This window comes from Kangiella marina (assembly GCF_039541235.1).
Taxonomy (GTDB): domain Bacteria; phylum Pseudomonadota; class Gammaproteobacteria; order Enterobacterales; family Kangiellaceae; genus Kangiella; species Kangiella marina.
The window spans coordinates 690,892-748,562 of sequence record NZ_BAABFV010000002.1 but is presented as its reverse complement, the minus strand read 5'-3'; the positions used below and the strand labels follow the sequence as shown (position 1 = coordinate 748,562).

At 44.4% G+C, this 57,671-nt stretch carries 48 protein-coding genes (1 of these 48 running past the window's edge); 23 read left to right on the top strand and 25 right to left on the bottom strand.

All coding sequences use genetic code 11. The features are described from left to right. The 4 genes from clpB to rluD form a co-directional block, all read right to left on the bottom strand. Positions 1-2,085 carry the 5' portion of an ATP-dependent chaperone ClpB gene (gene clpB / locus ABD943_RS11650; RefSeq protein WP_345293387.1) on the bottom strand. 495 nt of this gene lie to the left of the window's left edge, so only the first 2,085 of its 2,580 coding nucleotides appear in the window; it begins with the start codon at positions 2,083-2,085; its stop codon lies beyond the left edge, outside the window. A 116-nt stretch (positions 2,086-2,201) separates the two neighbouring features. After that, positions 2,202-2,936 carry a lysophospholipid acyltransferase family protein gene (locus tag ABD943_RS11645; RefSeq protein ID WP_345293355.1) on the bottom strand — a complete coding sequence of 245 codons (735 nt, stop codon included), beginning with the start codon at positions 2,934-2,936 and terminating at the stop codon, positions 2,202-2,204. Positions 2,937-2,979: 43 nt separating this feature from the next. Next, the gene (gene pgeF / locus ABD943_RS11640) at positions 2,980-3,720 is read right to left on the bottom strand and encodes a peptidoglycan editing factor PgeF (protein WP_345293354.1); all 741 of its coding nucleotides are present in this window, start codon (positions 3,718-3,720) and stop codon (positions 2,980-2,982) included. Between the two features lie 2 nt (positions 3,721-3,722). After that, complete coding sequence (gene rluD, locus ABD943_RS11635; RefSeq protein ID WP_345293353.1) at positions 3,723-4,700, bottom strand: 23S rRNA pseudouridine(1911/1915/1917) synthase RluD; 978 nt, start codon at positions 4,698-4,700, stop codon at positions 3,723-3,725. Between the two features lie 92 nt (positions 4,701-4,792). On the opposite strand from rluD, the gene ABD943_RS11630 reads away from it, so the two are divergent. Beyond that, positions 4,793-5,560 carry an outer membrane protein assembly factor BamD gene (locus ABD943_RS11630; RefSeq protein ID WP_345293352.1) on the top strand — a complete coding sequence of 256 codons (768 nt, stop codon included), beginning with the start codon at positions 4,793-4,795 and terminating at the stop codon, positions 5,558-5,560. Between the two features lie 87 nt (positions 5,561-5,647). On the opposite strand, the gene ABD943_RS11625 is transcribed toward ABD943_RS11630, so the two are convergent. Together ABD943_RS11625 and ABD943_RS11620 are read right to left on the bottom strand one after the other, a co-directional pair. After that, the gene (locus ABD943_RS11625) at positions 5,648-5,986 is read right to left on the bottom strand and encodes a P-II family nitrogen regulator (protein ID WP_345293351.1); all 339 of its coding nucleotides are present in this window, start codon (positions 5,984-5,986) and stop codon (positions 5,648-5,650) included. Positions 5,987-6,006: 20 nt separating this feature from the next. Next, the gene (locus ABD943_RS11620; protein ID WP_345293350.1) at positions 6,007-7,623 is read right to left on the bottom strand and encodes an NAD+ synthase; all 1,617 of its coding nucleotides are present in this window, start codon (positions 7,621-7,623) and stop codon (positions 6,007-6,009) included. Positions 7,624-7,759: 136 nt separating this feature from the next. Here ABD943_RS11620 and ABD943_RS11615 point away from each other — a divergent pair, with 136 nt between their 5' ends. From ABD943_RS11615 to ppnN, 4 genes are all read left to right on the top strand, one after another. Then, positions 7,760-9,349, top strand: coding sequence for a sensor histidine kinase (locus tag ABD943_RS11615; protein ID WP_345293349.1), 1,590 nt, complete (start codon positions 7,760-7,762; stop codon positions 9,347-9,349). Between the two features lie 12 nt (positions 9,350-9,361). Continuing rightward, positions 9,362-10,678 (top strand): sigma-54-dependent transcriptional regulator, encoded by a 1,317-nt coding sequence (locus ABD943_RS11610; RefSeq protein ID WP_345293348.1) that lies wholly within the window; start codon positions 9,362-9,364, stop codon positions 10,676-10,678. A 108-nt stretch (positions 10,679-10,786) separates the two neighbouring features. After that, positions 10,787-11,293 carry a GspH/FimT family pseudopilin gene (locus tag ABD943_RS11605; RefSeq protein ID WP_345293347.1) on the top strand — a complete coding sequence of 169 codons (507 nt, stop codon included), beginning with the start codon at positions 10,787-10,789 and terminating at the stop codon, positions 11,291-11,293. A gap of 117 nt (positions 11,294-11,410) precedes the next feature. Then, on the top strand, positions 11,411-12,808 hold the full coding sequence (ppnN, locus tag ABD943_RS11600; protein ID WP_345293346.1) for a nucleotide 5'-monophosphate nucleosidase PpnN: 1,398 nt from the start codon (positions 11,411-11,413) through the stop codon (positions 12,806-12,808). A gap of 30 nt (positions 12,809-12,838) precedes the next feature. On the opposite strand, the gene ABD943_RS11595 is transcribed toward ppnN, so the two are convergent. From ABD943_RS11595 to rmf, 8 genes are all read right to left on the bottom strand, one after another. After that, on the bottom strand, positions 12,839-13,462 hold the full coding sequence (locus ABD943_RS11595; protein WP_345293345.1) for a CAP domain-containing protein: 624 nt from the start codon (positions 13,460-13,462) through the stop codon (positions 12,839-12,841). After that, positions 13,431-14,585: a mechanosensitive ion channel family protein gene (locus tag ABD943_RS11590; protein ID WP_345293344.1), complete on the bottom strand. Its 1,155-nt coding sequence runs from the start codon at positions 14,583-14,585 to the stop codon at positions 13,431-13,433. The genes ABD943_RS11595 and ABD943_RS11590 overlap by 32 nt, the downstream gene beginning before the upstream one ends. Positions 14,586-14,679: 94 nt before the next feature. Further along, positions 14,680-15,618, bottom strand: coding sequence for a protein translocase subunit SecF (secF, locus tag ABD943_RS11585; RefSeq protein WP_345293343.1), 939 nt, complete (start codon positions 15,616-15,618; stop codon positions 14,680-14,682). Between the two features lie 13 nt (positions 15,619-15,631). Continuing rightward, on the bottom strand, positions 15,632-17,560 hold the full coding sequence (gene secD, locus ABD943_RS11580) for a protein translocase subunit SecD (protein ID WP_345293342.1): 1,929 nt from the start codon (positions 17,558-17,560) through the stop codon (positions 15,632-15,634). 65 nt (positions 17,561-17,625) lie between these two features. Continuing rightward, positions 17,626-17,946, bottom strand: a complete 321-nt coding sequence (yajC, locus tag ABD943_RS11575; protein ID WP_345293341.1) for a preprotein translocase subunit YajC — start codon at positions 17,944-17,946, stop codon at positions 17,626-17,628. Positions 17,947-17,990: 44 nt separating this feature from the next. Further along, on the bottom strand, positions 17,991-19,118 hold the full coding sequence (gene tgt, locus ABD943_RS11570) for a tRNA guanosine(34) transglycosylase Tgt (protein WP_345293340.1): 1,128 nt from the start codon (positions 19,116-19,118) through the stop codon (positions 17,991-17,993). Further along, on the bottom strand, positions 19,115-20,182 hold the full coding sequence (gene queA / locus ABD943_RS11565) for a tRNA preQ1(34) S-adenosylmethionine ribosyltransferase-isomerase QueA (RefSeq protein WP_345293339.1): 1,068 nt from the start codon (positions 20,180-20,182) through the stop codon (positions 19,115-19,117). The genes tgt and queA overlap by 4 nt, the downstream gene beginning before the upstream one ends. 234 nt (positions 20,183-20,416) lie before the next feature. Beyond that, positions 20,417-20,599 (bottom strand): ribosome modulation factor, encoded by a 183-nt coding sequence (gene rmf / locus ABD943_RS11560; protein WP_345293338.1) that lies wholly within the window; start codon positions 20,597-20,599, stop codon positions 20,417-20,419. A 459-nt stretch (positions 20,600-21,058) separates the two neighbouring features. Between rmf and ABD943_RS11555 the strand changes: the two genes are divergently transcribed. From ABD943_RS11555 to ABD943_RS11495, 13 genes are all read left to right on the top strand, one after another. Beyond that, the gene (locus ABD943_RS11555; protein ID WP_345293337.1) at positions 21,059-21,442 is read left to right on the top strand and encodes a MerR family transcriptional regulator; all 384 of its coding nucleotides are present in this window, start codon (positions 21,059-21,061) and stop codon (positions 21,440-21,442) included. A gap of 29 nt (positions 21,443-21,471) precedes the next feature. Further along, positions 21,472-22,632: an isovaleryl-CoA dehydrogenase gene (locus tag ABD943_RS11550; protein ID WP_345293336.1), complete on the top strand. Its 1,161-nt coding sequence runs from the start codon at positions 21,472-21,474 to the stop codon at positions 22,630-22,632. 333 nt (positions 22,633-22,965) lie between these two features. Then, the gene (locus ABD943_RS11545; protein WP_345293335.1) at positions 22,966-24,144 is read left to right on the top strand and encodes an acetyl-CoA C-acyltransferase; all 1,179 of its coding nucleotides are present in this window, start codon (positions 22,966-22,968) and stop codon (positions 24,142-24,144) included. Positions 24,145-24,302: 158 nt separating this feature from the next. Next, the gene (locus ABD943_RS11540; RefSeq protein ID WP_345293334.1) at positions 24,303-25,439 is read left to right on the top strand and encodes an acyl-CoA dehydrogenase family protein; all 1,137 of its coding nucleotides are present in this window, start codon (positions 24,303-24,305) and stop codon (positions 25,437-25,439) included. A 16-nt stretch (positions 25,440-25,455) separates the two neighbouring features. Then, positions 25,456-27,066: a carboxyl transferase domain-containing protein gene (locus tag ABD943_RS11535; protein WP_345293333.1), complete on the top strand. Its 1,611-nt coding sequence runs from the start codon at positions 25,456-25,458 to the stop codon at positions 27,064-27,066. A 14-nt stretch (positions 27,067-27,080) separates the two neighbouring features. Then, positions 27,081-27,923, top strand: coding sequence for an enoyl-CoA hydratase/isomerase family protein (locus tag ABD943_RS11530; protein ID WP_345293332.1), 843 nt, complete (start codon positions 27,081-27,083; stop codon positions 27,921-27,923). A 10-nt stretch (positions 27,924-27,933) separates the two neighbouring features. Continuing rightward, on the top strand, positions 27,934-29,958 hold the full coding sequence (locus tag ABD943_RS11525) for an acetyl-CoA carboxylase biotin carboxylase subunit (protein WP_345293331.1): 2,025 nt from the start codon (positions 27,934-27,936) through the stop codon (positions 29,956-29,958). A 27-nt stretch (positions 29,959-29,985) separates the two neighbouring features. Next, positions 29,986-30,927 (top strand): hydroxymethylglutaryl-CoA lyase, encoded by a 942-nt coding sequence (locus ABD943_RS11520; protein WP_345293330.1) that lies wholly within the window; start codon positions 29,986-29,988, stop codon positions 30,925-30,927. 58 nt (positions 30,928-30,985) lie between these two features. Continuing rightward, positions 30,986-31,687 carry a CoA transferase subunit A gene (locus ABD943_RS11515; RefSeq protein ID WP_345293329.1) on the top strand — a complete coding sequence of 234 codons (702 nt, stop codon included), beginning with the start codon at positions 30,986-30,988 and terminating at the stop codon, positions 31,685-31,687. An 11-nt stretch (positions 31,688-31,698) separates the two neighbouring features. Further along, on the top strand, positions 31,699-32,355 hold the full coding sequence (locus tag ABD943_RS11510) for a CoA transferase subunit B (RefSeq protein WP_345293328.1): 657 nt from the start codon (positions 31,699-31,701) through the stop codon (positions 32,353-32,355). Between the two features lie 794 nt (positions 32,356-33,149). Then, positions 33,150-35,318 (top strand): S46 family peptidase, encoded by a 2,169-nt coding sequence (locus ABD943_RS11505; RefSeq protein WP_345293327.1) that lies wholly within the window; start codon positions 33,150-33,152, stop codon positions 35,316-35,318. A 164-nt stretch (positions 35,319-35,482) separates the two neighbouring features. Beyond that, positions 35,483-35,950 carry a hypothetical protein gene (locus ABD943_RS11500; RefSeq protein WP_345293326.1) on the top strand — a complete coding sequence of 156 codons (468 nt, stop codon included), beginning with the start codon at positions 35,483-35,485 and terminating at the stop codon, positions 35,948-35,950. Between the two features lie 189 nt (positions 35,951-36,139). Then, positions 36,140-38,686 carry an EAL domain-containing protein gene (locus ABD943_RS11495; RefSeq protein ID WP_345293325.1) on the top strand — a complete coding sequence of 849 codons (2,547 nt, stop codon included), beginning with the start codon at positions 36,140-36,142 and terminating at the stop codon, positions 38,684-38,686. 47 nt (positions 38,687-38,733) lie between these two features. On the opposite strand, the gene acnB is transcribed toward ABD943_RS11495, so the two are convergent. Then, entirely contained in the window at positions 38,734-41,346 is a 2,613-nt protein-coding gene (gene acnB / locus ABD943_RS11490) for a bifunctional aconitate hydratase 2/2-methylisocitrate dehydratase (RefSeq protein WP_345293324.1), read from the bottom strand. A 248-nt stretch (positions 41,347-41,594) separates the two neighbouring features. Between acnB and ABD943_RS11485 the strand changes: the two genes are divergently transcribed. The 5 genes from ABD943_RS11485 (at position 41,595) to ABD943_RS11465 (ending at position 46,963) form a co-directional block, all read left to right on the top strand. Beyond that, positions 41,595-42,077, top strand: coding sequence for a hypothetical protein (locus tag ABD943_RS11485; RefSeq protein ID WP_345293323.1), 483 nt, complete (start codon positions 41,595-41,597; stop codon positions 42,075-42,077). A 171-nt stretch (positions 42,078-42,248) separates the two neighbouring features. Continuing rightward, on the top strand, positions 42,249-43,613 hold the full coding sequence (gene purB, locus ABD943_RS11480) for an adenylosuccinate lyase (RefSeq protein WP_345293386.1): 1,365 nt from the start codon (positions 42,249-42,251) through the stop codon (positions 43,611-43,613). 18 nt (positions 43,614-43,631) lie between these two features. Further along, positions 43,632-44,795, top strand: a complete 1,164-nt coding sequence (locus ABD943_RS11475) for a cupin domain-containing protein (RefSeq protein WP_345293322.1) — start codon at positions 43,632-43,634, stop codon at positions 44,793-44,795. A gap of 23 nt (positions 44,796-44,818) precedes the next feature. Then, complete coding sequence (locus ABD943_RS11470) at positions 44,819-46,183, top strand: MATE family efflux transporter (RefSeq protein ID WP_345293321.1); 1,365 nt, start codon at positions 44,819-44,821, stop codon at positions 46,181-46,183. 177 nt (positions 46,184-46,360) lie between these two features. Further along, a complete protein-coding gene (locus ABD943_RS11465; RefSeq protein WP_345293385.1) occupies positions 46,361-46,963 on the top strand; it encodes an epoxyqueuosine reductase QueH in 603 nt (200 codons plus the stop codon). Between the two features lie 41 nt (positions 46,964-47,004). Here the strand turns inward: ABD943_RS11465 and ABD943_RS11460 are convergent, their stop codons facing one another. From ABD943_RS11460 to recR, 10 genes are all read right to left on the bottom strand, one after another. Beyond that, on the bottom strand, positions 47,005-47,721 hold the full coding sequence (locus tag ABD943_RS11460; protein ID WP_345293320.1) for a Slp family lipoprotein: 717 nt from the start codon (positions 47,719-47,721) through the stop codon (positions 47,005-47,007). Between the two features lie 98 nt (positions 47,722-47,819). After that, complete coding sequence (tsaB, locus tag ABD943_RS11455; RefSeq protein ID WP_345293319.1) at positions 47,820-48,518, bottom strand: tRNA (adenosine(37)-N6)-threonylcarbamoyltransferase complex dimerization subunit type 1 TsaB; 699 nt, start codon at positions 48,516-48,518, stop codon at positions 47,820-47,822. Between the two features lie 7 nt (positions 48,519-48,525). Then, on the bottom strand, positions 48,526-50,514 hold the full coding sequence (gene yoaA / locus ABD943_RS11450; RefSeq protein ID WP_345293318.1) for a DNA repair helicase YoaA: 1,989 nt from the start codon (positions 50,512-50,514) through the stop codon (positions 48,526-48,528). A gap of 19 nt (positions 50,515-50,533) precedes the next feature. Further along, positions 50,534-51,526, bottom strand: a complete 993-nt coding sequence (gene hemH / locus ABD943_RS11445; protein WP_345293317.1) for a ferrochelatase — start codon at positions 51,524-51,526, stop codon at positions 50,534-50,536. A 46-nt stretch (positions 51,527-51,572) separates the two neighbouring features. Then, positions 51,573-52,229, bottom strand: a complete 657-nt coding sequence (gene adk / locus ABD943_RS11440; RefSeq protein ID WP_345293316.1) for an adenylate kinase — start codon at positions 52,227-52,229, stop codon at positions 51,573-51,575. 163 nt (positions 52,230-52,392) lie between these two features. Further along, a complete protein-coding gene (locus ABD943_RS11435) occupies positions 52,393-52,749 on the bottom strand; it encodes a VanZ family protein (protein WP_345293315.1) in 357 nt (118 codons plus the stop codon). Positions 52,750-52,783: 34 nt separating this feature from the next. After that, positions 52,784-54,685: a molecular chaperone HtpG gene (gene htpG, locus ABD943_RS11430; protein WP_345293314.1), complete on the bottom strand. Its 1,902-nt coding sequence runs from the start codon at positions 54,683-54,685 to the stop codon at positions 52,784-52,786. A 146-nt stretch (positions 54,686-54,831) separates the two neighbouring features. Further along, positions 54,832-55,209 (bottom strand): hypothetical protein, encoded by a 378-nt coding sequence (locus ABD943_RS11425; protein WP_345293313.1) that lies wholly within the window; start codon positions 55,207-55,209, stop codon positions 54,832-54,834. After that, positions 55,209-56,822 (bottom strand): S41 family peptidase, encoded by a 1,614-nt coding sequence (locus tag ABD943_RS11420; RefSeq protein ID WP_345293312.1) that lies wholly within the window; start codon positions 56,820-56,822, stop codon positions 55,209-55,211. Before ABD943_RS11420 ends, ABD943_RS11425 begins: the two co-directional genes overlap by 1 nt. A 98-nt stretch (positions 56,823-56,920) precedes the next feature. Then, entirely contained in the window at positions 56,921-57,520 is a 600-nt protein-coding gene (gene recR, locus ABD943_RS11415) for a recombination mediator RecR (RefSeq protein ID WP_345293311.1), read from the bottom strand. Between the last annotated feature and the right edge of the window lie 151 nt (positions 57,521-57,671).

Genomic DNA, 57,671 nt, shown 5'->3' with positions numbered 1-57,671 from the left:
TCCATCCTCAAGCACTTGAAGTAAGATGTTAAAAACATCAGGGTGAGCTTTTTCCACCTCATCGAACAAAATAACGGAATAAGGTTTGCGTCGAACGGCTTCCGTTAAATAGCCCCCTTGCTCGTATCCCACATATCCCGGAGGAGCGCCAATCAAACGCGCGACAGCATGCTTTTCCATAAACTCCGACATATCTATCCTGACCATCGCGTCCTCTGTATCAAATAAGAACTTCGCTAGGGTTTTACACAGTTCAGTCTTACCCACACCTGTCGGCCCAAGAAAAAGGAAAGAACCATTCGGACGATTCGGGTCTGATAAACCAGCACGCGAGCGACGAATAGCGTTCGATACCGCTGAAACGGCTTCATTTTGTCCAATGACCTGCTTGTGAAGCGCATCTTCCATCTTTAGGAGTTTCTCACGCTCCCCTTCTAGCATTTTAGCGACAGGAATTCCGGTCCATTTAGACACCACTTCTGCAATCTCTACGTCAGTCACTTTATTTCTCAAAAGCTGCATTTCTTCAGTATCTTGCTCAGAAACTTTCGCCAGTTTAGCTTCCAACTCAGGAATTTTGCCATACTGAAGCTCTGACATTTTTGTCAGGTCTCCGGCTCGTTGAGCGGCTTCAAGTTCAACTCGCGCCTTATCCAGCTCAGCTTTTATATTTTGAGCCCCATGAACAGATGCTTTTTCAGAACTCCAGATTTCATCCAGCTCAGCATACTCTTTTTCCAGAAGATCAATTTGTCCTTCCAGATCACTTAAGCGCTTCACAGAGCTATCATCGGTTTCTTTCTTCAAGGCTTCACGTTGAATTTTTAACTGAATCAAGCGTCGCTCTAAGCGATCCATAGCCTCAGGCTTAGAATCAATTTCCATACGAATACGACTCGCCGCTTCATCAATCAAATCAATCGCTTTATCAGGCAATTGTCGGTCAGTAATATATCGCTGCGACAAAGACGTTGCGGCCACAATCGCAGGGTCAGTAATTTCGACACCATGGTGGACTTCATAGCGCTCTTTTAAACCACGCAAAATGGCAATGGTGTCTTCTGTACTCGGTTCGTCCACCAAGACCTTTTGGAAGCGACGCTCTAAGGCTGCATCCTTTTCTATGTATTGACGATATTCATCAAGCGTTGTCGCACCAACACAATGCAGCTCTCCACGTGCCAGAGCAGGCTTAAGCATGTTACTGGCATCCATAGCACCGTCCGTTTTACCGGCGCCGACCATGGTGTGTAGCTCATCAATGAACAGAATAATTTTGCCTTCCTGTTTCGATAGGTCACTGAGAAGAGCTTTTAAGCGCTCTTCAAACTCCCCGCGAAACTTTGCACCAGCAACTAAAGATCCGAGGTCGAGCGATAACACTCGTTTATCCTTCAAGCCTTCAGGCACTTCACCATTAATAATACGCTGCGCCAAACCCTCAGCGATAGCGGTTTTGCCGACACCGGGGGCGCCTATTAACACAGGGTTATTCTTGCTACGGCGTTGTAATACTTGAATACAACGTCGGATTTCATCATCGCGACCTATCACCGGATCGAGCTTGCCGCTTTCTGCTTGAGCCGTTAAATCAATGGTGTACTTTTCTAACGCTTGTCGGTTTTCCTCAGCATTGGGATCATTCACGCCCTGTCCACCGCGAATCTTGGTAATCGCCTCCTCAACCAACTGCTTGGTAATACCTTGATGATTTAGTAGTTTGCTCAAACCTGACTTGGTTTCTAAGGCAGCCAGCAAGAAGAGCTCTGAGGCTATGTATTGATCTTGACGCTGCTGTGCAATCTTGTCACAAATGTTCAGCACCTTGCCTAAATCTGGTGATAGGTGGACCTCTCCCGCATTGCCAGAAACAGTAGGTAACTTGTCGATTTCAGCTTCGACAGCTTGTGCTAAGACAGAAGGGGCTGCACCGATTTGGCTTAAAATTGCCGAAACACTATTTCCCTGTTGTTGGAGCATTGCCAACATTAGGTGTAAGGGTTCAATGTATTGGTGATCGCGACCCACAGCCAATGACTGTGCATCAGCTAAGGCCGATTGAAATTTACTGGTAAATTTATCCATTCTCATTTGTAAGACCTCAATGGTTTATATCAATTAGAAACTGATATGCGCCATAAAAAAACATCAGTTGTTGTCTTACAAAATGTGGGTTTATTTTAGATTTTCAAGTGCAACAATTAATCAAGTTTAGGCAAAGCGGTCAATTTTTCTCGGTGTCCGAGTAAAAGCTCACCGAGTTCTTGCAGGGATTCAGCGGAGCTAAAAAATTGGTAGGGGATATTAGGAAAACGTATGACTTGCGTGTGAGATCTGAGAAACAAAGGCTTAAATACACTGCCTTGCCCACGAACGCCTGTAATGCGCGCTACAACAATCGTCTTTTTTGTCAGTTCAGCCAAGCGCTTAATCCCTGCTTTGACTTTATAAGGCTTCACCTCGTCAAGATGAATTTTTCCATGAGGGAATAACGCAACAGTATCCCCATTATCCAGCGCTCGTTTTGCCTGACGAAATGCGATATCAGCTCTACCCGTACGATCGACAGGAATGCAGCCAGCCCCTTTGAATAGCCAGTTGAGTCCAAAGCGTTCATACTCTTCTTTTGCAATCATAAAACGTATTGGGCGATCGCAGGCGGCTATCAACAATAAAGGATCGACACCGGAAACGTGATTTGAAATTAGAATGGCGCCATCAGACTTTGGCAGATCAAATTTTTCAAGTTTAAGTCGGTGAAACTTAACGCAGTATCCACGACATAAACCATCTATAAAATTGAGTGTTTTTGATCCCCAGTCGACATGATTGTATTTGTTGGATTTAACTTTTAGGTAATAAGCAGCCTTCACAACAAGCACAATAACTACAAGCCAAATTACAACGCTCAAATTGTCGAAAAACCAATCAGTCATGGGAATACTCTAAAGATGCTCTCGAATGTCCATTATTGTTAAACTATTGAATCCAAACCACTGTCGCCATCCTGCCAGTCGTAGCGCTTTTACCCTGCTCGTGGGTTGCTCGGCGGTGAGAATAAAAGTCATCGTTATGATGATAGGTACAGAGGTCGCTTTTAAACACATTAACACCCAACACCGACATTTCTCTGTCTGCGATTCCGGCTAAATCACACATCCATCGCTGATCGCTATTGGCCTCAAAGTAATCACTAAAGTCAACGCTTTTCTCAACAAATCGCTGACGTACCTCTTGCCCAACTTCAAAATAATTTTGGCTGATTGCCGGGCCAATCCATGCCATTAGTCGCGATGAACCTGTGTAGGTTTTCACAGCCTTTGACACGATACCATCTAACAAGCCCCTCCAACCAGCATGAACTGCTGAGACCCACCCACCGTCTTCTGCACACAATATAATGGGTAGGCAGTCTGCCGTCATTACAACGCAAGCTTGGTTGGGTGCGGAAGTAAAGCAAGCATCGCCATGCGTTTCATTCGAGCCGTGCTCTAACAAAATGGTACTGTGAGTCTGATTTAACCAATGAAGGTTATGGACTCCTGCCACGTCAGAGAATACCTTGCGATTGGCTTGCACATGCTTTAGCTCATCCCCGACATGAATAGCAAGATTTAGGCTATCCCATGGTGCTTGACTGGTGCCTCCATGACGCGTTGTGCAAAAAGCCTTTACGTTGCTTGGAGCTGACCAGTTAGGAGATACGAGCTTTAACGTCATGTCTAATCTTCTTGACTAGCAAAACGCTCACGGTTTTCTACCAAAGCTTCACGAAGTTCTTGCATATCCGATGGCATTGGAGCGCGCCACTCAATATATTCGCCAGTAGCCGGATGCTTGAGCCCTAGAAGACTCGCGTGGAGGGCTTGGCGCTTAAACTTAGATAACTTTTCCTTTAACTCAGGAGTAATTTTAGTGGGCACTCGGTAGCGACCACTGTACAAAGGATCACCAATGATCGGGAACTTTAAATAACTCATGTGAACACGAATTTGGTGAGTTCGACCTGTTTCAAGGCGTAGTTTTAGATGGGTATGGTCGAGAAACTTCTCAGCAACACGATAGTGCGTTATCGCTCTCCGTCCGTCAGGAATAACAGCCATAGCTGTACGCTTTGTTGGGTGGCGACCGATCGGCACATCAATAGAACTACCTGAAACCATGACTCGGTTAACCAACGCGTCGTATTCACGAGTAAAGGCGCGTTTTTGTAGCTGCTCGACCAAGCTGGTGTGCGCAGCAATGGTTTTGGCAACCACCAAAAGACCCGTTGTTTCTTTGTCTAAGCGGTGAATAATACCGGCTCTTGGTAAATTCTGGAGTTCAGGAACATGGTGTAACAAAGCATTCACCATCGTCCCCTCTTGATTACCAGCGCCAGGATGTACCACTAAGCCCGCAGGCTTGTTAACCACTAATAGGTCATCATCCTCATAAACGATATTAAGCGCGATAGCCTGAGCTTTCCACTCACCAGCCACTTCAATTTCCGCATTAACTTCGACTAATTCAAACCCCGCCATTTTGTGCTTGTTGGAAGTGATGACTTCATCATTCACTTTTACATAGCCCTGCTTTACCCAGTCCTGGATTCGGGAGCGCGAATAATCCTCAAAAGTTTCAGAAAGTGCTAAATCTAAGCGTTTTCCGTAAACTTTTTCGTCAAATGTATGTCTTAGTTCAATAGATTGGGTAGTCATTGTAAATTCGCGTAAAAAGATTGGCGTATGACATGCTGTCAGTTAGAATGACTCACATTGTATCAGGCTTACTATAAACAGAAAGAATTAATATGCAAAAAATCGTTTTAGCACTATTAGCCAGTATCGCTTTGTTGCTTGCTGGATGTTCCACGACCCCAGAAGTAGAAGAAGAGGAAACCAAGCTCGAAGTAATGACAGCTCAGCAGCTGTTTGACCGTGCCAAAAGTTCATTGAGTGCCGGAAATTACACGCGAGCAATCGAAATGCTTGAAGAGATTGATACGCGCTACCCTTTTGGCAGCATCTCTGAGCAGGCTAAGATGGACTTACTTTATGCTTATTTTAGAAAAGCAGATTATGAAGCGGGACAAGCGCTAGCGGATCGTTTTTTGCGCCAGCACCCACAACACGAAAATGCTGATTACGTCTATTACATGAAAGGTGTTATGCATTTTGAATCTGAAGTTGGTTTCTTTAAAGAAACGTTCCAAGCAGACATAGAAACGCGCGATACCACAAACCTCGAAGCCGCTTTTGATAACTTTAAAGCTTTAGTCGAAGTTTACCCGGAAAGTAAGTATGCCCCTGACGCACGCAAGCGAATGATTCAAATTCGCAACCTGCTTGCTGAAAACCAACTTCATATTGCTCAATACTACATGGAAAGGGATACTTACATTGCCGCTGCTAACAGAGCAAAGTACATCGTTGAAAACTTTCCACAAACTCCAGCTGTCCCCTATGCACTAGATATGCTGATTAAAGCTTATAACGTATTAGAGCTACCAGAATTGGCACAACAGTACCGCAAAATATTGCTGTTGAATTACCCTAATTACGATTTTGCGGATCTGTAACGCTCTTTAGTTGGACAAAAAAAAAGCGGTCAATTGACCGCTTTTTTAATGCTTACAGAACTGCTCTGAAGCTACCTGTGGTTAACTCTAAATAGCCTCGCTACTCTCTTCCCCCGTACGAATACGCACGGCTCGCTCAACATTTGTCACGAAAATCTTTCCGTCACCAATTTTGCCTGTCCGAGCGACCTCAATAATGGTTTCAACGCATTTGTCGACCAAGTCATCATCGACCACCACTTCAACTTTAGCTTTCGGCAGAAAGTCGACCATATACTCAGCACCACGATAAAGCTCAGTATGACCCTTTTGTCGACCAAAACCCTTGACCTCTGTAACCGTCATACCATTAATGCCTAAATCCGTTAACGACTCTCGAATATCATCCAACTTGAATGGCTTGATAATCGCTTCAATCTTTTTCATCACTGTTTCCTCTGAAACTCTTACTTAAACTGTCGGCCAAACCCTGAAGTGATTGGGTAACGTCTATCGCGCCCGAAGGCTCTAGCGCTAATGCGAATACCAGGCGGTGCCTGCCGGCGCTTATGCTCATTGATATCCACCAAGCGAATCACTCGCCTCACCACATCTTCGTCATAACCTAGCGCAACAATATCAGAAATACTACTATCGTGCTCTACATACGCCTCAAGAATGCCGTCTAAAATGTCATAGGGCGGTAAATTATCCTCATCTTTTTGATCGGGAGCCAGCTCAGCAGAAGGCGGACGTGTAATCACCCGCTCGGGGATCACCTGAGAAATGGTGTTCCTGTATTTAGCCAGCTTATAGACCATGGTCTTTGAAACATCTTTGAGCACATCAAAGCCGCCAGCCATATCGCCATATAAGGTACAGTAGCCTACCGCCACTTCAGACTTATTACCCGTGGTTAAAACAAGGCGTCCAAATTTATTGGATAATCCCATTAAAATAGTACCGCGGCATCGTGCTTGAATGTTTTGCTCCGTAGTATCCAGCTCCGTGCCTTCGAGCTGACCTGACATTTGTTGAATAAAAGCGTCATAAATCGGCTCGATAGAGATGATATCGAAGTCAATGCCAAGAGCCTCAGCTTCTTCTTTAGCGTCTTCGATGCTCATGCTTGAGGTGTATTTAAACGGCATCATTACCGCATTGACCTTTTCTTTGCCTAAGGCATCTACCGCGACCGCTAGGGTTACCGCAGAGTCAATGCCCCCTGACAAGCCAAGTAAAGCCCCCGGAAACCCGTTTTTACCAACATAATCTTTCACACCAAGAACCAGCGCCTGCCAAATTTCTTCTTCATCATCCCACTGCTTGGAGCTGGGTTGAAGCGCGCTTAAATGGTTGGTGGCTTTATCAAAGTCAACACACGCAAAGTCTTCCGACATTTCAGCAGCTGTAAAAACACAGTCTCCACTGGAGTCATAAGCACTCGAGCAACCATCAAAAATCAATTCATCCTGCCCACCAACCTGATTGACATAAATCACAGGAATGGAGTTTTCCCTAGCACGACGGGACATTTCTTCCCCCCGAACCGGTGCCTTTCCATAGTAATATGGTGAAGCATTAGGACTTAAGATGAGCTCGGCCCCAGCTAGCTTCGCGACTTGCGCAGGCTCAGTGAACCAAAGGTCTTCACAAATAAGAATGCTCACGTTAACGCCTTTAAAGTTAACCACAGGGCAATCGTTAGCTGGTGTAAAGTAGCGCTTCTCGTCAAAAACAGAATAGTTGGGTAACAACTGCTTGTCATAACACAGCAATAAAGCACCTTTATGAATCAGGCTAGCCGAGTTGTAGGTTTTACCGCCCTCCTGACGCGGATGCCCAATAACCATGGCGACGTTGGAGTTTAATTGTTGCAAATCAGAAAGCGCCCCCTCGATCAGCCCGAACAAGTCCGGTCTCAACAAGAGATCCTCGGGTGGGTAACCTGATAGGGCCAGTTCTGAAAACACAACAATGTCAGCACCAGCTTCTTCGGCTTTTTGTACTGAGTTCTTGATCAGGTTCAAGTTATACTGAACATCACCAACAATGTAGTTATTTTGCGCAAGAGCGATACGCATTGACTGTCTCTACTCGAAATGATTTGCCTATTGTCCAATAATTACGTCGTTTTTCAAAGTCTTAAAGCTAGAAACTTGAAAAGAAACTTCACAAGACTTAATCTGTACTATGACAATATGACATTAAGGATATTGAGTGTTAAATAACAATAAAAAAATTGAGTTTGGTTGGCAATTCCTTAGATACTATTCAGTAGTAAGGTTAGCCTTATCATTGCTACTATTACTGCTACCCTTTATTTTCAAAGCTCAACAGGAACTGCACGATGTAGATACCTACACCTCTGTAGCTATCAGCTACCTTATTGTTGCTAACCTTTTGTTATTCTTAGCATTCGTTGAACATCAGTTTAAAATTCAAGCACTCAGCCAGCCGTTAATAGATATTCTGTTTATAGCCCTGCTGGCCTATTCCGGCAATCAAAATACAGCCGTATATATCGTGATGATGGCACTTGTGTCTATCGTTGGCTTGTTTCTGACTCGCCATAGAGGTGGCTTGCTTTACGGTATTTTCGCGTGTGGTGCCATTGTTTTAATCCGCCATTTTCGTGAAGACTCGATTTCAATAGCCGATTTTTCCGACTTAAGTCTCCAGATAGCAGGCATATTAGCGGTTACTGTTCTCGCCAACATTTTAGCTCGCCGTATGACTGACTATGAAGTGGAAACGCTGGAGAAAAGCGAGTCGATTTACAAAATGCATCAACTGAACAGCCAGATCATTGATAAAATGAACCGAGGTGTTGTGGTGGTGAATCAAGAAGGTATCGTGCAACACATTAACCAAACAGCTTGGTACGGCCTCGGCTTACCTGAGAATCCGGTCGGGAAGCCTCTGAAACAGATAGCCGATGATCTTTGGTATCAATTTGATAAACTTGCCCACGAGAAAGATAAGGTTACCGGAAATATCAAGTCAGAAGAAGGCTTAGCCTTCAAAGCAACAACAACAGGGCCGCAATTGCTGCCTCGCTTTATTTCTCTAGTTGAAGGTGAAAAAGTACTGATCACTTTAGATAACTATGCCGAGGTCCTGAAGCGGGCTCATCAGTTAAAGCTGGCATCCCTTGGCCAACTAACAGCTAACATTGCTCACGAAGTTAAAAACCCTCTTAGCGCCGTCAGTCAAGCCTCTGCCCTCCTTGCGGAGAAAGAGTATAAAACTGAAGAAGATATAGAACTGGTGCGCATTATTCAGCGTCAATCAAAACGAATTAACGAAATTATAGAAAATGTGCAAAGGGTGTCCAAAAGTAAAGCCCCCAATCGAGAGGCCATCGTACTGAGTCGCTTTATTACTCACTTTGTTAAAGAATACAATCAGGGATTAAAAATCGATGCAACTATCACGCTAGATGACATCAATGAAGACCTAATGGTTGTATTTGACCAGGGACAGCTAAAGCAGGTGCTGTCGAACCTTTTCGATAATGGACTAAAATATAGCCACATCAACACCAAAGAATATCGCTTGCACGTTACAGCAGGGCAAGACCCCATCAGTGGCGACCTCTTTTTAGATGTAATCGACGAAGGAACAGGCATTAGCCTCGAACAAAAAGATAAAATTTTCGAGCCTTTTTATACCACCTCCCATGACGGCACAGGCTTAGGCTTATATATCTCGAAAGAACTTTGCGAAGCAAACCAAGCACATCTCGACTGTATTCCAGTGGCTTTTGGTGGCGCTTGTTTTCGAATCAGCTTTGATAGTTACCAGTAACAAGGACGTCGAATGAGTGAGTCGCAGCCCAAAGTGATAATCATTGATGACGAAGCAGATATTCGTCATTTGCTAACAATGACTTTAGTTCAGATGAAGCTAGACGTTGTTAGTTGCAAGAATATCTCGGAAGCAAAGTCAGCCATGGAAGAGCAGTCTTTTAATTTCTGCTTAACGGACTTAAAGCTTCCAGATGGCAATGGATTGGATCTCGTTCGCTACACAAAAAAGCACTACCCACATATGCCGATAGCGGTAATCACAGCGTACAGCACGACAGAAAAAGCCATTGAAGCGATGAAGCTTGGTGCATTTGACTTCTTATCGAAACCGATAGACCTCAACCACTTAAGACAACTGCTAAAGCACGCTTTCAAATTTAGCGCTCAACAAGAGGAGCCTAAGAAGGAAGCTATCTACAAAGTCTTTGCAGGTGACGACACCTATGCTACAAGCTTGAGAAAAAATATCGCCAAAGTAAAAGGCTCACAAGCTCCCGTGGTAATTATTGGTGAGCCTGGCACCGAGAAAGAAGGTCTAGCTAAAGTCATTCATCAGCAAAGTTCTCGAGCGAATAACGCCCTCGTTTTTTTAGACTTAGAAGCACACGACGCGTCCACGCTTGAAAAACTTTTATTTCATAACGATCAATCCTGTCAAAGCTTCCTAAGTCGTGCCGACGAAGGAACACTTGTTATCAGCAACCTACACCTCTTGACCCTGCCTTTACAAAAACGTTTATTGCAATCTATAGAGGACAAAAGTTACTCACTAGGTGATGACGCTGAACCCGCCATGCTCGACATTAGACTCATCGTATGTACTGAAACAGATTTATGTAAACTCGTTAAACAGGGGCAGTTACGGGAAGACCTTTACTTTAGAATCAATGTTATCAATCTAACCATACCGCCACTTAGAGAGCGTAAAAATGACTTAGAGGCCATTGCTAACTCTTACCTAGAGGACTTTCGAAGCAATAAATCACTCAGCCCCGCCACTTTAAAAAAATTACTAGAGCATGACTTTAACTTTAACTATCGAGAAATGGAAAACGCTTTACTTAAAGCCTGCACTCTCTCGTCAGGTGAAAAAATAGAACCCGAAGACTTAATTCTCATGGATACTAGTCCTGATGAGTCAGGCGATAGTTTGGACGAGCTTGATAGAGGCAACCAGCCTCTCGATCAGTTTCTTGAAGCTATCGAGCGCCGTGAAATTGAAAAGGCACTCGAGTACACACGTTGGAACCGTACTGAAGCGGCAAAGCACTTACAAATTAGCTTTAGGACCATCCGCTATAAAATGAAAAAACTCGGAATACAATAATCCCCTCTAAAGTCAGAAATCTCCTACAGAGTGAAGGCGTAAACTCCTAAAGACAAAGTCCTTGGTGTTTACTAGAGTGTGTGCTCAAACAGCTTACTTGGAAGTATCATGGTAAAAGGATTTACCCTGCCCGAGCTCTTAGTATCACTTGCTATTTTGAGCATCGTAACTGCAGTAGCAACACCATCATTGAGTGATATGATTGAAAAAAACAAGGTTAGTACTGACGTGCTTACCGTCAAAACACTCATCAGTACCACGCGAAGCAAAGCCATCACCGACAAAACGTATCTAGTCATTTGTGGTCAAATTGAAGATAGTTCCTGTAATCGAAACTGGTCTACACTGAGCGTGTTAGCCAAAGACAGCAAAGCTCTCATCTACAGATCAAAGCTGTCCGGAAACTATGCATCCGTTACTTGGTCTGCCTTTCAGAACAAAAAAGCGTTGACCTTTGCACCAACCGGCTTTACACACCATCAAAATGGCACCTTGTATCTATGCCATGAGTCTAACGACAAACTTCATCGTGCCGTTGTCGTCAGCAAGTCTGGACGAACAACCATAAAAAGTGACACCAGAAAACTCCTCGACAGGTGCTCTTCAAATAATTAATTCATGACACATAACTGTCATAATCGTTGTCATATTAAAGCTATTGCTTACCAGAGGTGATTACACTAGAGTGATATTAAAGGTAGAACAATAAACAAAAGGCAGAGTTAACTTTTAATGAAGCACATAGATATAGAAATTACTGCAGAATCCGGCCTGGAATTACTGACAAACGATGAAATCGCTAGGTTAAGTGAGGACTCTAAGGATGGTGACCATCAGCTCTTTAAAAAGTGTATCTTGGCAGTTCTGAACAGCACCCATATCACTGATGAAATTAGCTATCATAATGAGCAATTAAAACACTTTGATGTGGAAGTTCTACAGCTAAATAAAGGCGTCAAACTTAAAATCAAGAATGCTCCAAGTACAGCTCTGGTCGACGGTATCATGATCCAAGGGCTCAAGGAGCAGGTTTTTAGCGTTCTACGAGACATTGTATTTCTAAAGCAAGAACTTGAGTCCAATGCTCGGATTGACTTTAATTCTAGCAACGGCTGCACCAATGCTATTTTTCATATTTTAAGAAATGCTAAGGCCCTGCGTCCTGGTTATGATCCCAATATGGTTGTTTGCTGGGGCGGTCATGCCATACCTGAATTTGAATACCAATACAGCAAAGAAGTCGGTTATCGGCTTGGGCTAAGAGGTTTCGATATTATAACTGGGTGCGGCATAGGAGCGATGAAAGGCCCCATGAAGGGCGCCTTGATCGGTCACTCTAAGCAGAGGATTAACAACGGACGCTATATCGGCATTACCGAACCTGGCATTATTGCCGCAGAGTCTCCAAATCCCATCGTCAATGAATTGATAATCATGCCAGATATTGAAAAACGATTAGAGGCCTTCGTTCGCTTAGGACACTGCTTCGTTGTTTTTCCTGGTGGGGTCGGTACAGCAGAGGAAATTCTTTACATACTCGGAATCCTATTACACCCCGATAATAAAGACACTCCTTTCCCTTTGATATTTACTGGACCCAAGGCATCAGCTCCCTATTTCGAGCGCATTGATCGGTTTATTGGAGACACTCTGGGCGCAGAAGCACAAAGTAAGTACCAGATAATAATTGATGACCCCGTTGGCGTTGCCAAAGCTGTGCAAAAAGGTGTTGCAGACGTGCGTGAGTACCGCAAAAAAGTTCACGATGCATACCACTTTAACTGGCAGTTAAAAATATTATGGGGATTCCAGGAAGAGTTCATACCAACCCATGAAAATATGCGTCAATTAAACTTGAGCAAGGATCAACCGACACACCTGCTTGCCGCAAATTTGAGAAAAGCCTTCTCCGGCATTGTCTCGGGTAATGTTAAAGAGAAAGGCATCAGAGAAGTTGCTAAACATGGTCCCTATGAAATTCAAGGAGACTCTCATATTATGGAGCAGATGGATGCTCTGCTTGAAGCTTTCGTGATTCAAAAACGCATGAAGCTGAATGCCAAAGACTATGTCCCTTGTTACAAAGTCGTTAATACGACAAAGGATAGAAAGCCTGAAGTGGTAAAGTAATCACAGAAAGCAGGAACTGCTTATCTACGACTACTTGTTATCGCTTTGCTTTTCGCTTGACGCTGGTTTAACATTTTTATCAGCGTCAGGATGTTTTTGACTTGCGATATACACCACCCAATAGTCTACATGAGGGGTATCCCAATTACTGGCATACCCGACTCCAATCTCGTCTTGCTGTAGAAAGAAAGCATGCTCTCCGAATAAATGCACTCTATGTTGGTATGAATTTTTGAAGTTATCTAAAACGTCATAGGCTGAAGAATAACCTCCCTGCACAGCTTCAACGTGATTGCCTTCAATGGCATCGTCTGGTAAATATAATCGATATCCTGATGCCATAAGCCTTCTGTCAGGGCCTCCTTCGATTCCGTAGTGACTCACTTTTCCCTGACTAGCCATTTCTTCGGCTTTTGATTGAGCGATACTTGCCAACTGTTCATTGCACTGAAGGCTCTCGCGCAATTGATCCGAGTCTTCTACGATTAATTGTGCCAGCAACCTGGTTCTTTCACTATTACCGCATAGGTTATAGGATGCTTCCTCAAGCTCACTGTAAGTCTCCTGTTCAGCCAACACGCTCTCTGCGAAAGAGTGACTCGAACAGAAGACTAAGTAGAAACTACTCAGGAGAACTAGGCCACTCTTTAACATATAAATCCTGTTTGCTGTAGGGGATTTCAATATTGTTCTCATTGAACAACTTATGAATTTGCATGATAAGTTTATGCGATATCAAACCTTTTTGCTCTGGTCTTTCAATCCATGCCATAAACTGCAAGTCTATGCTGGAGCCACCAAAATTACGGTAACGAACTCGCGGCTCAGGGCTTGAGCATAAATCAGCATTGTCAGCGACCATCGCCATCAAGACATCATGAACTTTTTCCAAGTCACTGTCATAGGAAACACCCACATTGATTCGGAGACGAGTTTTTTCCCAAGGCCCGCCACTTTCATTAACGATTTTGGCATTGCCCATGACTGAGTTAGGAATAGTAATCTCAACATCATCCCGAGTTAATAAGCGTGTACTACGGATCCCAACATGAGTAACACGCCCTCTTTCACCAGTATCCAAAATAATGTAATCACCGAGCTTATAGGGAGAGTCAGCAACGATAAAGAAACCAGCAAAAAGGTTTGCTAATGTGTCTTTTGCAGCAAAACCTACCGCGATACCAATGATACCTGCTGAAGCTAACCATGCCGTTGGGTTAATTCCCCAGGAAATAAACATCACATAAAGAGCGGCACCGACAATCAATATTTTAGTGGTAATGTCTAAAATTGGGATGGTACGTTCATCAATAAACTTGAAGCGGTTTTCCTTCTGAGAAAATGCTTCGAGGATGATTCTTGTGACCTTTAATAGTTTTCCCATCAAAGAAAGAATTAGCAACGTAATAACAAAGCGCTTTAAAAAAGTATCAACGGAAGACGAGAACTTCAGCGCTTCAACGGCTAATAATAGTGCGATATTAAAGACAATGGCATAAATCGACTTTGCTAAGATTTGATAAAACTTATCATCAAAATCGTTTGAGGTTTTGCTGGCTAATTTACCAAGCACACTACGAAATATCCATTGAGCCAGTTTCGCTATGACAAAACCAACCACCACAACTGAAGCGGCTAATAGCCAAGGATTGGATTCCAAACTTTGCCATAAAGGAACAATTGCATCCGGCAGGTTTGACTTCATATCACTCAGCATTTCCTCTGCTACTTGACTACTGGTATCAACGGATTCTTTTTTCGAGCCTTCATCTGCCATATGAGTTCCTATTATAATAAAAAACGGCTTAGAACTTTCATTCTAAGCCGTTCAAGGAAAATATCAAATTTCCAATAACTTACATTAATTCAGCCTAAGGCATATCAAACTCTTCACCTTCTTTTTCAACTTCAGGTGGCATCAGGTCTTCTTTTTTAACACCTAATAATAGAGCGACAGGACTTGCGACATAAATCGAAGAATAAGTACCAATGAACACACCGACGATTAATGCCTCTGCGAAAGAGTGAATCGTCTGCCCGCCGTAAAAGAACAACGCCAACAATACCAACAATGTTGTTATCGAGGTCATTAAGGTACGCGACAAAGTTTGATTGAGTGATGTATTAACCACATCTTCCGATGATCCTTTTCGCATTCTTAAGAAGTTTTCACGAATTCGGTCAAAGACAACGATGGTATCGTTCAAGGAATAACCAATGACCGCCAGTAGCGCTGCCAATACGGTTAAATCAAACTCTACCGCTGTTATCGAAAAGAAGCCTACAATGATGATGACGTCATGCGCCAATGCCATGACCGAACCTACAGAGAACTTCCACTCAAAACGTAGCGCCACATAAATCATGATACAGATTAAGGCGACAATCATTGCGAGGCCGCCCTTTTCTTTTAGCTCTTCACCAATGACCGGGCCGACAAATGACTGATCTCGCTTAGTCACAGCATCACCACCAGAACGCAAAGCCGCTAGCACTTCGTCACCGACTTTGGCGTTTTCGATGTGATCCTGTTGTGGCATACGGATTTGTACAATCTTGGCTGAACCAAAGTTTTGTACCACAGCACCATTGATATCAATCCCTTCTAACTGTTCATGAATCTTAGGAATATCAGCATCTTGCTCATAGCCGACTTCAATCAAAGTACCGCCTGTAAAATCTAGGCCATAGTTCAATCCTTTGGTAAAGAATGAAGTAATTGACCCAACAATTAACAATATAGATAACACCATTGCGAATTTGCGCAACTTCAAGAAATCAATATTGGTCTCTTTATTTAAAATTTGCATAATTCACCTCTACCTATATTGATAGCTTTTTGACGGTTCGACCACCGTACATAAGGTTAACAATACCTCTACTGACAAAGATGGCAGTAAACATTGACGTCAAGATACCAATGAACAAGGTAATTGCGAAACCTTTAACGGGGCCGGTACCAATTGCGAAAAGGATAATTGCAGCAATCGCTGTCGTAATATTCGCATCAGCAATGGTCGAAAGTGCATGGCCATAACCTTTATCGATCGCCTGTGCTGGACGTACCCCCGCTCTTAATTCTTCGCGAATACGCTCGAAAATCAGCACGTTGGCATCAACGGCCATACCAACCGTTAATACGATACCCGCGATGCCTGGTAGGGTTAGTGTCGCTCCCATCAAGGACATCACACAAACAATCATGACAAGGTTTAATGTTAAGGCAACATTAGCCACCACACCAAACAGCTTGTAATACACCAACATGAAGCCCAGAACTAAAGCAAAACCGATAATAACGGAAGTGACACCTTTCTGGATGTTTTCTTCACCCAAAGTAGCGCCGATCGTTCGTTCCTCGACAATAAATGTCGGAGCAATCAAAGCACCAGAACGAAGCTTTGTCGCAAGGTCTCGTGTTTCAGCTTCAGTGAAGCGCCCAGTAATTTGGAAGCGGCTTCCGAATGGGCCGTTAATGTTTGGAGCACTGATTAAACGCTCTTCAAGCTCAGAGCCTACCAGTACACGTTTTCCATCTTTAATATCAAAAATAGGTCGTGATTCCTTGAGAATCATTGCCAGTTGATTGCCAACGTTTGAGGTTGTGGTTCTGGTCATTTTAGAACCACCTTCGCCGTCCAAGCGAACCGATACCATTGGCTCATTGGTTTGAGGGTCATAGCTTGCGGTAGCGTTGGTTAGATGTTCACCAGAAACTTCCACTTCATCATAAACAACTAAATAACCAGACTCAGACTCAAACAATTTGCTGCCACTTGGAACACGTCCATTTTGCGCAGAAATAACGTCAGCTTCATGATTGACCAAACGGAATTCAAGAGTCGCCGTCGCGCCCAATATCTGTTTTGCTAAAGCCGAGTCTTGAACACCTGGTAATTGAACCACGATACGATCAGCACCTTGGCGCTGAATAAGTGGCTCCGCAACACCCAATGAATTAACACGAGTGCTTAGAATAATGCGGTTCTGATCAATCGCATTATCTTTGATCTCTTGTAGCTTTTGCGGGTTTAAAGTACCGCGAATAATTGGGCGGCCACCTTTTTCAGAAAGCTGCAAATCGATTCTGCCAGTATGATCCTTAAATAGTGCCTCGTAAGCTCTTTCAGCATCTTCCTGACTGCGGAAACTTAACAACATGCCATTTTCAATCGGCTCTACGCGGCCACGAATCGAAGGCTCTTGTTCGGTTAGAGTATCAATAAAGTCTCGGCGTAATTGATCTTGTTGACGCTTAAGCGCTTGATCCATATCAACCTGCATCAAGAAGTGAATACCACCGCGCAAATCAAGTCCGAGCTTCATTGGCTCACCACCAATATTCGCCAACCACTCCGGGGTTGATGGAGCTAAGTTTAAAGCAGTCACGTAATTTTGGTTTTTCAGCGTCGGGTTAAGAATATCATTCGCTAATTCACGCGCTTTCAGTTGGTCAGCGTCTTTCTTAAAACGCGCAACCACTTGTTGAGTGCCCGCGTCACCGATTGTTTTAGGTTTAACACTAAGAGCCTCGACACCGTTTTCTTCCCACGCTGTTTGAATCTCTTCAAGCTGAGCCTGAGTGATCACAGCATCCCGTAAACCCGAAAGCTGTACCGCTGGATCTTTACCAAAAATATTGGGCGATGCGTATAAAAAAGCGAGTGCCAACAAAACAATGATCAATACATACTTCCACTTTGGGTAAGTATTGATTGGCAACTGCTGTTGATTTGGTTGATTGACGAACATAATTTAGCCTGTTGTTATAAATCTTTTAAATACAAGAAAGCCCAACGTTTGTCGGACTTTGTGCATTATTCTTCAATAGATTTAATCGTGCCTTTAGGAAGTGTCTGCGCAATTGATGCTTTTTGGAATTTGATTTCCATACCTTCAGACAAACTCAAAACCACATAATCTTCTTTAATTTTGCTGACTTTGCCGATGATACCACCAGTAGTCATCACTTCATCACCCTTTTCTAAGCCGCCCATCATCTCTTTGTGCTGCTTCATTTTCTTTTGTTGTGGACGAATCATCATGAAATACATGATTAAGATTAATGGTACGAACATAACCAAGAAGCTCATTAAACCGCCACCTTGAGGCGCCGCACCTGCTGTTGCTAATAACATTTATTGTTTCCTCTGTTTAAATTAAAACAACTAAAATCAAAAAGTTACAACTCAGGAACGTCTTTATCCTGCGCTGCATAAAATTCTTTTACAAAGTCGGACAATGTACCTGTTTCAATCGCCTTTCGCAATCCGTCCATCAGATCTTGATAGTAATGAAGATTATGGATGGTATTCAGCTTAGCACCGAGCATTTCGTTGCACTTATCAAGGTGGTGCAAGTAAGCGCGGCTATAATTCTTACAGGTATAACACTCGCACGCATCATCCAACGGGCCTGTGAATGTTTTATTGTGGCTATTACGAAGTTTTACAACCCCTTTTCGCGTAAAAAGGTGACCATTACGAGCATTACGCGTCGGCATCACACAGTCAAACATGTCAACACCTCGCCTGACTGCTTCAACAATATCTTCAGGCTTACCCACTCCCATCAGGTAGCGAGGTTTATCATCTGGCATCTCTGGTGTTAGATGATTCAAAACCTTAAGCATTTCATCTTTCGGCTCTCCAACCGACAAACCGCCAATGGCATAGCCGTCATAACCAATTGAGGTTAAACCTTCCAAAGACTCTTTACGCAAATGTGGGTACATGCCCCCTTGAACGATTCCGAAAAGCGCAGTCGGCTCTTTATCTGTAAAACCCGCCTCATGCGCCTCTTTACTACGCTTCGCCCAGCGCAAAGAAAGCTCCATCGAATCACGAGCTTCAGCCTCTGTTGCAGGATAAGGCGTACACTCATCAAAAATCATCACGATATCAGAGCCAAGTTTACGTTGAACTTCCATCGCCTCTTCTGGCCCTAAAAATACCTTGGAGCCATTCACCGGCGATCGGAACTCAACACCTTTTTCTGTTATTTTGCGCAATTTACCGAGACTGAACACTTGAAAGCCGCCTGAATCGGTCAAAATAGGCTTATCCCAGTTCATGAAATCATGCAAATCACCATGCTGCTCAATGATGTCGGTCCCCGGACGTAACATCAGGTGAAACGTATTACCCAAAATAATCTCAGCGCCCAAGGTTTTCACCTCTTCCGGAGTTAGCCCTTTAACCGTACCGTAGGTCCCTACAGGCATAAATGCTGGAGTTTGAATCGTTCCACGCTCGAAAGTCAGCTGACCGCGCCTAGCTTGACCATCAGTTTGTTTTAAATCGAACTTCATGTATCACCTACTAAACTATTGATTTCAGGGTGCTGACCTTTAAAAGGCTCGGTTATAAACATTGAGTCGCCATAGCTGAAAAAGCGATACTGCTCAGCAACCGCCTCATTATAAGCATTCATAATATGCTTTCTACTGGCAAAAGCACTCACAAGCATCATGAGTGTAGATTCCGGCAAATGGAAGTTTGTGATTAGCGCATCCACTGACTGGAACTCATAGCCTGGATAGATAAAAATGTCAGTCTCACCGGAGCCGGCTTGAATACTTCCTTGGGAAGATGCGGACTCTAAACAACGCACCGAGGTCGTGCCAACCGCAATCACTCTACCGCCTTTTTGTCGCGCGGACTTAACCTTATCGCACACCTCTGGGCTGAGTTCATACCATTCCGAGTGCATCTTATGCTCTAGAATATTCTCCACACGCACTGGAGAAAAAGTGCCAGCGCCAACGTGAAGCGTTACGAAAGCAGTATCTACGCCCTTATCAGCGATCTTGTCTAGCAACTCATCATCGAAATGCAGACCTGCTGTTGGAGCTGCGACAGCGCCCTCGACCTTGCTGTAAACCGTCTGATACCGCTCTTTATCAGATAACTCGTCTTCGCGATCGATATACGGCGGAAGTGGCATGTGGCCAACAGCCTGCATCACGCCATGCCAATCATTGGTCAGCAGCTTTAATTCGTACAAAGCACCGTCTTTACTTAACACCTCAAGTTCTGAACCGTCTTCAAGTACCAAACGAGCACCCGGCTTGGGACTACGATTCGCTCGAACGTGTGCAATCGCTTCGAGATCTGACTCCACTCGCTCAATAAGAATCTCAACCTGACCACCGCTTGACTTCTTACCAAACAAACGTGCTGGCAATACTCGGGTGTTGTTAAAGACTAGTAGGTCATTAGGTTCAAGAAAATCAACCAGTTGGAAGAAGTTACTATGATTCACTTCGCCAGTAGTCCCATTTAATCGTAATAAACGGCTGGCTGAGCGCTGCTCTGTGGGGTAACGAGCAATAAGCTCGTCAGGAAGTTCGAAATGGAAATCGTGTAATTGCATTATGCTTCTGACCTTACGGGGTCACTCGCAGTCGATATTTGGTGGCTGTAGTTTACTCAGCCACCATAAAAAGGCAAGACGTTAACCGACTTTATCCTGAGGAAGAGTTTTTGAATCTCATCCTGAAACCTGTTTTTTTTCTTGTTAAATTTGAATCTCTGAAATAAACATCATCCAAATCAAAACAAAAAGCCCAGCAATTGCTGGGCTTATTCGTTGATTCATGTGCAGTGTTTACAGGTAATTTTTCATTCCGTTTTGGGTAAAGGTTTCGCGCCCCTCTCGCCACCCTCCTAACCATTCTTCTTTGGCATTAATATCTTCGTGCGGACAAACTTCTTTGGACTGTCCTTGCATCGCAGCATGGAAACCTTTTGCATGAGCTCTTTGTAACTTATCACGTTTTTGTCTTTTCATTGATACATACCCTTTTGAAACATTGATTTTTAACTTATGGACTAACTCTATATATTTAGTTCTTACTTAAAAGTTGAGCATAAAAAAAGCCGAACACTCATAAGAGTCATCGGCTTTCTATTTTCAATATCGCTTGAGTTGTGTTTGCTTGAGAATATCTTGATTCATGCCCAATTCGATTTGCTCAACTTTTAATCAGATTACACTTTTTTGAGCGGCTTGGGGAGTAAAAGTTCACAAAATCATCACAAAACATCACTCTTAATTGCTTAGTCATAACTATTAAAGTTATCTCTATTTTTTGCCACTATCTATCTGATTTTGAGCATTCTTATCACTTCCCCCCCTTCACTCCTTTGATTTCTACTCCTCTGATCACTCTATTTAAAAACTATCGAAGTTTACGTTTGCGTAAAGGTAAGCTAGAATATTGAGGTTACTGTTAAGGAATCTATGCTCATGAGTGATGAGAAAACCGAATACACCATTACCGATTTGTCGAAAGAGTTTGAAATAACCTCACGTTCGATACGTCATTATGAGGATGAAAGCCTGATCACCCCTACTCGACGAGGTGTTCATCGTATTTATAACAACCGTGATCGAGTAAGGCTGCAACTTATTTTGCGCGGAAAGCGTTTAGGTTTCTCACTAGCCGAAATTAAAGAAATCATTGACTTATATGGCATGGAAGGCGAACAAAAGCAAACCGAGCGTTTATTAGAATTAATCAGCGTTCGTCGCGACTCCTTGAAGCAACAGCTTAAAGATATCAAGTACTTACTTAATGAATTTGATGTGCTGGAAGAGAAACTAACGGCCAGCATTACTCCGAATAATTAATATCGTAAAGATTTAGTAGAGGAAATAACATGTATCCATCACTTAACTTCGACCTTGGCGAAACTGCTGACATGATCCGCGACATGGTTCGTGGCTTTGCAGAAAAAGAAATCGCGCCTATCGCTGAAAAAACTGACGAAGAAAACCTTTTCCCACATGAGATGTGGAAAAAGCTTGGCGACCTTGGCCTTCTAGGTATCACTGTTGAAGAAGAGTACGGCGGCTCTGGTATGGGTTACCTAGAGCATGTGGTGGCTATGGAAGAAATCAGCCGCGCCAGTGCTTCTATCGGCTTAAGCTACGGTGCGCACTCTAACTTGTGCGTTAATCAGATTCGCCGCAATGCAAACGAAGAGCAGAAGAAAAAATACTTGCCTAAGCTGTGCTCTGGCGAGCATGTTGGTGCATTGGCCATGTCTGAGCCAGGTGCAGGCTCTGATGTTGTGGGTATGAAGCTTAAAGCTGAACTTAAAGGTGACCACTACGTTCTAAACGGTAATAAAATGTGGATTACCAATGGGCCAGAAGCTGACGTTTTAGTGGTTTATGCGAAAACCGACATGGAAGCTCACTCTAAAGGTATTACAGCTTTTATCATCGAAAAAGGCATGAAAGGCTTCCGCACAGCACAAAAACTCGACAAATTAGGTATGCGCGGCTCGAACACTTGTGAATTAGTTTTCGAAGACTGTGAAGTACCTGTCGAAAACGTCATGGGCGAAGTAAACCAAGGTGTTAAAATCTTGATGAGTGGCTTGGACTATGAGCGTGCCGTTCTTTCAGCAGGCCCATTAGGCATCATGCGAGCTTGTATGGACGTTGTAGTTCCTTATGTACACGAACGTAAGCAATTCGGTAAAGCTATCGGTAGCTTCCAGTTAATTCAAGGTAAAGTGGCTGATATGTACACGACGATGAACGCAAGCCGTGCTTACGTTTACTCAGTTGTTAAGGCCTGTGACCGTGGCGAGACCACTCGTAAAGACGCTGCGGCGGCTATTTTATTCGCTGCGGAGAACGCAACAAAATTAGCATTAGACGCGATTCAGATTCTCGGTGGTAACGGTTACATCAACGAATACCCTACTGGTCGCCTACTTCGTGACGCTAAGTTATACGAAATCGGCGCAGGTACTAGTGAAATTCGCAGAATGCTAATTGGGCGCGAGTTGTTCAACGAAACAGCATAAAATGTTTATATTCGCCAACTCGTTGTTAAAAGTTAGCTCGAAGTGCTCATTTAGCTTACTAAACTCCGCGCTTCTCTCTAACTTTTGCCTCGATTTGGCTTCATCTAAATCATTTTAGATGTCTTACTGTAAAAATAAGGTTCATTTAAAACTCAAATTGATACGCTCTTCTTTGTATGAATCAAAGAGCAGAACACAAAAGCTACTGACGTGGCTAGAACGAGGCAAATGACTTTTTAGTACCGGAGGTTACCAATCAGGTAATCGAGGAAGCTTAAAAGTCATTTAACAAAGTTATAGCAAGATCAGAAGCTTTGAACAGGAGTAATAACTATGTCAGATCCTATCGTAATTGTCAGCGCAGCCCGAACCCCAATGGGTGGCTTCGGCGGTTCTCTTTCTACTGTAAAATCAACAGAGCTTGGTGCTAACGCAATCGCTGCTGCCGTAGAGCGCGCGACATTAAAACCTGAAGATATCCAAGAAGTCATCATGGGTTGTGTTTTACCAGCTGGCGTTGGCCAAGCACCAGCGCGTCAAGCATCGCTAGGCGCAGGCATCCCTAAATCAACAGGCGCTACGACGGTGAACAAAGTGTGTGGTTCTGGTATGAAAACCATCATGCTTGCTCATGACTTATTAGTTGCGGGCACCAATGACGTTATGGTTGCTGGTGGTATGGAAAGCATGAGCTTAGCGCCATACTTATTACCGACAGCACGTTATGGTCAACGTTTTGGTCACGGTAAAACCCTTGACCATATGGCGTTTGATGGTTTGGAAGATGCCTACGAAGGTCAAGCAATGGGCGTATTCGCTGAGCAAACCGTTGAAAGATATGGTTTCAGTCGTGAAGACCAAGACAACTTTGCGATTGAGTCTTTAGCGCGTGCTAACAAAGCGATTGAAGAAGGCTCGTTCAAAAACGAAATTACACCAGTGACCGTTAAGTCGCGCAAAGGTGATGTGGAAGTCGATACCGATGAGCAGCCTCTAAAAGCTCGCCCTGATAAAATCCCTGCGTTACGCCCTGCCTTCAAAAAAGACGGCACGGTAACAGCGGCAAACGCTAGCTCGATTTCAGATGGTGCTGCGGCAGTGGTAATGATGCGTCAATCTGAAGCCGAAAAGCGTGGCTTGAAGCCGCTTGCTAAAATCAACGCACACGCGACCAACGCTCGTACTCCAGCAGAGTTCACTATTGCCCCAGTTGGCGCGATGGAAAAAGTTTTGGAAAAAGCTGGATGGAGCAAAGATGACGTTGATTTGTTTGAAATTAATGAAGCATTCGCGGTAGTGACTATGGCCGCGATGAAAGAGCTAGAGCTTGACCATGCAAAAGTTAACGTTCACGGCGGCGCATGTGCACTGGGCCACCCGATTGGGTGTTCGGGTACGCGTATCGTAGTGACATTAATTGAAGCATTGCGTAAGTATGGCAAGTCTAAAGGTGTGGCGTCACTGTGTATTGGTGGTGGTGAGGCGACAGCATTAGCGATTGAACTCATTTAAATGGATTTTTTATCCAATAGCTTTGTTAGTTACGTGCTCAAACATCATCATGCACAAGAGTGCACTCAGGGTTTTGCGCGCGTAACTGTCTCGCTCTTGAATAAAAACTCTCATTTAAACATTTGCAGCAAATAATATTTCCAAATTGAGATGGATTTATGATTCTGACAGAAGAACAAACAATGATTCAGGACATGGCTCGTGGCTATGTTCAAGAACGTATTGCCCCCTTCTCTGAAGAGTGGGATAAGAATAAAACCTTCCCTGCTGAGGCTTTAAAGGGCCTTGGTGAACTCGGTTTCTATGGCATGTTAGTGCCAGAGCAATGGGGTGGAAGTGAGATTGGTTATACAGCAGCTGCTCTGGTGTTAGAAGAAATTGCTGCTGGCGACGGAGCTTGCTCAACAATCATCTCCGTAACAAATTCTGTGGGTTGTATGCCAATCCTTAACTTCGGTAACGATGAGCAAAAAGAAAAGTTTTTAAAACCAATGGCTTCCGGTGAAGCTTTGGGTGCTTTTTGTTTAACCGAGCCACACGCTGGTTCTGATGCAGCCGATCTAAAAACTAAAGCCGTCAAAGAAGGTGATCATTACATTCTCAATGGCGTTAAGCAGTTTATTACATCAGGCAAAAATGGACAGATAGCGATTGTATTTGCGGTAACCGATCCTAGCGCTGGCAAAAAAGGTATCAGTGCCTTTATCGTCCCGACCGATACACCTGGATACATTGTCGCTAATATCGAAGACAAGATGGGCCAAAATGCCTCAGACACTGCCCAAATCGTGTTTGAGGATTGCAAAATTCCTGCGGCCAACTTACTCGGTAAAGAAGGCGAAGGCTATAAAATCGCGCTTTCTGGCCTTGAAGGCGGTCGTATTGGTATCGCAGCGCAAGCGGTCGGCATGGCGCGAGCGGCTTATGAATACGCACTTGAGTATTCCAAAGACAGAACCTCTTTTGGTAAACCTATTTTTAAACATCAGGCAGTCCAGTTCAAACTGGCCGAAATGGCCACGCAAGTTGAAGCAGCGCGTAATATGGTTTTAAACGCCGCACAGCTGCGTGACGCTGAAAAACCATGTTTGAAAGAAGCTTGTATGGCGAAACTTTTCGCTTCGGAAGTCGCGGAAAAAGTGTGTTCTGACGCTATTCAAGTGTTAGGTGGTTATGGCTATCTTAAGGACTACCCGGTCGAACGTATTTATCGTGACGTTCGCATTGCACAAATTTATGAAGGTACGAGCGAAGTTCAGAAAATGGTCATCGCACGTGCAATTAGCTCCGATTAAAAGCTAAGGATTCAATATGCCAGTAATTAAATCTTCGATTAATTCGCGTAGCGCATCATTTATCGAAAACTCTGAAGCCATGAGCGCTTTGGTTGATGACTTGCGCGATAAAATGGAGTACATCACTCAAGGTGGTGGCCCAAAGTACCAAGAAAAACATTTATCACGTGGTAAATTACTACCTCGTGATCGTGTTCGTAAGTTGCTAGACGTCGGCTCGCCTTTATTAGAAATTTCACAAATGGCGGCATGGGACATGTACGACAACAAAGTTCCAGCAGCAGGTTTGATTGCTGGTATTGGTCGCGTATCCGGCGTGGAATGTATGATCGTTGCCAACGACGCAACGGTTAAAGGCGGTACCTACTTCCCTGAAACCGTAAAGAAGCATCTTCGCGCACAAGAAATCGCAGAAGAGAACAACCTGCCGTGTATCTACTTGGTTGATTCTGGTGGCGCTAACTTGCCACAGCAAGACGAAGTATTCCCTGATAAAGATCACTTTGGTCGTATTTTCTACAACCAAGCCAACATGTCTGCTAAGGGTATTCCACAAATTGCTGTAGTCATGGGTTCATGTACAGCGGGGGGCGCTTACGTTCCTGCGATGGCTGATGAATCTATCATCGTTAAAGAGCAAGGTACGATTTTCTTGGGCGGCCCTCCTCTCGTTAAAGCTGCGACAGGCGAAGTGGTTTCGAGCGAAGACTTAGGTGGCGCAGACGTTCACTGTAAGAATTCAGGCGTTACTGACCACTATGCTTTAAATGATGAGCACGCACTAAAATTAGCACGCCAAGTAGTCTCGAATCTAAACCGTAAGAAAGAACCTTTTGTCACGGTTAAAAAACCTGTCGAGCCACTTTACCCGGCTGAAGAGCTTTACGGTGTGATCAACAAAGATCCGCGTAAGCCTTTCGACATTCGCGAAATCATTGCACGCGTTGTAGACGGCTCAGAGCTTGATGAGTTTAAAGCGATGTACGGTACAACTCTTATTTGTGGTTTCGCACGCATTCATGGCTACCCAGTAGGTATCGTCGCCAATAACGGTATTTTATTTTCTGAGTCAGCGCAGAAAGGCGCTCACTTTATTGAGCTATGTTCACAACGTGGTATTCCACTCGTTTTCCTACAAAACATTACCGGCTTTATGGTCGGCCGTAAGTACGAAAACGAAGGCATCGCAAAACACGGTGCGAAAATGGTAACCGCTGTTGCTTGTGCCAAAGTCCCTAAGTTTACGGTCATCGTTGGCGGTAGTTTTGGTGCCGGTAACTATGGCATGTGTGGTCGTGCTTACAGCCCTAAGTTCTTGTGGATGTGGCCGAACTCTCGTATTTCTGTAATGGGCGGCGAGCAAGCGGCTAACGTTCTGGCTCAAATCAAGCGCGACAATTTTGAACGTCGTGGTGAAGAGATGTGGTCAGAGGATGAAGAAAAAGCCTTTAAGAAGCCGATCGAAGATCAGTATGAAAAACAAGGACACCCTTACTATTCAAGCGCACGCTTGTGGGACGATGGCATCATCGACCCAGCCGACACGCGCATGGTATTAGGTTTAGGCCTTTCTGCTGCAATGAACAAAGAAGCCGAAGAAACAAAATTCGGCGTCTTCAGAATGTAAGGTGGTTTCTTAATATGAGTAAAGCACTAAACATTAGTATTGATACCAAAGAACTCGGTTCAGAAGGTCGTGGCGTGGGCCGTATCACCATGACTCGTGGTGATATCCATAACGCCTTTGATGACTTATTGATTGCTGAGTTGACGCAAGCTTTTCGTCGTATGGACGCAAACCCAAGCGTTGAGGTTGTGGTGTTAGAAGCCGAAGGTAAAAGCTTTTCAGCAGGCGCAGACTTAAATTGGATGCGCCGCATGGCTGATTATACTTGGGATGAAAACTACAAAGACTCTCAAGGGTTGGCTGAGTTAATGCACACCATCTATAGCTTAAGCAAACCGACCATTGCCGTGGTTCAAGGTGCAGCGTTTGGTGGTGGCGTTGGCTTGGTCGCTTGTTGCGATATCGTGATTGCCTCTGAACGTGCGAGTTTCTGTTTATCAGAAGTTAAACTTGGCCTAATCCCAGCAGTGATCAGCCCCTATGTCGTAAAGGCCATTGGCGAACGCCAAGCTCAACGTTATTTTTTAACGGCTGAGCGTTTTAAGGCTCCACAGGCCAAAGAGTATGGATTAGTTCATGAAGTGGTCGCTGAAGATAATTTAGCAGAGACAGCCAACAACATGATTAGCACCCTGCTCGCTAACGGCCCACAAGCTGTTCGAGCTGCCAAAGATTTAATCAAAGCTGTCGCAGAAAAGCCTGTCGATACCGCTCTATTAGACGAAACCGCAAAACGCATTGCCGACATTCGCGCTAGCGAACAAGGTAAGGAAGGTTTAAACGCTTTCTTAGAAAAGCGCCCTGCGGATTGGTCAGTAGGCTCTTTAGACTCAAACCCAGAACACAGCGACAGTTAAGGAAGCATCTATGTTTACAAAAATACTAATTGCAAACCGTGGTGAAATCGCTTGTCGTGTGATTCAGACGGCAAAAAAACTCGGCATTCGTACGGTTGCTATTTATTCAGAAGCCGACAAAAATGCACGTCATGTGGCGATGGCCGACGAAGCGATTTATCTCGGCCCGGCACCCGCAAAAGACTCTTACCTCAAGCCAGAGCTTATCATTAAAGCAGCTCAAGAAACCGGCGCACAAGCGGTTCACCCTGGTTATGGCTTCTTGTCTGAGAATGCAGGATTCGCTAAAGCGTTAGCAGACACTGATATTGAATTCATCGGTCCGCCTGAGGGCGCTATCGTTGCTATGGGTTCAAAATCTGCAGCAAAAGAAATTATGGATGACGCTGGCGTACCTTTAGTAAAAGGTTATCACGGCGAAAACCAAGAACCTGATTTCTTAAAGTCTCAAGCTGACGACATCGGCTACCCAGTAATCATCAAAGCCACAGCTGGTGGCGGTGGTAAAGGGATGCGTATCGTTTGGAAATCAGAAGAATTTGAATCAAGCTTAGCTTCTTGTAAACGCGAATCAGCAGCCTCTTTTGGTGACGATAAAGTGTTGGTTGAAAAATACATCACCAAACCTCGCCACGTTGAAATTCAGGTATTTGCTGACAAGCATGGTAACGCGGTTCACCTGTTCGAGCGTGATTGTTCAGTACAGCGTCGTCACCAAAAAGTCATCGAAGAAGCTCCGGCTCCCGGCATGAGCGAAGACAATCGCCAAAAAATGGGCGAAGTAGCTATTCGTGCGGCACAAGCGATTGGTTATGTCGGTGCGGGTACGGTTGAGTTCTTGTATGACGAAGACGGTTCTTTCTACTTTATGGAAATGAATACGCGTCTACAAGTTGAGCACCCAGTGACTGAAAAAATTACTGGCCAAGACTTGGTTGAGTGGCAACTGAAAGTCGCAGCAGGTCAGGAGCTTCCAGCAACACAGGAAGAGCTGACAATTAATGGCCATGCTTTCGAGGTTCGTATTTATGCTGAAGATCCGCGTCAGGATTTCTTGCCAGCAACCGGCACTTTACTGCACCTAAGCACTCCAGAAGAAAGTGAGCATGTTCGAATTGATACTGGTGTTCTACAAGGTGACACAGTCTCTGTTCACTATGATCCAATGATAGCCAAGCTTATCGTATGGGATCATGATCGTAACGCTGCCCTAGCCCGCTTGCGGGGAGCTTTAGCTCAATATCAAGTGGTTGGCTTAACCACAAACGTTGAGTTCCTTTCTGCTCTAGCCAACAACCAAGCGTTTGAAGACTGCGATCTGGACACCAACTTTATTGAGCGCTATCGCGACGAGTTGATTTTAGAAGATGCGCCAGCAGATGAGGACGCGTTAGTCGCGGCGACCGTTTATCAGTTGGTGCAGCGCCAGCAAGCAGCTGAAGAAGCAGCGGCAAAAAGTGCTGACCCTTACTCACCATGGAACTCAGTCAGCGGCTGGAGATTAAATACTGACAATCACCATGCGTTTGAATACATTGATTATGTCGATAGTATTCCAAACGAAGTGTCTGTCACGACGCACTATCGTGATGAGACACATGATCATCAGTATTTACTGGAGCTTCCGTCAAAGGAAATCAAAATTCATGCGGCAGAGTTGAATGATAATAACCTTCGCTTAGATGCCTCGGGCAAGCGTTTTAACGCCAAAGTCGTTGATGACGGTAAAAGTTTGCATATTTTCGTTAACGGCAACTATCAAGTTCTTGAAAAAATCGAACGCGGTTTAGATGGTGACTCAGAAGAGGCTGGCGGCAGCTTAACAGCACCAATGCCAGGTACCGTTATCGAAGTTAAGGTTGCTGAAGGTGACAGCGTTGAAGCTGGTCAGCCTCTAATCATCTTAGAAGCTATGAAAATGGAGCACACCATTAACGCTCCAACCGCAGGCACTGTTGCAGAAGTGCTTTATGCTGCAGGCGACTTGGTTGACGATGGTGCTGAGCTATTACGCCTCGACGCTAGCGATGACTAATAGTATAGAATCAATCGAGGAGAGACCATGGTTCTAGTCGATGATCATATTGAACATTTACCCAGCAAGGTCCGCATCGTTGAGATGGGGCCTCGCGATGGTTTGCAGAATGAGAAGCAACCTGTCAGTACAGAAGTTAAAGTTGAGTTAATCAAACGCCTGATTGACGCGGGTGAGAAAGACATCGAAGCGACCGCTTTTGTATCACCGAAGTGGGTACCTCAAATGGCGGATCATCACGAGATGATGCAAGCTCTAAAACCTTTGAAAGAAGCTCACCCAGAGGTCACCTTCCCTGTGTTGACGCCGAACATCAAAGGCTTTGAAGGTGCTCTGGCCGGTAACGCTGAAGAAGTGGCTGTTTTCGCAGCGGCTTCTGAAGGCTTTTCACAGAAAAATATCAATTGCTCGATTGCTGAGTCTATTGAACGCTTTAAGCCAGTGATGGAAGCGGCAAAAGAAAACGGTATAAAAGTTCGCGGCTATGTTTCTTGCGTACTGGGCTGCCCTTTTGATGGTGAGATTGCCCCTGAGCAAGTTGCCAAAGTGGCAAAAGATCTTTATGACCTAGGTTGCTATGAAATATCGCTGGGCGACACCATTGGCGTCGGCACTCCGGCGAAAGCCAAAGCCATGATAGAAGCTGTGTCTAAGGTAGTTCCAGTGGATAAATTAGCCTGTCATTTCCACGATACCTATGGACAAGCGCTAGCAAATCTATATGCTTGCTTAGAACTTGGTGTTTCAACCATTGATAGCTCTGTAGCTGGCCTTGGTGGCTGTCCTTATGCTCCAGGTGCGACGGGCAATGTTGCAACAGAGGATGTGGTCTATATGCTCAACGGTTTAGGCATCAAGACAGGAATTGATTTAGACAAGCTGGTTGATGCCGGTGTCTATATTTCTGATGAGCTAGGAAGAAAGCCTGTATCGCGTGTGGCGAATGCACTTCTTTCAAAAAGACAGTAGCTCTAGCAGCTCGAATAACGAGCAAACTAATACTCTTAAAATATGACGAGGAATTAAAATGTCAGGTTTTAATAAAGTCGTAAATAGTTACGAAGAAGCCCTCGAAGGTTTCAAAGATAATATGACTGTCATGATTGGCGGTTTTGGCCTTTGCGGGATCCCGGAAGGCTTGATTGAACAAGTTTATAAGATGGGCAGCAAAGGCTTAACGGCTATTTCTAATAATGCCGGTGTTGATGGTTTTGGCTTAGGTAAATGGTTAGAAAAGCGCCAAATCAGCACCATGATCGGCTCTTACGTTGGTGAGAACGAGTTATTCGAAAAGCTACTGCTTTCTGGCGAGATGGAAGTGATCCTAACGCCGCAGGGTACTTTGGCAGAGAAAATTCGAGCTGGTGGCGCAGGTATCCCGGCGTTCTTCACAGCGACAGGCTTCGGTACGAAAGTGGCTGAAGGCAAAGAAACTCGTAATATTGATGGTCGTGACTATGTGCTAGAGCCGTCGCTAACGGCTGATTTCGCACTGGTTAAAGCGTGGAAAGCCGATACTATGGGCAATCTGATCTTCAACAAAACGGCCATGAACTTTAACCCTATGATGGCGACTGCGGGTAAAATTACAGTAGCAGAAGTTGAAGAAATTGTTGAGCCGGGTGAGCTGGATCCAAACTATATCCACACTCCTGGTATCTACGTTCAGCGCGTCATCAAAGGTAATAGTTTTGAGAAACGCATCGAGCAACGCACAATCAAATCATAAGGAGCGCAATCATGGCACTATCACGTGAACAAATCGCCATGCGAGTGGCGCAAGAATTAGAAGACGGTTTCTATGTCAATTTAGGAATCGGCATCCCTACCCTCGTCGCTAACTATGTACCAAAAGGCGTCGAAGTTATGATGCAATCTGAGAATGGTTTACTCGGTATGGGTGAGTTCCCAACTGAAGAAACGATTGATCCAGACTTGATCAACGCTGGTAAGCAAACCGTAACAGCCGCCACAGGCGCAGCATTCTTCTCATCAGCAGAAAGCTTTGCCATGATCCGCGGTGGTCATGTTGACCTAACTGTACTTGGCGCATTCGAAGTGGACCAAGAAGGTAATATCGCTTCGTGGATGATTCCAGGCAAGTTGGTTAAAGGCATGGGTGGTGCAATGGACTTAGTTGCAGGCGCAGAAAACATCATTGTTACCATGACACACGCCAACAAACATGGTCAGTCTAAAATCCTCAAAAAATGTACCCTACCGCTTACCGGCGCGCAGTGCATTAAACGTGTCATTACCGAACTAGCACTGATGGAAATCAAAGACGGAGCCTTCCACTTAATCGAGCGAGCTCCAGGCGTATCAGTAGAAGAAATTCAGGAAAAAACAGAAGCGGACTTAGTTATTCCAGACCACGTTCCTGAAATGAACGTTTAACTGACTACACTTGGTGTGACTTTGTTGAAAGTCACACCACCCTTCACTACTTCAAACATCAATGGAAATATTAAAAAACTTCATAAAGCCTAGTTACTCTAGAAAGCCGTTTCATCACAGTTATGAGTTAACTGACTATATTTTTAACTGCCCTCTGTGCTTTCACCAAAATACTATCCCATTTTCAAAAATTTTAAAGTCTGCATATAGCTGGTTTAATACCTATACACCCGAAGAAGTAAAAAGAATCGAACAACATTTTGGTATTGGCATTGTTGGGAAGTCCCATGATGGTGGAATGCCATCTATATATTCTACTAAATGTGGAAAATGCCAATCTAACTTTATTTCTTACTTAGGGTTGATGGAAACTAGTAATTCAGTATATAGGATAACTGAACAGGGTCTTTCTAGTATCAAAAGTAGTCAATGAACTATCATACAACACCCAATACCCCATTAGATTAAGCTGAGTAGAAAAGCAATCATAGCAATTCAAAACAGGACGTTTTGAATAGTGAAATTCAGACCATGGATGGGATGTATTTCACGGTGCGTTAAGTGATTGATTTACTACGAAGAGAGTTATCCGCAGGATAACCTTAATCTAGGGGTGTCTTTCTTTTGGTTCCTTTTCTTGGACAAGCAAGAAAAGGAACAACACTACGGTTTCCTACTGCAACACTTGTTTACATTTTACTACCCAACCCTACTGGAAATTGTTATTGATCCCTTTATATTGAACGCTGGTCTAAATCTACTAAAGAACAGAACATTATTTCAGGGGACACTCCATGAAGAAGTTATTATCGGTTGCAGCATTATCTGCTGTAGCAGCGGCTTCGCCATTGATGGCGGATGAAGGTATGTGGCAGCCCAACCAGCTTCCACAAATCGAAGATCAGCTCAAAGAAGCTGGCTTAAAAATAGATCCTAGCAGTCTTACCAAGCTCACTGAATTCCCAATGGGTGCGGTGATCAGCCTTGGTGGCTGTACTGCGTCTTTCCTTTCACCTAAGGGCTTGGTAGCAACAAATCACCACTGTGCTTACGGTAGTATTCAATTTAACTCCACTGCTGAAAATAACTTATTGGAAAAGGGGTTTTTAGCTAAGGACTTTTCACAGGAGTTAGCAGCAGCACCAGGCTCTCGTGTTTATGTAACTACCGAGGTTACTAATGTAACTGATACCATTAACGATGGTCTTAATGAAGACATGTCGGGTATGGATCGCTATAAGTTTGTAGAGAAAAAAGAAAAGTCATTAGTGTCTGACTGTGAGGCTGAAGAAGGTTATCGTTGTAACGTCTACTCTTTCCACGGTGGGCTTGAGTATTATCTTATCAAGCAAATGGAGATTCGTGACGTTCGTTTAGTCTACGCACCTTCATCACACATTGGTAAATATGGCGGTGACGTTGATAACTGGATGTGGCCGCGCCATACCGGTGACTTTGCATTTTACCGCGCTTATGTAGGAAAAGACGGCAAGCCTGCTGATTTTTCAAAAGACAATGTGCCTTACGAGCCTGAGCACTTCTTAAAAGTAAATGCCGACGGCGTTGCGAAAGGTGACTTTGTAATGGTTACCGGCTATCCAGGCCGTACCAACCGCTATCGCACCAGCGCAGAAGTCGAAAACCAGTTCGAGTGGCGTTACCCTACTTTCCGCGGTATTTTACATAAGTACATCGATATCATTGAAGAGAACGCCCCTGAAGGCAGCGATGCCCGTGTTAAGTATGCAAGCACGCTTGCGGGTTTGAATAACGCAGAGAAGAACTGGGGTAGCATGATCAAGAGCTACGCTAAAGGCGATCTTTTAGAGCGTAGACAGCAGCTTGAAGCCGATCTTGAAGCGTGGTTGCTTGATAACCCAGGCATGAAGGAGAAGCATGGTGACGCAGTTGCTGAGCTTGATGCTTTAGTCAAAGCCGATCTGAAAGACCAAGCGGTTGAACTGAAAAAATGGGGCATGAGTCGCGATACGTTATCTGGAACAGCAGCACAACTGTATCGCTTGGCGATTGAAACTCAAAAGCCGGATGCAGAGCGTGAGCCAGGTTATCAGGAGCGTGATATTACGCGCATCAAGGAAGGCTTGAAACGTATGAATCGTCGCTGGGATGCTGAAGTAGAAAAAGCTCTGTACAAACATTTCGTCGCTGAGTACGCCAAGCTACCTGCTGAAGACCGCATAAAGAGCTACGACCAATACATGGGCATTTCTAAAACGTTTGATGCAGAAGCCTTTAACGCCAAAGTTGATAAGATGTTTGAAGAGACTGAATTGACCGACCAAGACGTTCGCCTAAACTGGGTTGGAAAGTCAGTAGAAGCTTTCAAAAAGTCAGACGATCCTTTTATTCAACTCGCAGTAGCTACTTACGATGAAAATCATAAGAAAGAACTTGAAGATAAAGAGCAGTCAGGCAAATTCAAGAAGCTCCGCCCACAGTACATGGCTGCAATCATTGATTACTATAAATCACAAGATAAAGCCGTTTATGCGGATGCTAACAGTACGCTTCGCGTGACTTACGGTAATGTTAAAGGCTACTCTCCTAAAGACGGTATGTTCGCAACGCCTTTTACTACACTTGAAGGTTTAGCCGCAAAGCATACTGGTGAAGAGCCGTTTAACTCTCCTGCTAAGCAGCTAGAGCTAACCAAGAGCAAACAATACGGTGAATATAAGGATGATGCGTTGAACAGCGTTCAAGTTAACTACTTAACCACTGTTGATACCACCGGCGGTAACTCTGGCTCACCAACGATGAATGCGAATGCTGAGTTTGTGGGTTTACTGTTTGACGGTGTTTATGAGTCGATTATTGGTGACTGGGACTACAATCCTAACCTAAATCGCTCTATTCACGTCAGTAGTGCATACATGCTATGGGTGATGGAGCATGTTGATGGTGCGAGCAATTTAATCAAGGAAATGAAGATAGTTAGGTAATTTATTGATTTAACAGATTCTCTCATTTCGACAATGTAAAAAAGTTTAAGAGCAGCTCTAGGGCTGCTCTTTTTGTATACATTTTAAACAATATAACAAACGTCCGACCAGTTGTTTCCTATAATAGCCTCGTGTGAATGAAGTTATACCAAAGAGGTTATCACTTGGATAAGCAACAACCCGTATTTAATCTTGCTACCCCTTCCAAAGGGAAAGCTCACAGTGTCTCGATCATCAAGATCGGTGAGGCGCTGATTGAGATGGTGTATCCCTATAATGTGGAGTTAACGCCTGAGTTACTCATGCAGCAAGACAAAATACTTGATGACCAGCACAACGATTATTCTTATCGTTTACCGAGTATCGTGGTCCACCTGGACGGCGTATCTGATTTGTTGCCAGAAACCCGAAATTATATGAACTCTAAGCAGCATCAAAATCGATACAAAGCAGTGGCCTATGTTTTAAGCTCAGGCAATATGGCTGTACTAGAGAAGCATTACCTTGAGCAGCTTTTCTTTTCACAAACACGTAACGCTGGGTCAACCAGCCTACACCATTATCCGATTGGAATTTTTAAAGAGTCGACAGTAGCTCAGCGTTGGCTGAAGTCACTAGCTCACGCCTTCTAGTACAATCGAATAATATTGCCAAGTAGAGAAAAAAATAATAAGGTAAATACAAGTGAGGGCTAAAACTTGTATAAAATATACCTTAAGTCCCTAGTGATATTGGCTTTGATCGTTCTGGCAAAGCTAATAATGCTTGACGCATTGTCTAGTAACTCTTTAATGGAGACTAAACGCTCCATAAGAGTCGCTATGTTTAACGCCCCTCCCGTCATGGTTATTGACGAAAATGACAACAACGCGGGCTTCATGGTTGAATTACTTGAGCAAATCGCCCTTGAAGAAAGCTGGGATATTGAGTGGGTTCGGTTAGACTGGCCTGCGGTTATTCCTAAAACACTGAATCATGAAATTGACCTTATCCCCTTCATCGCTTATTCGGAAGAACGTGCCGAATATTTAGATTATAACGAAGAAGGCATCCTCACTGGCTGGGGCCAAGTTTTCATCCATAAAGACGAACCTATCCCCCAAAATATCATCAGCCTATCAGGTCACAATATAGCGATTATCAAAAACGAAATATACGGGATAAAACTCCGCAACCTGTGCAATCTATTTGATATTAAGTGTAACTTTACAGAAGTTGACACCTATAGAGATGCGTTTAAAAAGATTGAAGACAAGCTGGTAACAGCAGCAGTTACTAGTAGCCTCGTAAGTTATAGTCATGATAATGACTTTGTGAAAATAACCCCCATTGTCTTTGAGCCAAGAAAAGTTCTATTCGCCACCGCAAAAAACACCAATGCCGACTTGTTACAAACCATTGATCACTACACTAAGTTATGGCGTTTTGATGCCAACTCAACCTATTATCAGCTGCGTGACAAATACCTTAAAGGCGTTATTGAGCAAGAAACAGCTTTCCCAAGCTGGTTGTTATATTCACTGCTGATATTGACGGGCTTGTTGTTAGCCTCAGCTTTAATTGCAATTCTTTTAAAAAAACAAGTCAAAAGACAAACGCAAGCTCTTGAAGATCAGAGCGATAAAATTCGCCAAATTATTAACTTAGTTCCACACATGGTTTTTGCCAGTAACGCCAAAGGAAAACTGATTCTTGCCAATCGTTACGCTGCCGACTTCTTCGGCATAGAAATGTCCAACATCGAAGGCTATGAGCAAAGTGACTTAATCCGTCGCCTACCAAACTCAGCCAATCTATTTGAAGACGAATCTTTACTACTTAGAAAAGACGCACACGCTATCCAAAAAGAAATCGAAACTTATAATTACAACGGACAAAAAGCCACACTAAAAATTTCTAAAGTGCCGTTCATCTCTCGGTACAGCAGAATGCCGTCGGTGGTAACCGTCGGCGTTGATATCACCGAAGCAAAAGAATACGAGCGTCAAATTCAGCATATGGCACAACACGATTCACTGACCGAGCTGCCTAATAGAATGCTACTCAACGATCGTATTCATCAATCGCTGGCATTAACTAAACGTTATGGGCACTGTGGTGCTGTACTATTTATTGACCTTGACTACTTTAAGAACATCAATGATTCACTCGGCCACATGGCGGGAGACCACCTGCTTAAAGATGTCGCAGGAAGACTGAAGGATATTGTGAGGGATGGCGACACTGTTTCAAGACTAGGTGGCGACGAGTTTATTGTCCAGTTGAACCACCTCTCCGGTGATTCCGATCGAGCAGAAAAATCCGCTTGCAAAATCGCCGAGAAAATTAATTTCACTCTAGCTCAAGAATACACCGTTAAAGGTAATAAACTATTTTCAACGGCTAGTATTGGGGTTGTTATTTACCCTAGAGATGCAGATTCAGAGGAAGCCATCATTCAGCGTGCAGATACCGCCATGTACTATGCCAAGTCAATGGGTAGGAACCGTTACGCCGTATTTAAAAAAGCTATGGAAAAAGCGGTTGTTCGCAAGCATATACTTGAAAAAGAACTGCGAAAAGCCCTGGCAGAAGCTCGATTCATTCTGCGTTATCAACCCCAGCTAACCAGCGATGACAACAACTTCATCGGAGCAGAAGCTTTACTTCGTTGGAGCCACCCTACAGAAGGCATTATTTCGCCATCTGAATTCATCCCTATCGCTGAAGAAAACCACTTAATCATTCCAATCGGTGAGTGGGTATTAAAGCAGGTATGCCATCAAATCAAATACTGGCTCGAAAAGTATGGCTACTCTCCGTTTATCACGGTCAATCTTTCAGCGATCCAAATTCGAAATTCTGACTTAGTCAGTTACATCAAGAATCTTTTGGAGCAGACAAAGATCCCGCCTAACTTACTGGAGTTCGAGGTCACAGAAACCGTGCTACTGCATGAAGCAAGAATCTCGATCGACGTTCTAAACGAGCTAAAAAAACTCGGAGTAAGGCTATCTATTGATGATTTTGGAACCGGTTATTCATCGCTCAATTATCTCAAAAAACTTCCTTTAGATAAGCTTAAAATTGATCGTTCATTCGTAAAAGACATCCCTGGCGATCCTGATAGCGAAACCATCATCCGAACGGTCATCAGCATGAGTATCGACATGGGGTTAGAAGTTATTGCTGAGGGTGTAGAAACTAAAGAGCAGCTCCAATACTTACTGAAAGAACGCTGCCACTTATTCCAAGGGTTCTATTTTGACCCGCCAATATCACTAGAGCAACTCGAAGAAAAATACTTTACAAGGCTGCATGACTCTGTAAAAGAAGATAGAACGGTCATTCATTTAGAAAATTATGCCAAGAAGCCTAAGAATTCATAATCTATAAAAAAGCCCGCAATATGCGGGCTTTTTTGAACCGATGTAAATTAAGAACCAACGGTAACTTGGTTGCTAACCGGTATCGTCACTTTATTAGCTTGCTGCTTATACTCTTCCATTTGGTGGAAGTTCATATAAACGTAGATATCATCAGCCATAGAGTCGATCTTATTGGCGTATTCCATATATTCTTCTACTGTCGGTAGCTTGCCCATCACAGCTGCAACAGAAGCCAGCTCAGCAGACGCCAAATAAACGTTAGCACCCTGACCTAAGCGGTTCGGGAAGTTACGCGTTGACGTAGAAACTACAGTAGACTTTGGAGCAACACGTGCTTGGTTACCCATACATAATGAACAACCCGGCATTTCAAGGCGAGCACCTGAACGACCAAACGTATTGTAGTGCCCTTCTTCCATCAACTGATGCTCATCCATCTTCGTTGGTGGCGCAATCCATAAACGTGTTTGCAGCGTACCAGCCTCAATATCTTCTAGTAATTTCGCAGCCGCGCGGAAGTGACCAATATTAGTCATACAAGAACCAATGAACACTTCATCGATCTTATCGCCAGCGACTTCACTTAATAAACGAGCATCATCTGGATCGTTCGGTGCACATAATACTGGCTCTTTTAAGTTATCCATATCGATCTCGATAACTTCAGTGTACTCAGCATCGGCATCCGCAGACAACAAACTTGGATTATCCAACCACTCTTGCATCTTCTCGATACGACGTGACAGCGTACGCTGGTCGCCGTAACCGTTAGAAATCATCCACTTTAATAGAACAATGTTCGACTCAAGGTATTCAGCCACAGACTCATCGCTCAGCTTAATCGTACAGCCGGCAGCAGAACGCTCAGCCGATGCATCAGAAAGTTCAAATGCTTGCTCAGCAGTTAAGTCTTCAAGACCTTCGATTTCAAGAATACGACCAGAGAAGATGTTCTTCTTACCCGCTTTTTCAACGGTTAGATGACCATCTTGAATGGCTTGATAAGGAATCGCATGCACTAAATCACGTAACGTGATGCCTGGCTGACGCTTACCTTTAAAACGAACCAATACCGATTCAGGCATATCAAGCGGCATAACACCTGTCGCTGCTGCGAAAGCAACCAAGCCTGAACCCGCTGGGAAAGAGATGCCTAGAGGGAAACGAGTATGCGAGTCACCACCAGTACCTACTGTATCAGGAAGCAACATACGGTTTAGCCAGCTGTGAATAATACCGTCGCCTGGACGAAGCGAAACACCGCCACGGTTCATGATGAAATCAGGAAGCGTATGCTGAGTACCCACATCAACAGGTTTTGGGTAAGCTGCTGTGTGACAGAAAGATTGCATGACTAAGTCAGCAGAGAAACCTAAGCAGGCCAAATCTTTTAACTCATCACGAGTCATTGGGCCGGTTGTATCTTGTGAGCCAACCGTCGTCATTTTCGGTACACAATATTGACCAGCGCGTACGCCTTCAAGACCACAAGCACGACCAACCATTTTCTGCGCTAAAGTAAAGCCTTTACCAGAATCAGCGACTTCTTCCGCGTTACGGAATAAGTCAGTTGCTTCTAAGCCCAAGTATTCACGAGCACGTTCCGTCAAACCACGACCAATGATAAGAGGAATACGACCACCCGCTTGGACTTCATCAAAGATAACTTTGCTGCCGTATTCAAACTCAGCGATAACGTCGCCGTTTTTAGTGACTTTACCTTCATACGGGTAAAAATCGATAACGTCGCCCATCTCCATTTTCGACACATCAAGCTCAACCGGCATCGCTCCAGCGTCTTTCATAGTGTTGTAGAAAATTGGAGCAATATTATTACCAAAGCAGAAACCGCCAGCACGCTTATTCGGTACATGCGGGATATCGTTACCCATCAACCATAATACTGAGTTAGTAGCTGATTTACGTGAAGAACCCGTACCCACAACGTCACCAACGTAAACGATTGGGTTGCCCTTCTCTTCAAGCTTTTCAATCACGCTAATAGGGCCAATCTCACCCTCTTTATCTGCGTCGATACCTTCACGCGAGTTCTTCAACATTGCCAGCGAGTGCAGTGGAATATCAGGACGTGACCATGCGTCTTGCGCTGGTGACAAATCATCAGTATTCGTCTCACCAGGCACTTTAAAAACGGTTAGCGTGATCTTTTCGTCGATTTTTGGCTTTTTAGTGAACCACTCACCTTCAGCCCATGACTTAATCACGTCTTTAGCTACTTCATTTCCAGCATCTGCTTTTTCAGCCACATCGTGGAAAGCATCAAACATTAACAAAGTATCTTTAAGCTTTTCACCAGCAAGCAGGCTCAATTCGTTATTATCAAGCAATTCAACTAGCGTGGCGATGTTGTAACCACCAAGCATTGTGCCAAGAAGTTTTACTGCGTGCTCTTTATTAACTAACGGAGACTCAGCTTCACCTTTTGCGATCGCCGCCAAGAAGCCAGCTTTTACATAAGCAGCCTCATCAACACCAGGAGGTACTCGGTCAGTTAATAGCTCAACTAAAAACTCTTCCTCACCAGCTGGTGGGTTTTTCAATAACTCAACAAGTTCATTTACTTGCTCGGCGCTCAAAGGCAAAGGTGGAATACCTTGCTCAGCACGTTCTGCTACATGTTTTCTGTATGCTTCTAACACGCTAGTTTCCTCATATTGGCAAATTCAATCTGTTACAGAAGAAGTGTATTTAGCCGCCTTTAGCTATCAATCCAGGCATTTTAGCTACTTTTGTGCAATTTTTAAGCACTTTGGAATCACTTCCTCCAAAAATCGGCGGCTGATTATAACACAGGCTTAGACGAATGTGAGGTACAACTTATTAAGACTGTATTCAGTATGGCTATAATAGTATAGTAACCACATAAATACGCATAAGGGGAAAACTTATGAGAAATCAAATACTAACAACAGTAAGTATCGCTATTGCACTAACCTTGGGTAGCCCTTTGGTATCCGCTAAGAATGACCATAAAGATAAAGGTCACAAGGGCAAGCCTGCCCACGCGGAGCAACACAATGGTAACGCTGGGAAACCGAGTCATGACAACAGCTTCTCAAGCCATGACCATGAGTTAATCAGAGATTACTACTACCGTCATCGCTATGACTCTGGCCGTTCTACACTGCCAAAAGGTCTTCAGAAGAAGTATGAGCGCACTGGAGAACTGCCTCCAGGCTGGCAAATGAAAGTTCAACGTGGTGAAGTATTGCCGGTAGATATTTATCGTCACGGTCGCGATATTCCCTATGAACTCCGCGAGCGCTTACCGGTTGGCCCAGTTGGCAGCAAAATTATCGAGCTTGAAGGTAAAATCATTCGCGTCATGGAAGGTACTAGAATGATTCTCGACGTTTTTGATATCCGCTAAGCTTAGAAGCACCTCTAAAAGCCAGTTTCGACTGGCTTTTTTTATGGCTATCATCAATTCTTTTGTTGTGACAAAAGGTGCTAAAAGCAAGCAGTTAAGGTATGATCAGCCCCTTTAACGTACTACTCTTTCAGTACAGATCATTTAAGCTTTTACGGATAAGGTATGACGATGCAACTTTCCGCGTTAACTGCAATTTCTCCTGTCGACGGTCGTTATGGTTCAAAAGCGACTGACTTACGCCCAATTTTCAGTGAATATGGACTTCTAAAGTACCGAGTTACAGTGGAAGTTCGCTGGCTACAAGCACTTGCACAAGCTTCTGAAATAAAAGAAGTTCCAGAGTTTTCAAGCACAGCCAACAAGCTTCTCGATGAGATCGTAGAAAACTTTTCTGAAGAGAACGCAGCACGCATCAAAGAGATCGAGCGCACCACCAATCACGATGTAAAAGCGGTTGAATACTTCCTGAAAGAGCAAGTTGAAGCTAACGATGAAGTGGCTAAAGTTAGCGAGTTCATTCACTTTGCTTGTACTTCTGAGGATATCAACAACCTGTCTTATGCTTTGATGCTTAAAGAAGGCACTGAAGCGCTTATCGACTATCAAAAACAAGTGGTTAATTCGATTCGCGACTTAGCGGGCCAATTTGTTGAAATTCCGATGATGTCTCGTACCCATGGACAACCAGCCTCTCCGTCGACCATGGGCAAAGAGATGGCTAACGTGGTTTACCGTCTAGAGCGTCAGCTAAAACAGATCGAAAACCAAGAAGTCTTAGGCAAAATCAATGGTGCGGTGGGTAACTATAATGCTCACCTGTCAGCCTACCCAGACTTTGACTGGCAGAGCTTCGCGGAGAAGTTCGTAACGTCTCTTGATTTGACTTGGAATGCCTACACGACCCAAGTTGAGCCGCATGACTATATGGCAGAGTTGTTTGATGCCATCGCACGCTATAACACCATCATCATCGACTTTGATCGTGATGTTTGGGGATACATTGCTCTGGGCCACTTTAAGCAAAAAACCATTGCAGGCGAAATTGGCTCGTCCACCATGCCACATAAAGTTAACCCGATTGACTTCGAAAACTCAGAAGGCAACTTGGGCATCGCCAATGCATTGTTTGATCACTTAGCGATGAAGCTTCCTATTTCCCGTTGGCAGCGTGACTTATCAGACTCTACGGTTCAGCGTGTTTTGGGCGTCGGTTTTGCACACAGTGTTATTGCTTATCAGGCAACGCTGAAAGGCATTTCTAAACTTGAGGTTAACGAGCAGTCGCTTCTTAATGAATTGAACTCAAACTGGGAGCTATTAGCAGAGCCGATTCAAACGGTCATGCGCCGCTATGCTATCCCGAACCCTTATGAAAAGTTGAAAGAGTTAACTCGTGGAAAACGCGTGACTCAGGAAGATCTGAAAGCATTTATTGATAGCTTGGAGTTGCCTCAAGAGGAAAAAGACCGCTTGAAACAGCTCACGCCTGCCACTTATATTGGTAACGCGATCGATCAAGCTAAATCAATCTAACAGTTATACTCAAGTTTTATGGCGAAGATGCAAGCTGACATGCTAGGAGAAATGAGTCCCGAGGAGTTCCTTTCGGACTATTGGCAGAAAAAGCCGCTACTGATTCGTGGTGGCTTCACTGACGATCCTGCGTTAATTAGCGCAGAAGAGTTAGCGGGATACAGCCTTGATGATGATATTGAGTCGAGACTAATCCAGCACAACTCACAGCAGCAACGCTGGCAACTTTCCCATGGACCGCTTGACGAGACAACGTTTGAGACATTGGGCGAGGAAAACTGGACACTTCTGGTTCAATCGCTCGACTACTTCCATCCGCCTTTACAAACATTAACCAGAGCTTGTAACTTTCTGCCTCGTTGGCGCTTAGACGATATTATGGTTTCTTTCGCGACAGCGAATGGTGGAGTCGGCCCGCATCTTGATAAGTATGACGTTTTCCTAATTCAAGGTGAAGGCCAGCGTAGATGGCGCGTAGGCTTTCAAGATCAAAAAGTGAGTAGCATCAACCCTCACCCACAAATCGCTCAAGTAGAGCCCTTTGAAGCGACGATTGATGTCATCGTCAATCCGGGTGATGTGCTTTATATTCCTCCAAGAACGCCTCACTGGGGTGTTTCGGTTGGTAACAGTATTACCTACTCCATCGGTTTTAGAGCGCCTAGCATAGGATCTATCCTTGATTCTGCACTAAGTTCGGCATCGTTAGAGTTCGATAGCTTGTGGGAAGACTCTGGAAAATTAAAAAAGTACCATGCCTACGGAGCACTGCATTCTGAAATTCCAGACTGGGCTCTTGATCAACTGCAAACGCTATTGAATCGACGCGAACTTTTAATCGCAGCAGGTAAAGCAGTAACCGATTTAAAATACCCTGAACTCTTAGATACCGTGGACTTGCCGAAGTCTCAAGAGCTTTCTGAAATAGCCATGACGGAAGGCGTAGAACTGAAACCTCTAGCTCGAATCGCTTATTTTGAGCATGAGCAAGCACTACTGACTTTCATTAATGGCGTTTACTTCCAGTTCCCTAAAGGCCTGGAAAAAGCCCTACAAAAGCTGAACCAGCAGTACAGCTTGAATAAACATGATCTCGAAGAGTTACCACGATTACCGCTAGGCGAATTCCTAACCCACGGCATCGCACTAGGTGCACTCAGGCTTTGCGGTTCGAAGCGCTAGTGTAAATACAAGACAAGCCTCCCATGGAAAAGCATTCTCTACGCCAAATTGGTGAAGAAAGTAGCGCGCTTATTAAGGTTGCTATCCCAGCCATCCTTGCCCAGCTGGCACAAATGACCCTGGGCGTGGTTGATACAGTCATGGCAGGCAACTACAGCAAGCATGCCCTAGCAGCAGTAGGTACGGGCGCCAATGCCTTCATGATTATATTTGCCCTATACCTTGGACTCAGCTTCGCCTTAAACCCGATGGTTTCGCATTATAACGGCCAGGGGCAGTTCAAAAAAATTGGCAAGACATTCCAGATGGGGATATTCATAGCCATCGCTTTCGGTATTGTCGGTTTCTTTATCCTCCGCAGCATGGAAACACCCTTGCTGTTAATGGGGGTCACCCCTGATATATCTGGACTTACGGCAGACTACCTGACAGCCATGAGCTGGGGAACCATTCCTGCGTTCTTATTTTTGGCGTTAAGAGCCTCCAACGAAGGGCTCTTCTCAACCAAAGCCATCATGATCTGTTCTTTTATGGTGATACCGTTCAATATTTTATTTAATACTTGGTTTATCTATGGTGGATTCGGTCTTCCTGCCATGGGCGCGGTCGGCGTTGGGTATGCCACTAGCGTGGTCTGGACGTTACTGTTCGTTTTTTTGCTGATTTATACCTACAAAAACAGTCGCTACGAACATTTGAATATTTTCAAGAATATCAGTTGGCCCAAAACAGCTTTAATTAAGGAATATTTTTCCATTGGTACCCCTATCGCAGTAGGGATGCTGATGGAAGTCGGACTTTTTGGCATGATAGGTATTATGGTCGCTCGTTATGGTGTCGATTTAACCGGTGCGCACCAAATCGCGATGAACATTGCAACCGTTGCTTTTATGGTTCCTCTTGGGCTTTCAGTAGCGATTACTGCCCGAGTAGGCTTCTGGCGCGGTAAGCAAGACTTCCAACAAATGCGCCTTGCTGGCTTCTGCGGTATTGGCATCAGCGTGTTATTTCAAGCCCTTTCAGTGACGCTGATGTTACTCTTTAGGCATGACTTTGTCGGGTTTTATACCGATAACCCTGAACTTATCCAGTTAGCAGCGAGCTTGATATTCTTGGCCGCCATTTTCCAGTTTTCGGACGGGCTACAAATCAACAGCGCTGGCGCTTTACGCGGCATGAAAGACACCAAAATCCCCATGATTTACATGGCCGTTGCCTATTGGATGTTTGGCTTTCCGATTGGCTATTACTTGGCAGAGTATCAAGGACTTAAAGTTCAAGGCTTCTGGATAGGCATCATTGTAGGACTATCGATAGCAGCTATTCTGTTGCTCTCTCGCTTTATTCGACGCTCAAAACACGCCATTTTGTTTGCCCAGAATCAATAACTGATATAGGCTCAAGGGCTTGCCACTGATGGCGCTTAGGTTTACCATTACGCCCTAGAAGCCCTATCAAGCAATACACAGAGCTTTAAGCTCTCGGAGTTTAGTGTGAACCCTTATTCTGTCGATAACTACCAGCGCCCAGAACTTGAAACACCTGACGGTGAAGATAAAGTCTTGATGCACTCCTGTTGCGCGCCTTGTGCAGCTGAGGTGATGGAAGCGGTTCATGCCTCTGGAATCCAGCAGACAGTCTTTTTCTACAACCCTAATATTCACCCAGTCGAAGAGTACGAAATTCGTAAAAATGAAAACAAGCGTTTCTGCGACAAGCTGGGAATAGAATTTATTGATGCCGATTACGACAAGGATAACTGGTTTGACCGTATTAAAGGGCTTGAGGACGAGCCTGAGCGCGGCGCGCGCTGTACGGTATGCTTCGATATGCGTTTTGAACGAACGGCGCTGTATGCGGCTGAGAACGGTTTTGACTTGATTACCAGTACCCTTGGGATATCCCGCTGGAAAAACATGGAACAAATCAACGACTGTGGCGTTAGAGCCGCCAATCGCTATGAGGATATACGTTATTGGACCTTCAATTGGCGGAAACAAGGTGGTGCGCAGCGCATGATTGAGATATCTAAGCGCGAAGAGTTCTATCAACAAGAGTATTGCGGATGCGTTTATTCACTTCGCGACACCAACCGCTGGCGCCAAGCCAATGGCCGCGACAGAATTAAACGTAATATCAAATTCTACGGCCACGACAAACCTGAATAACAAAAAAGGAGCTCTTCAGCTCCTTTTTTATTGACTTATTATCACTTCATTTTTTGAACCCTGTCTGAGGTGGTTCTAGGAACCTCTCGAGTTGGGTTTGATGGAGGATTAGGCTTTGGGCGTGCACGGGGCTCAACTGGGACACCTCGATAGTTTTCAGTGCTAGGGTTCAGCGCATCTCGATTCAAGTCACGACGACGGTCATGTCTATAATCATGGCGAATTACACGATAACGGTAACGGTATGGCCAATAATAAGGACGGTGATAGAACCAGTAGGGATCCCACACAGAATACACTTCAACGTACTCATAATTAGGGCGCTCTTCCCAAAGCTGGTGGCCGCGTGTATCAACTACTGGGAAATTAATCTTATGCTCACCGACCTTACCTGGCATCGGTTCAGATAACATTCCAACAACGGTGATTTCTTTGCCCTGCTTATAGATCATTGGGTCCAAAAAGCCTGGGACACGCGCAATAAAACGCCCCCCCGTTTCCTGGGAAGCTAGCGGCCGAGCTTGACGACCAAGCGGCAGGTTCACAACCTCAATTAAGGTATCTTTTTCAAGGTTTTCAACTCGAGCAACGATACCGCCCCAACGAACTTCTTTTTTTGTAAAAGCTTCTGGGTTTTGCGCTACACGAGTAAAGTCCAAGTTCGGCTCATCGAAAGCAATCTGTTGCGGCGTGCTGGCGCAAGCCACTAATAAAGCTCCTCCAAACATGCTTAAAGTCAATTTCAACAACTTACCCATGACAATTCTCTCCTTCAACCATTCTATAGACGTTATTTCGACACTCTACTTATCTTAGCCCACTATCTGTGAATTTAAACTGAACACACTAAATAGCGCTAAAGCTGCTTAGCCTTTTTCGCCACATTATCCCGAAGATACACTGGAAGCGCTTGTTCTGCTGGAACTGTGTTTCCAGTTTCAAACTGCTCGGAAGCCATTCTCAGCATCGCTTTAGCACTCGGATAAAGTGGCTCTTTATGTATAACGGTCGGTAAATTTATGGTCGTCGACAGCTCTTTGGCATAAGTCTTCCAACCTGTCCCTACCGCGCTATATACCTTAGACGCATCAGCACCCGAAACTGTGACACACTCAGGCGAACAAACTTCTTCACGTCCGCACAAAACCATCAGCCCCTCTCCATTTGCCTGATACTGCCCCCAGTACACCTCACCCATTCGAGCGTCAATCGCAGTCAGGACATCTTGAGCGCCTAAGCTATCGAAAGCTTCTTGCGCCATAGCCTGTAGGCTCGACACCCCGATCACGGGTAGCTCAGCCCCAAAAGCAAGCCCCTGAACCACACTGACACAAATCCTCAATCCCGTAAAAGCGCCAGGGCCTTGACCAAAGCCAATAGCATCAAGCTGTCTCAATTGAACATTCGCCTCTGTTAACACCTCATCCACCATAGGCAAAATCAATTCGCCATGCTCGCGTGGGGCAACTTTGGAACGAGTATAAACTTGACTATTGAACTGTAATGCGACTGAGCAGGCTTCCGTCGCAGTATCTATCACGAGTAAATTGGGCATTCTATGGTTAACCGTTACTATCGATTTCTTGAGATAACTTGTGTAAAAATTCTATCACAACTGACTGCTCTCGCGTGCGCTTCATAGGCGGTAGGCTTTTTAAAAACTTTTGTCCGTACTTATTGGCGATTAATCGTGGGTCGCATAAAACCAGAACCCCTTTATCATCATAATCACGGATCAGCCGTCCAGCACCTTGCTTGAGGGCAATAATGGCTTCGGGGATTTGGATATCGAAAAAAGGGTTTTTGCCTGATTTTCTAGCGGCTTGAATCTTCGCTTCGATTAAAGGCTCATCTGGCGCTGAAAACGGTAACTTGTCGATAATCACCAAGCTTAGTGCATCACCTTTAACATCGACCCCCTCCCAAAAACTTGAGGTTGCTAACAGTACTGCGTCGCCAGCATCACGAAAACGCTCAATCAATTCATTTTTTGGAAGCTCACCTTGAGCAAATACTTTTTTATCATCAAGCTTTTCCAGCCACAACTCTTTAACTTTATTCAGGGCCGCATAGCTCGTGAATAGAACAAATGTGCCACCAGAATTAGCCTCAACTAACGGCAAGACCTGTCGCTGCCAACTATCTATATAGGCTCTATCTCTTGGGTCTGGCAAATGACGCGGGATATGCAGAATCGCTTGTTGCCCATAATCGAACGGACTCGGGAGCACCAAATCTTTCGCTTCAGAAAGTCCCAACTCCTCTTTGAAAAGACCAAAGTCATCAGCCTGGGTCAGGGTTGCTGAGGTAAAAACCCAGCTTCTAGCAGCATGCTCATTACGGCTTCGCGAAAAAGACTCTGAAACATTGAGCGGCGTCTCTAACACAGCAAAGCCATTGCGATAAGTTTCAACCCAGCGTACGCCCTGATAGGCCTTATCAGTTTCGGATTGGGTAAAGGTGCTATTAAATAAACTCAGCGCTTGTAAAGATTCCTCACATCGGCGGTGGCAACTATCCAAACCTTTCGAGCGACTGGCATGGCGCTCTAAACGTTCACACAACGCCAAAAGCTCTTTTTCTAAATCCTTTAAGGCCGTTTGTAACTTAGGAGTGGCTATTTGCTGCCAATTAATCTTCTTACCAGCCTCGCCTAACTCCAGTCGCACTTCATTAACGGCGCCTTCCACCCGTCTTACTGCGACGCTCAACTGCCTATCATCTTTAGCAGTGGTTAAAGCTTCCAGCTCGGTGTCTCGACAAAGCTCCATTACCTGTCGACTGGTTAAACGCTGCCCATAGAATGCATGCGCGATATCCGTCAATTGATGCGCTTCATCAACAATAACCGTGTCAGCATCAGGCAACAATTCACCAAAGCCGTCGTCTTTTAGTACCATATCGGCTAACAGCAAATGATGGTTGACTACCACAACATCGGCAGCGGTCGCTTTTTGTCGAGCTTTAGCAACATAACAATCTGCAAAGTCAGGACACTCCACGCCTAAGCAGTTATCATTGGTTGAAGTGACATAGGGCCACAAGGGATCGTTATCCGCTAAGTCTTTACACTGGGTTAAGTCACCACTTTTAGTTTGTCCAGACCACGCTTTTACTTTAGCTAAAGTATCGACCATTGTCCGGCTTTGGAACTGCCCTGAATCCAAGCTCTGCTCCATTCGATAGGTGCATAAGTAATTATTGCGACCTTTCAATAGCGCCACTTTTGGCGATACTTTTAAGGCATCCCTCATATTAGGCAGATCGCGATAAAAGAGTTGGTCTTGCAGATTTTTAGTCCCGGTAGAAACAATCACTTTCTTGTCGCTGAGATACCAAGCTTTTAATGCTGGGACTAAGTAACCAAAAGTTTTGCCCGTTCCCGTTCCTGCTTCAATACAGATAGATTCATCTGATTCGATAATTGACTCAATGGCTTGAGCCATTTCTAGCTGTTCATTACGCTGCTTAAAGCCAGAGAAAATTTTGGAGAGTGGGCCTTCCGAAGAGAAAAGGTCTTCAAGGTTGAGTGATTTTAGGGATTCAGCCACAGTTTAATTGAGCACAGAGTTACTTGAGCAAGCGTTGCTCTATGAGCTGTAACATCAACTCGATATGACCTCGGTCATCATTGAGCGCTGGAATATACTGGTAATCTTGGCCGCCATTATTAAGAAAAGTATCACGGTTCTCAATGGCCAGCTCTTCAAGTGTTTCGAGGCAGTCAGCACTAAAAGCAGGGCTAATCACCTGAACTGATTCAACGCCATCTTTCGCCCATTGCGTCAGAAGTTCATCAGTGTATGGCTTGACCCACTCTTCTTTGCCGAAGCGGGACTGGAAAGAAATCGCGTAGTCATCTTCCGACAATTCCAGCGCTTTGACTACTAGCTGAGCTGTTTTATGGCACTGAGCTTCATAAGGATCGCCTTTTTGAGAAAAGCGCTCAGGGACACCGTGAAACGAGAATAACAACTTCTCTGACACGCCATGCTGCTCCCGAAAACGCTGCACCGAACGAACCAGTGAGTGAATGTAATGCGGATGGTCATGATAGTCACCAACATAGGTCACTTCAGGCACAAAAAACTGTTTTTTGTAATGCTTTGCTATGCGGTCAAAGATTGAGGCAGTGGTTGCCGATGAGTACTGGGGATATAGCGGTAACACAATAATACGTTCACAGCCTTGAGTCCTCAGCGCCTGTAAACCATCAGAAATAGAAGGGTTACCATAAGCCATCGCAATCTCTACTGGAACGTGTTTTCCGTAGCGCTGATCAACGAAGCGCTCATTGATCTCATTTTGCAGCTTTTGGCGCTGCCTCTGGGTGATAACCAGTAATGGCGAACCTTCCTTTAACCATATTTTTTTATAGGCTTTTGCAACACGAGAAGGTCTTACTCTAAGGATAATTCCATGCAGGATTAAACACCATACCCAGCGAGAAATAGAGACTACACGTTTATCATGCAAAAACTCGGCTAAGTAACGACGAACCGCTTTAGGGGTTGGTTCGTCGGGAGTTCCTAAATTACAGAGTAAAACACCTTGTTTTTTCAATCGATTTCTCGCTTATGTAAAAAGCAAATACGCTGTTTAGGCGACTTTACTGTGATAAACCTGCAAAGATAGCGTCTCGAATGTTTTCAACAGAGCCAACACCCTTAACACTAACGTATTCAGGGGCGCTGTCAGCATCTTTATCAGCCCAACTAGAGTAGTAGTCAACTAAAGGACGAGTTTGCTCTTCGTAAACTGCTAAGCGACGGCGAATCGTGTCTTCTTTATCATCATCACGTTGAATCAATGGTTCACCAGTTTGGTCATCCTTGCCCGCTTCTTTAGGCGGATTATATGTCACGTGATAAACACGGCCAGAATCGGGATGTACTCGGCGTCCACTTAAGCGTCTAACAATTTCTTCATGGTCAACATCAATTTCTACTACAAAATCAACGTCAATATTGTTGTCACGCATGGCGTCAGCCTGCGGAATAGTGCGCGGGAAACCGTCTAATAAGTAGCCATTTTCACAATCGTCTTCCTTAACTCGCTCTTTCACAATACCGATAATGATGTCATCAGAAACCAACTCACCAGCATCCATCTTTTGCTTAGCTTGCAAGCCCATTTCTGTTCCAGCCTTCACTGCGGCACGCAACATGTCGCCAGTTGAAATCTGTGGAATATCGTATTTTTCTTTAATAAATTGTGCTTGAGTGCCTTTACCTGCGCCTGGTGCACCCAACAAAATAATTCGCATGAGCGAAGTCTCCTAGCCTTATTTGTAAATATTGACTTTGTAGGCGCTAAAGATACTTGGAATAGGCCAGTATCTCAAGTAAAAATTGCCGAAATACGGGCTTGTTCGCCAGTTATTCGTGACAAAAAACGCCTTTTCAAAGTGGCGAATAAAACAGAATGTTTTACTCTCTAATCAAAAACTTTTTACCCAGCATACCCATTAAAACACCGCAAATGACGCCTAGGCTATTTGCTGCTAGGTCCATCCATTCAAATCCGCGATTAGGTATAAACATCTGCAACAGCTCTATAATTAAGGAAAAGCCGATGCAAGCCACCATCAATAGCCACCAAGGGCGCTTTACCGAACCCATGCGAGCTAAAAAGCCCAGTCCAAAATAGCCTATAAAGTGAAGCGCCTTATCCCACGGTAAATTTGAGGGCAGCTGCTTTCCGGGCATGATAGAGCCAATAAATATCGCTAATACGCCTATCGCAAAAAGAACTTTGAATAACTTACTCGACAAAAACTTTCTCATAAAAAAGCCGCCTCAAGGGCGGCTATTCGCTGGCTTAATGCGCCAATTTTAACAAGAGCTTGTTGAGCTTACTAGCGAAACTCGCAGGATCGTCCAACTGCCCCTGCTCGGCTAGAAGCGCCTGATCAAACAGGACTTCTACCCACTCACCAAACTGCTCATCATTTTTCTCGTTTTCCACCAAGCTGATCAGCGCATGGTCTGGGTTGATTTCAAATACTGGCTTAACGTCAGGAACCTCTTGACCTGCTGCTTGCAGCATTTTGACCATTTGCAGAGGCATATCCCCTTCTCCAGCGACAATACAAGCTGGTGTGTCCGTCAAGCGCATCGTAATTTTAACGTCCGCAACTTTGTCAGATAAGACAGACTTGACTCGCTCAACCAGATCTTTATGTTCTTCTGAAGCCTTTTCTTGTGCTTTCTTATCCTCAGCATCCTCTAAATTGCCAAGATTAAGATCACCCTGAGTTACCGATACAAACTGCTTCCCTTCATATTCATTCAGATGTGAAATCGTCCACTCATCAATACGGTCGTGCATCAGCAATACTTCGATGCCTTTCTTGCGGAAGATCTCTAGATGTGGGCTATTTTTAGCAGCAAGGAAACTATCTGTTGCAATGTAATAAATTTTCTCTTGCTCCGGCTTCATTCGTCCAATATAGTCATCAAGCGACACTGTTTGTTCTTTCGAATCCGTATGAGTTGAACTGAAACGGAATAACTTGGCTATCTTTTCTTTATTAGCAAAGTCCTCCCCTGTGCCCTCTTTCAGCACTTGCCCAAACTCGTCCCAGAACGCCTGATATTTCTCTTTGTCCTTTTTAGCAAGCTGCTCAAGCATTTTTAAGATACGTGAGACCGTTGCATTTCGTAGCGATTGAGTCACTTGTGAATCTTGTAAGATTTCTCTCGACACATTCAACGGTAAGTCATTGGAATCCAGCAAACCGCGTACAAAGCGCAAATAGACTGGCAAGAACTGCTCAGCATCATCCATAATAAAAACACGTTGGACATAAAGCTTGACGCCACGTACACGATCCCGATTCCATAAATCGAATGGCGCTTTTGAAGGAATATACAGGAGGCTTGTATATTCTTGAGTACCTTCTACTTGGTTATGGCTCCACGTTAGAGGTTCTTGGAAATCATGAGAAATATGCTTATAAAACTCTTGGTATTCCTCATCTGAAATATCTGATTTAGGCCGAGTCCACAAGGCTGTAGCTTTGTTCACGGCTTCAAACTCAACACCCTCTGAGTCGTTCTCCTCATCAGAACTCATCTTGTGCATTTCGACTGGCAGCGAAATGTGATCGGAATATTTTCCAATGATGTTTCGTAACCTGAAGTCTTCGAGGAACTCTTCTTCGCCGTCTTTCAGATGCAAGGTGATTTCCGTGCCGCGTGAGCCTTTTTCTGTCGGCTCGATGGTAAACTCGCCATCACCGGCAGATTCCCAAATCACAGCTTCATTAATTCCAGCTTCCGCGCCACGAGTGACCACCGTCACTTTATCCGCAACGATAAAGGCTGAATAAAAGCCGACGCCGAACTGTCCAATCAGTTTCGAGTCTTTTTTCTGATCGCCTGTAAGCTGCTTAAGAAAGTCTGCGGTTCCTGATTTAGCAATGGTACCGAGGTTGTTAATAACCTCTTGTTCCGTCATACCGACACCATTATCTGAAATGGTGACTGTTTTTGCATCTTTATCAGTAGTAATTCGAATTCTTAACTCAGCATCGTCGCCGTAAAGGCTGCTATCTTTTAGAGCTTTGAAGCGCAACTTATCAGCTGCATCAGCCGCATTGGAGATGAGTTCACGAAGGAAAATTTCTTTGTTTGAATAAAGCGAATGCACCATTAAGTGCAACAGTTGTTTTACTTCAGTCTGAAAGGAATGTTTTTGTTTAGTAGTAGTTTCTGACATAGTTATTTTCTTCACACTAGTTACCACGATGTGAAAAAAATGGGGACATTCACCTTTTTTTCAATAGTAAACTGCGAATTAAGAGCATAAAAAAGCCAGCAAGCTTAGAACAAGCTGGCTGGCTTTACGAGTACTCTACTCAGTAACTATTTAGGTTGGCACTGAAGAACACCAAGCAAATAAGTATCTTGAGTTTTATCATCCACTAAAAAGCAGGTGTCTTCCAAATGATAAAGCTCAAACTTTCTTGGCATTTCGGTAATGCGCCCCTGAGCAGGGTTACCATCAACCATGGTAGGTTCGCGCTGAATGAAAAGCCTATGGTCCTTACTGAATATGTCATTGGCCAACTTAACATTAGCGCCGGGCATAGCCTGATTGATAATATCAGCCACTTCCGCCTTCGCTTCAGAATTAAAGTTCACAGCCACGGCTGGCACTGCTACGTCTTTGTTCCATTCTGTCGTTTTGCAGCCCATAAGACTCATTACCAATATTGCCACTGATAGAGCTGTTAATTTCATTACTTCAGCTCCTTAGGAGTCGTCATTATGCGGTTTTGCTCAAGGAATAGACGCTCTTGAACTCTTTGTGACTTTAGCAATGAACCGTCTTTGACAAACCCTTTGTAGGCATTACGTTGCGCAGGTTTTTCCGTTGTAGTTGGGCATGAACCGCTAACACGATAGTCCAGCGCTGCTGCCAGCATCGCTTCATTAGGGTCGCCTAACAAGTGCTCGAAATCATCTGCCACAGTACAGCCTTTCACGAAGTCTTGCCCGTTATCTGTTGTTGATGGAACAAAGCCGTCGGCATATTGACCAAAACCTTTTTCGTTTTCACCTCTAAACTGAATCGTGAAATAAGTTGTTCCACAGTTGTCAGTTGGGAAGAAGCCATAAGGTTTACCACAAGTCGTGCCGCCAATAAGAACAACTTCTACGTCAATACCACGCAAACCATTGATAAATGCTTCACTCGCAGAACATGTGCCGCCCGTAGAGAGTACAAAAACACGGTTAAGATTTACTGATGGCAGAGTCCCGCCCGGAGCAGTAGCCTCATCAGACGTTGTACTGAAAAAAGGAATTGGATCTAAGCTTTCGCCAGTAACAGGACTTACATTAGGATGCTTGTCATTCCAAACTGACTCTTCATAAATTCGGCCTTGCGTCTGAGCCTGCCCCGCCACCATGTAAGCTAGCTGACTGGAGATAAATAAGAAGCCACCGCCGTTATAGCGAAGGTCAACCACTAAGTCTTGAACACCCTCATTAGAGAAGTCTACGAAAGCATTAATAAGCTCTTGTTCGGCTGTACGAGTTCCAAAGGTATTGAACTGCATGTAACCTACTTTGCCGCTAGCTGTATCAAAGACTTGCTCATTTTGCACAGGATCAGAGGTTACCGTGGTCGAAGTCATAGTAATTGTACGCGTGCTTGAGGCACCTAAATCACGTACAACAAACTCATGCGTTTCTCCATCATTTGACGGGAAAAGGCCATCATTTAAAGTGTTAACATCGTTGCCGTTAACAACATCAACGCCGTCGACCTCAAGAATTTCAGCACCACGAGTCAAGCCCGCATTAGTTGCTGGAGAACTTGGTTCAGTATAGGCAATCACAATTTTGCGAGGAGGTGCTGCTTGGATTAAGAAAAAGCGTGCACCGTAACCAGAGCTTGCACCCGAAGAAGCGCGCTGCTGATAAGCATCGGTATCTTGAGAAAAGTGAAAGTTATCTTTATCGGCACCAGAGCTGGTGAGCTCTTCAGTTTTTAGGACTTCGAAGTAATCCGTTGGGACACCAAAGTTCGCTGGATTTTGATCCTGAATTTCATCATACCAAAGGTATGTGTTATTGCTCCAAGATCGCAACCAATGCTTTTCATGTAAATGGCTACCCGCCACATCTGGCCAAGGGTTTCCATCAATGTCATTACCCGAACGAGGACTTTCACAACGATCTTTGAAGTTGTCTTCATCCTCAAATACCCCAGCAGTCCATGTAGGAGCTTCACTAACCGGAGGTTGTGAGTCAGATGAATCTGAGTCGCTCCCGCCACCACAAGCCGTTAACAGCAAGCCAGACGCCGCAAGCGTTAATAATTTTAGTTTTAAACCTTCGTTCTTCATAGCAATACCTTTGCAAAATATATAATCAACCAAACAATTATATCGCAAAAGGAAATAGCATGTAAAAAGTATCGATTTGTATCAAAAATAGTTAAAAACTATGAGATATAGGGTTTTCTTCCAGAAAATGAATGCATCAAAGTTCCACCGTCTATGTACTCAAGCTCGCCCCCTAGCGGAACGCCAGAAGCTATGCGAGATAAGACGGTCTCAGAGCCTTTGAGCATTTCTGCGATGAAGTGAGCAGTAGCCTCTCCTTCAACCGTGGAGTTAGTGGCTAAGATAATTTCGGTGGGTTTTTCTTCATTAATCAACACGTTAAGTTGATCCAAACCAATGTCTTCGGGGCCAATACCGTCGAGTGGCGAAAGGTGCCCCATTAGCACAAAATAAGTACCTTGGAAGCCTCCGGTTGCCTCAATCGCGATAACATCAGCAGGGCTTTCTACAATACACAACAAATTTCTGTCTCGACGTTGTGATTGACAGATTCCGCATAAGTCAGACTCAGTAAAGTCACGACAACGTTGACAGTGGTGCACCCCTTCCATAGCTGACACTAGCGCGCTAGATAAATGCATACCACCATCACGATTACGTTCCAACAAATGGTAAGCCATACGTTGGGCAGACTTAGGGCCCACGCCAGGTAAGCATGTAAAAGCATCTATCAATTTTTTAATCAACGGAGACTGCATATTAACTTCTTAAAGTTGGATAGCCACTCTTGGCAAATTTAAGGTAGAATTTTGTGTTTGAGCGAGGCAGTACTGCGCGCAGAATCCGTAGTGTACAAAAGTACATGAGGATTTGAGCACAGCACTAACAAAGCTCAGGCTCAAAAAGATA

What these genes read in the sequence shown, in the direction of transcription:
- ABD943_RS11645 (WP_345293355.1), bottom strand. Translation starts at nt 2,936, where the DNA reads ATGACTGATTGGTTTTTCGACAATTTGAGCGTTGTAATTTGGCTTGTA.
- pgeF (WP_345293354.1), bottom strand. Translation starts at nt 3,720, where the DNA reads ATGACGTTAAAGCTCGTATCTCCTAACTGGTCAGCTCCAAGCAACGTA.
- rluD (WP_345293353.1), bottom strand. Translation starts at nt 4,700, where the DNA reads ATGACTACCCAATCTATTGAACTAAGACATACATTTGACGAAAAAGTT.
- ABD943_RS11630 (WP_345293352.1), top strand. Translation starts at nt 4,793, where the DNA reads ATGCAAAAAATCGTTTTAGCACTATTAGCCAGTATCGCTTTGTTGCTT.
- ABD943_RS11625 (WP_345293351.1), bottom strand. Translation starts at nt 5,986, where the DNA reads ATGAAAAAGATTGAAGCGATTATCAAGCCATTCAAGTTGGATGATATT.
- ABD943_RS11620 (WP_345293350.1), bottom strand. Translation starts at nt 7,623, where the DNA reads ATGCGTATCGCTCTTGCGCAAAATAACTACATTGTTGGTGATGTTCAG.
- ABD943_RS11610 (WP_345293348.1), top strand. Translation starts at nt 9,362, where the DNA reads ATGAGTGAGTCGCAGCCCAAAGTGATAATCATTGATGACGAAGCAGAT.
- ABD943_RS11605 (WP_345293347.1), top strand. Translation starts at nt 10,787, where the DNA reads ATGGTAAAAGGATTTACCCTGCCCGAGCTCTTAGTATCACTTGCTATT.
- ppnN (WP_345293346.1), top strand. Translation starts at nt 11,411, where the DNA reads ATGAAGCACATAGATATAGAAATTACTGCAGAATCCGGCCTGGAATTA.
- ABD943_RS11595 (WP_345293345.1), bottom strand. Translation starts at nt 13,462, where the DNA reads ATGTTAAAGAGTGGCCTAGTTCTCCTGAGTAGTTTCTACTTAGTCTTC.
- ABD943_RS11590 (WP_345293344.1), bottom strand. Translation starts at nt 14,585, where the DNA reads ATGGCAGATGAAGGCTCGAAAAAAGAATCCGTTGATACCAGTAGTCAA.
- secF (WP_345293343.1), bottom strand. Translation starts at nt 15,618, where the DNA reads ATGCAAATTTTAAATAAAGAGACCAATATTGATTTCTTGAAGTTGCGC.
- secD (WP_345293342.1), bottom strand. Translation starts at nt 17,560, where the DNA reads ATGTTCGTCAATCAACCAAATCAACAGCAGTTGCCAATCAATACTTAC.
- yajC (WP_345293341.1), bottom strand. Translation starts at nt 17,946, where the DNA reads ATGTTATTAGCAACAGCAGGTGCGGCGCCTCAAGGTGGCGGTTTAATG.
- tgt (WP_345293340.1), bottom strand. Translation starts at nt 19,118, where the DNA reads ATGAAGTTCGATTTAAAACAAACTGATGGTCAAGCTAGGCGCGGTCAG.
- queA (WP_345293339.1), bottom strand. Translation starts at nt 20,182, where the DNA reads ATGCAATTACACGATTTCCATTTCGAACTTCCTGACGAGCTTATTGCT.
- rmf (WP_345293338.1), bottom strand. Translation starts at nt 20,599, where the DNA reads ATGAAAAGACAAAAACGTGATAAGTTACAAAGAGCTCATGCAAAAGGT.
- ABD943_RS11555 (WP_345293337.1), top strand. Translation starts at nt 21,059, where the DNA reads ATGAGTGATGAGAAAACCGAATACACCATTACCGATTTGTCGAAAGAG.
- ABD943_RS11550 (WP_345293336.1), top strand. Translation starts at nt 21,472, where the DNA reads ATGTATCCATCACTTAACTTCGACCTTGGCGAAACTGCTGACATGATC.
- ABD943_RS11545 (WP_345293335.1), top strand. Translation starts at nt 22,966, where the DNA reads ATGTCAGATCCTATCGTAATTGTCAGCGCAGCCCGAACCCCAATGGGT.
- ABD943_RS11540 (WP_345293334.1), top strand. Translation starts at nt 24,303, where the DNA reads ATGATTCTGACAGAAGAACAAACAATGATTCAGGACATGGCTCGTGGC.
- ABD943_RS11535 (WP_345293333.1), top strand. Translation starts at nt 25,456, where the DNA reads ATGCCAGTAATTAAATCTTCGATTAATTCGCGTAGCGCATCATTTATC.
- ABD943_RS11530 (WP_345293332.1), top strand. Translation starts at nt 27,081, where the DNA reads ATGAGTAAAGCACTAAACATTAGTATTGATACCAAAGAACTCGGTTCA.
- ABD943_RS11525 (WP_345293331.1), top strand. Translation starts at nt 27,934, where the DNA reads ATGTTTACAAAAATACTAATTGCAAACCGTGGTGAAATCGCTTGTCGT.
- ABD943_RS11520 (WP_345293330.1), top strand. Translation starts at nt 29,986, where the DNA reads ATGGTTCTAGTCGATGATCATATTGAACATTTACCCAGCAAGGTCCGC.
- ABD943_RS11515 (WP_345293329.1), top strand. Translation starts at nt 30,986, where the DNA reads ATGTCAGGTTTTAATAAAGTCGTAAATAGTTACGAAGAAGCCCTCGAA.
- ABD943_RS11510 (WP_345293328.1), top strand. Translation starts at nt 31,699, where the DNA reads ATGGCACTATCACGTGAACAAATCGCCATGCGAGTGGCGCAAGAATTA.
- ABD943_RS11505 (WP_345293327.1), top strand. Translation starts at nt 33,150, where the DNA reads ATGAAGAAGTTATTATCGGTTGCAGCATTATCTGCTGTAGCAGCGGCT.
- ABD943_RS11495 (WP_345293325.1), top strand. Translation starts at nt 36,140, where the DNA reads ATGTTTAACGCCCCTCCCGTCATGGTTATTGACGAAAATGACAACAAC.
- ABD943_RS11485 (WP_345293323.1), top strand. Translation starts at nt 41,595, where the DNA reads ATGAGAAATCAAATACTAACAACAGTAAGTATCGCTATTGCACTAACC.
- purB (WP_345293386.1), top strand. Translation starts at nt 42,249, where the DNA reads ATGCAACTTTCCGCGTTAACTGCAATTTCTCCTGTCGACGGTCGTTAT.
- ABD943_RS11475 (WP_345293322.1), top strand. Translation starts at nt 43,632, where the DNA reads ATGGCGAAGATGCAAGCTGACATGCTAGGAGAAATGAGTCCCGAGGAG.
- ABD943_RS11470 (WP_345293321.1), top strand. Translation starts at nt 44,819, where the DNA reads ATGGAAAAGCATTCTCTACGCCAAATTGGTGAAGAAAGTAGCGCGCTT.
- ABD943_RS11465 (WP_345293385.1), top strand. Translation starts at nt 46,361, where the DNA reads ATGCACTCCTGTTGCGCGCCTTGTGCAGCTGAGGTGATGGAAGCGGTT.
- ABD943_RS11460 (WP_345293320.1), bottom strand. Translation starts at nt 47,721, where the DNA reads ATGGGTAAGTTGTTGAAATTGACTTTAAGCATGTTTGGAGGAGCTTTA.
- tsaB (WP_345293319.1), bottom strand. Translation starts at nt 48,518, where the DNA reads ATGCCCAATTTACTCGTGATAGATACTGCGACGGAAGCCTGCTCAGTC.
- adk (WP_345293316.1), bottom strand. Translation starts at nt 52,229, where the DNA reads ATGCGAATTATTTTGTTGGGTGCACCAGGCGCAGGTAAAGGCACTCAA.
- ABD943_RS11435 (WP_345293315.1), bottom strand. Translation starts at nt 52,749, where the DNA reads ATGAGAAAGTTTTTGTCGAGTAAGTTATTCAAAGTTCTTTTTGCGATA.
- htpG (WP_345293314.1), bottom strand. Translation starts at nt 54,685, where the DNA reads ATGTCAGAAACTACTACTAAACAAAAACATTCCTTTCAGACTGAAGTA.
- ABD943_RS11425 (WP_345293313.1), bottom strand. Translation starts at nt 55,209, where the DNA reads ATGAAATTAACAGCTCTATCAGTGGCAATATTGGTAATGAGTCTTATG.
- ABD943_RS11420 (WP_345293312.1), bottom strand. Translation starts at nt 56,822, where the DNA reads ATGAAGAACGAAGGTTTAAAACTAAAATTATTAACGCTTGCGGCGTCT.
- recR (WP_345293311.1), bottom strand. Translation starts at nt 57,520, where the DNA reads ATGCAGTCTCCGTTGATTAAAAAATTGATAGATGCTTTTACATGCTTA.